General features: G+C 44.7%; 58 protein-coding genes (2 of these 58 only partly in view). 26 read left to right on the forward strand and 32 right to left on the reverse strand.

Features of this window, described 5'->3' with window-relative positions; genetic code table 11:
• Positions 1–431, reverse strand: partial view of a PACE efflux transporter gene (locus OCV50_RS16900; protein WP_261905018.1) — the 5' portion only. Its footprint begins 1 nt before the window's first position; the window shows 431 of its 432 coding nt (coding positions 1–431); it begins with the start codon at positions 429–431; only part of the stop codon is in view: it crosses the left edge, with 2 bases visible at positions 1–2.
• Positions 432–552: 121 nt separating this feature from the next.
• Between OCV50_RS16900 and OCV50_RS16905 the strand changes: the two genes are divergently transcribed.
• Positions 553–1,434, forward strand: coding sequence for a LysR family transcriptional regulator (locus OCV50_RS16905; protein WP_261905019.1), 882 nt, complete (start codon positions 553–555; stop codon positions 1,432–1,434).
• Between the two features lie 103 nt (positions 1,435–1,537).
• Here the strand turns inward: OCV50_RS16905 and arsB are convergent, their stop codons facing one another.
• From arsB to OCV50_RS16920, 3 genes are all read right to left on the reverse strand, one after another.
• Positions 1,538–2,593, reverse strand: coding sequence for an ACR3 family arsenite efflux transporter (arsB, locus tag OCV50_RS16910; protein ID WP_261905020.1), 1,056 nt, complete (start codon positions 2,591–2,593; stop codon positions 1,538–1,540).
• A 129-nt stretch (positions 2,594–2,722) separates the two neighbouring features.
• Positions 2,723–3,061 (reverse strand): ArsR/SmtB family transcription factor, encoded by a 339-nt coding sequence (locus OCV50_RS16915; protein WP_239839527.1) that lies wholly within the window; start codon positions 3,059–3,061, stop codon positions 2,723–2,725.
• Between the two features lie 135 nt (positions 3,062–3,196).
• Entirely contained in the window at positions 3,197–3,721 is a 525-nt protein-coding gene (locus OCV50_RS16920; protein WP_261905021.1) for an HPP family protein, read from the reverse strand.
• A 141-nt stretch (positions 3,722–3,862) separates the two neighbouring features.
• Between OCV50_RS16920 and OCV50_RS16925 the strand changes: the two genes are divergently transcribed.
• Positions 3,863–4,402, forward strand: a complete 540-nt coding sequence (locus OCV50_RS16925; protein WP_261905022.1) for a TetR/AcrR family transcriptional regulator — start codon at positions 3,863–3,865, stop codon at positions 4,400–4,402.
• Between the two features lie 120 nt (positions 4,403–4,522).
• The gene (locus tag OCV50_RS16930; protein WP_261905023.1) at positions 4,523–5,320 is read left to right on the forward strand and encodes a Cof-type HAD-IIB family hydrolase; all 798 of its coding nucleotides are present in this window, start codon (positions 4,523–4,525) and stop codon (positions 5,318–5,320) included.
• 82 nt (positions 5,321–5,402) lie between these two features.
• On the opposite strand, the gene OCV50_RS16935 is transcribed toward OCV50_RS16930, so the two are convergent.
• Positions 5,403–6,605: an MFS transporter gene (locus OCV50_RS16935; RefSeq protein WP_261905024.1), complete on the reverse strand. Its 1,203-nt coding sequence runs from the start codon at positions 6,603–6,605 to the stop codon at positions 5,403–5,405.
• Between the two features lie 84 nt (positions 6,606–6,689).
• On the opposite strand from OCV50_RS16935, the gene soxR reads away from it, so the two are divergent.
• The 3 genes from soxR to OCV50_RS16950 all read left to right on the forward strand — a co-directional run bounded on the left by soxR (position 6,690) and on the right by OCV50_RS16950 (position 9,229).
• On the forward strand, positions 6,690–7,136 hold the full coding sequence (gene soxR, locus OCV50_RS16940) for a redox-sensitive transcriptional activator SoxR (RefSeq protein ID WP_261905025.1): 447 nt from the start codon (positions 6,690–6,692) through the stop codon (positions 7,134–7,136).
• Between the two features lie 134 nt (positions 7,137–7,270).
• Positions 7,271–7,921, forward strand: a complete 651-nt coding sequence (locus OCV50_RS16945; protein WP_261905026.1) for a DsbA family oxidoreductase — start codon at positions 7,271–7,273, stop codon at positions 7,919–7,921.
• 111 nt (positions 7,922–8,032) lie between these two features.
• On the forward strand, positions 8,033–9,229 hold the full coding sequence (locus OCV50_RS16950; RefSeq protein ID WP_261905027.1) for a winged helix-turn-helix domain-containing protein: 1,197 nt from the start codon (positions 8,033–8,035) through the stop codon (positions 9,227–9,229).
• Here OCV50_RS16950 and OCV50_RS16955 read toward each other — a convergent pair.
• Positions 9,218–10,102, reverse strand: a complete 885-nt coding sequence (locus OCV50_RS16955; protein WP_261905028.1) for a LysR substrate-binding domain-containing protein — start codon at positions 10,100–10,102, stop codon at positions 9,218–9,220. The two genes, OCV50_RS16950 and OCV50_RS16955, sit on opposite strands and share 12 nt — an antisense overlap.
• 112 nt (positions 10,103–10,214) lie before the next feature.
• Here OCV50_RS16955 and OCV50_RS16960 point away from each other — a divergent pair, with 112 nt between their 5' ends.
• From OCV50_RS16960 to OCV50_RS16975, 4 genes are all read left to right on the forward strand, one after another.
• Positions 10,215–10,508 carry a putative quinol monooxygenase gene (locus tag OCV50_RS16960; protein ID WP_261905029.1) on the forward strand — a complete coding sequence of 98 codons (294 nt, stop codon included), beginning with the start codon at positions 10,215–10,217 and terminating at the stop codon, positions 10,506–10,508.
• Positions 10,509–10,511: 3 nt separating this feature from the next.
• The gene (locus tag OCV50_RS16965; RefSeq protein ID WP_261905030.1) at positions 10,512–11,489 is read left to right on the forward strand and encodes a Gfo/Idh/MocA family protein; all 978 of its coding nucleotides are present in this window, start codon (positions 10,512–10,514) and stop codon (positions 11,487–11,489) included.
• Positions 11,490–11,701: 212 nt separating this feature from the next.
• Positions 11,702–12,040, forward strand: coding sequence for a Fis family transcriptional regulator (locus OCV50_RS16970; RefSeq protein ID WP_261905031.1), 339 nt, complete (start codon positions 11,702–11,704; stop codon positions 12,038–12,040).
• Between the two features lie 50 nt (positions 12,041–12,090).
• On the forward strand, positions 12,091–12,387 hold the full coding sequence (locus OCV50_RS16975; RefSeq protein ID WP_261905032.1) for a hypothetical protein: 297 nt from the start codon (positions 12,091–12,093) through the stop codon (positions 12,385–12,387).
• A 5-nt stretch (positions 12,388–12,392) separates the two neighbouring features.
• On the opposite strand, the gene OCV50_RS16980 is transcribed toward OCV50_RS16975, so the two are convergent.
• From OCV50_RS16980 to ulaR, 3 genes are all read right to left on the reverse strand, one after another.
• Positions 12,393–12,635: a hypothetical protein gene (locus OCV50_RS16980; protein ID WP_239839543.1), complete on the reverse strand. Its 243-nt coding sequence runs from the start codon at positions 12,633–12,635 to the stop codon at positions 12,393–12,395.
• 68 nt (positions 12,636–12,703) lie between these two features.
• Entirely contained in the window at positions 12,704–13,771 is a 1,068-nt protein-coding gene (gene ulaG, locus OCV50_RS16985; RefSeq protein ID WP_008215922.1) for an L-ascorbate 6-phosphate lactonase, read from the reverse strand.
• 122 nt (positions 13,772–13,893) lie between these two features.
• Positions 13,894–14,649, reverse strand: coding sequence for an HTH-type transcriptional regulator UlaR (ulaR, locus tag OCV50_RS16990; RefSeq protein WP_239839544.1), 756 nt, complete (start codon positions 14,647–14,649; stop codon positions 13,894–13,896).
• 341 nt (positions 14,650–14,990) lie between these two features.
• On the opposite strand from ulaR, the gene OCV50_RS16995 reads away from it, so the two are divergent.
• The 6 genes from OCV50_RS16995 to OCV50_RS17020 all read left to right on the forward strand — a co-directional run bounded on the left by OCV50_RS16995 (position 14,991) and on the right by OCV50_RS17020 (position 20,455).
• Entirely contained in the window at positions 14,991–16,823 is a 1,833-nt protein-coding gene (locus OCV50_RS16995; protein ID WP_239839545.1) for a PTS ascorbate-specific subunit IIBC, read from the forward strand.
• 72 nt (positions 16,824–16,895) lie between these two features.
• Positions 16,896–17,363 carry a PTS sugar transporter subunit IIA gene (locus tag OCV50_RS17000; protein ID WP_008215917.1) on the forward strand — a complete coding sequence of 156 codons (468 nt, stop codon included), beginning with the start codon at positions 16,896–16,898 and terminating at the stop codon, positions 17,361–17,363.
• A gap of 9 nt (positions 17,364–17,372) precedes the next feature.
• Complete coding sequence (locus OCV50_RS17005) at positions 17,373–18,071, forward strand: L-ribulose-5-phosphate 4-epimerase (protein ID WP_152469916.1); 699 nt, start codon at positions 17,373–17,375, stop codon at positions 18,069–18,071.
• A 20-nt stretch (positions 18,072–18,091) separates the two neighbouring features.
• Positions 18,092–18,913: a pyridoxal phosphatase gene (locus OCV50_RS17010; protein WP_261905033.1), complete on the forward strand. Its 822-nt coding sequence runs from the start codon at positions 18,092–18,094 to the stop codon at positions 18,911–18,913.
• 4 nt (positions 18,914–18,917) lie between these two features.
• Positions 18,918–19,565: a 3-keto-L-gulonate-6-phosphate decarboxylase UlaD gene (locus OCV50_RS17015; RefSeq protein WP_008215914.1), complete on the forward strand. Its 648-nt coding sequence runs from the start codon at positions 18,918–18,920 to the stop codon at positions 19,563–19,565.
• A gap of 8 nt (positions 19,566–19,573) precedes the next feature.
• On the forward strand, positions 19,574–20,455 hold the full coding sequence (locus OCV50_RS17020; protein WP_261905034.1) for an L-ribulose-5-phosphate 3-epimerase: 882 nt from the start codon (positions 19,574–19,576) through the stop codon (positions 20,453–20,455).
• 110 nt (positions 20,456–20,565) lie between these two features.
• On the opposite strand, the gene OCV50_RS17025 is transcribed toward OCV50_RS17020, so the two are convergent.
• Complete coding sequence (locus OCV50_RS17025; protein WP_128165148.1) at positions 20,566–20,775, reverse strand: hypothetical protein; 210 nt, start codon at positions 20,773–20,775, stop codon at positions 20,566–20,568.
• Positions 20,776–21,018: 243 nt separating this feature from the next.
• On the opposite strand from OCV50_RS17025, the gene OCV50_RS17030 reads away from it, so the two are divergent.
• The 3 genes from OCV50_RS17030 (at position 21,019) to OCV50_RS17040 (ending at position 22,707) form a co-directional block, all read left to right on the forward strand.
• Entirely contained in the window at positions 21,019–21,624 is a 606-nt protein-coding gene (locus tag OCV50_RS17030; RefSeq protein WP_105058493.1) for a beta-phosphoglucomutase family hydrolase, read from the forward strand.
• Between the two features lie 33 nt (positions 21,625–21,657).
• Complete coding sequence (gene rpe, locus OCV50_RS17035; RefSeq protein WP_261905035.1) at positions 21,658–22,323, forward strand: ribulose-phosphate 3-epimerase; 666 nt, start codon at positions 21,658–21,660, stop codon at positions 22,321–22,323.
• Positions 22,324–22,569: 246 nt separating this feature from the next.
• On the forward strand, positions 22,570–22,707 hold the full coding sequence (locus OCV50_RS17040; RefSeq protein ID WP_162884311.1) for a hypothetical protein: 138 nt from the start codon (positions 22,570–22,572) through the stop codon (positions 22,705–22,707).
• A gap of 158 nt (positions 22,708–22,865) precedes the next feature.
• Here OCV50_RS17040 and OCV50_RS17045 read toward each other — a convergent pair whose 3' ends face one another.
• The 13 genes from OCV50_RS17045 to yiaK all read right to left on the reverse strand — a co-directional run bounded on the left by OCV50_RS17045 (position 22,866) and on the right by yiaK (position 34,213).
• Positions 22,866–24,077, reverse strand: a complete 1,212-nt coding sequence (locus tag OCV50_RS17045; protein WP_261905036.1) for an MFS transporter — start codon at positions 24,075–24,077, stop codon at positions 22,866–22,868.
• A 71-nt stretch (positions 24,078–24,148) separates the two neighbouring features.
• Positions 24,149–24,472, reverse strand: a complete 324-nt coding sequence (locus OCV50_RS17050) for a hypothetical protein (protein WP_239839551.1) — start codon at positions 24,470–24,472, stop codon at positions 24,149–24,151.
• Between the two features lie 9 nt (positions 24,473–24,481).
• The gene (locus OCV50_RS17055) at positions 24,482–25,351 is read right to left on the reverse strand and encodes an L-ribulose-5-phosphate 3-epimerase (RefSeq protein WP_239839552.1); all 870 of its coding nucleotides are present in this window, start codon (positions 25,349–25,351) and stop codon (positions 24,482–24,484) included.
• Between the two features lie 9 nt (positions 25,352–25,360).
• On the reverse strand, positions 25,361–26,119 hold the full coding sequence (locus OCV50_RS17060; protein ID WP_239839553.1) for an IclR family transcriptional regulator: 759 nt from the start codon (positions 26,117–26,119) through the stop codon (positions 25,361–25,363).
• Positions 26,120–26,126: 7 nt separating this feature from the next.
• The gene (locus tag OCV50_RS17065; RefSeq protein WP_239839554.1) at positions 26,127–26,792 is read right to left on the reverse strand and encodes a 3-keto-L-gulonate-6-phosphate decarboxylase UlaD; all 666 of its coding nucleotides are present in this window, start codon (positions 26,790–26,792) and stop codon (positions 26,127–26,129) included.
• The gene (locus OCV50_RS17070; protein WP_261905037.1) at positions 26,785–28,278 is read right to left on the reverse strand and encodes an FGGY-family carbohydrate kinase; all 1,494 of its coding nucleotides are present in this window, start codon (positions 28,276–28,278) and stop codon (positions 26,785–26,787) included. The genes OCV50_RS17065 and OCV50_RS17070 overlap by 8 nt, the downstream gene beginning before the upstream one ends.
• A complete protein-coding gene (locus OCV50_RS17075) occupies positions 28,278–28,766 on the reverse strand; it encodes a YhcH/YjgK/YiaL family protein (RefSeq protein ID WP_261905038.1) in 489 nt (162 codons plus the stop codon). Before OCV50_RS17075 ends, OCV50_RS17070 begins: the two co-directional genes overlap by 1 nt.
• Before the next feature lie 8 nt (positions 28,767–28,774).
• Positions 28,775–29,617 (reverse strand): Cof-type HAD-IIB family hydrolase, encoded by an 843-nt coding sequence (locus tag OCV50_RS17080; RefSeq protein ID WP_261905039.1) that lies wholly within the window; start codon positions 29,615–29,617, stop codon positions 28,775–28,777.
• 10 nt (positions 29,618–29,627) lie between these two features.
• Positions 29,628–30,320 (reverse strand): L-ribulose-5-phosphate 4-epimerase, encoded by a 693-nt coding sequence (locus OCV50_RS17085; RefSeq protein WP_261905040.1) that lies wholly within the window; start codon positions 30,318–30,320, stop codon positions 29,628–29,630.
• Between the two features lie 102 nt (positions 30,321–30,422).
• The gene (locus tag OCV50_RS17090) at positions 30,423–31,397 is read right to left on the reverse strand and encodes a DctP family TRAP transporter solute-binding subunit (RefSeq protein WP_171368936.1); all 975 of its coding nucleotides are present in this window, start codon (positions 31,395–31,397) and stop codon (positions 30,423–30,425) included.
• Positions 31,398–31,418: 21 nt separating this feature from the next.
• Positions 31,419–32,699 (reverse strand): TRAP transporter large permease subunit, encoded by a 1,281-nt coding sequence (locus OCV50_RS17095; protein WP_061032108.1) that lies wholly within the window; start codon positions 32,697–32,699, stop codon positions 31,419–31,421.
• Positions 32,699–33,187 carry a TRAP transporter small permease gene (locus OCV50_RS17100; RefSeq protein ID WP_116871241.1) on the reverse strand — a complete coding sequence of 163 codons (489 nt, stop codon included), beginning with the start codon at positions 33,185–33,187 and terminating at the stop codon, positions 32,699–32,701. The genes OCV50_RS17095 and OCV50_RS17100 overlap by 1 nt, the downstream gene beginning before the upstream one ends.
• A gap of 24 nt (positions 33,188–33,211) precedes the next feature.
• Positions 33,212–34,213 carry a 3-dehydro-L-gulonate 2-dehydrogenase gene (gene yiaK, locus OCV50_RS17105; protein WP_061032110.1) on the reverse strand — a complete coding sequence of 334 codons (1,002 nt, stop codon included), beginning with the start codon at positions 34,211–34,213 and terminating at the stop codon, positions 33,212–33,214.
• 401 nt (positions 34,214–34,614) lie between these two features.
• Here yiaK and OCV50_RS17110 point away from each other — a divergent pair, with 401 nt between their 5' ends.
• Both OCV50_RS17110 and OCV50_RS17115 read left to right on the forward strand, forming a co-directional pair.
• Complete coding sequence (locus OCV50_RS17110; RefSeq protein ID WP_261905041.1) at positions 34,615–35,784, forward strand: glycerate kinase; 1,170 nt, start codon at positions 34,615–34,617, stop codon at positions 35,782–35,784.
• A 168-nt stretch (positions 35,785–35,952) separates the two neighbouring features.
• On the forward strand, positions 35,953–36,825 hold the full coding sequence (locus OCV50_RS17115; protein WP_261905042.1) for a patatin-like phospholipase family protein: 873 nt from the start codon (positions 35,953–35,955) through the stop codon (positions 36,823–36,825).
• Between the two features lie 62 nt (positions 36,826–36,887).
• Here the strand turns inward: OCV50_RS17115 and OCV50_RS17120 are convergent, their stop codons facing one another.
• The 3 genes from OCV50_RS17120 to OCV50_RS17130 all read right to left on the reverse strand — a co-directional run bounded on the left by OCV50_RS17120 (position 36,888) and on the right by OCV50_RS17130 (position 39,371).
• Complete coding sequence (locus OCV50_RS17120; RefSeq protein ID WP_261905043.1) at positions 36,888–37,886, reverse strand: 2-hydroxyacid dehydrogenase; 999 nt, start codon at positions 37,884–37,886, stop codon at positions 36,888–36,890.
• 123 nt (positions 37,887–38,009) lie between these two features.
• A complete protein-coding gene (locus OCV50_RS17125) occupies positions 38,010–38,792 on the reverse strand; it encodes a ferredoxin--NADP reductase (protein WP_261905044.1) in 783 nt (260 codons plus the stop codon).
• A gap of 201 nt (positions 38,793–38,993) precedes the next feature.
• Positions 38,994–39,371, reverse strand: coding sequence for a hypothetical protein (locus OCV50_RS17130; RefSeq protein ID WP_261905045.1), 378 nt, complete (start codon positions 39,369–39,371; stop codon positions 38,994–38,996).
• A gap of 422 nt (positions 39,372–39,793) precedes the next feature.
• Between OCV50_RS17130 and OCV50_RS17135 the strand changes: the two genes are divergently transcribed.
• Together OCV50_RS17135 and OCV50_RS17140 are read left to right on the forward strand one after the other, a co-directional pair.
• Positions 39,794–41,827 carry a TonB-dependent receptor domain-containing protein gene (locus OCV50_RS17135; protein WP_261905046.1) on the forward strand — a complete coding sequence of 678 codons (2,034 nt, stop codon included), beginning with the start codon at positions 39,794–39,796 and terminating at the stop codon, positions 41,825–41,827.
• Between the two features lie 222 nt (positions 41,828–42,049).
• Positions 42,050–42,937 carry an acyltransferase gene (locus tag OCV50_RS17140; protein ID WP_261905047.1) on the forward strand — a complete coding sequence of 296 codons (888 nt, stop codon included), beginning with the start codon at positions 42,050–42,052 and terminating at the stop codon, positions 42,935–42,937.
• A gap of 84 nt (positions 42,938–43,021) precedes the next feature.
• Here OCV50_RS17140 and OCV50_RS17145 read toward each other — a convergent pair whose 3' ends face one another.
• The 3 genes from OCV50_RS17145 to glgX form a co-directional block, all read right to left on the reverse strand.
• Complete coding sequence (locus OCV50_RS17145; protein ID WP_261905221.1) at positions 43,022–43,759, reverse strand: tRNA (adenine(22)-N(1))-methyltransferase; 738 nt, start codon at positions 43,757–43,759, stop codon at positions 43,022–43,024.
• Positions 43,760–43,893: 134 nt separating this feature from the next.
• On the reverse strand, positions 43,894–45,651 hold the full coding sequence (locus tag OCV50_RS17150) for a sensor domain-containing diguanylate cyclase (RefSeq protein ID WP_261905222.1): 1,758 nt from the start codon (positions 45,649–45,651) through the stop codon (positions 43,894–43,896).
• Positions 45,652–45,900: 249 nt separating this feature from the next.
• On the reverse strand, positions 45,901–47,877 hold the full coding sequence (glgX, locus tag OCV50_RS17155; protein WP_261905048.1) for a glycogen debranching protein GlgX: 1,977 nt from the start codon (positions 47,875–47,877) through the stop codon (positions 45,901–45,903).
• 434 nt (positions 47,878–48,311) lie between these two features.
• Here glgX and OCV50_RS17160 point away from each other — a divergent pair, with 434 nt between their 5' ends.
• The 3 genes from OCV50_RS17160 (at position 48,312) to OCV50_RS17170 (ending at position 51,357) form a co-directional block, all read left to right on the forward strand.
• A complete protein-coding gene (locus OCV50_RS17160; RefSeq protein ID WP_261905049.1) occupies positions 48,312–49,652 on the forward strand; it encodes a carbohydrate porin in 1,341 nt (446 codons plus the stop codon).
• An 80-nt stretch (positions 49,653–49,732) separates the two neighbouring features.
• A complete protein-coding gene (locus tag OCV50_RS17165) occupies positions 49,733–50,599 on the forward strand; it encodes a MalM family protein (RefSeq protein WP_261905050.1) in 867 nt (288 codons plus the stop codon).
• A gap of 62 nt (positions 50,600–50,661) precedes the next feature.
• Positions 50,662–51,357, forward strand: coding sequence for an alpha/beta hydrolase (locus tag OCV50_RS17170; protein ID WP_261905051.1), 696 nt, complete (start codon positions 50,662–50,664; stop codon positions 51,355–51,357).
• 201 nt (positions 51,358–51,558) lie between these two features.
• Here the strand turns inward: OCV50_RS17170 and OCV50_RS17175 are convergent, their stop codons facing one another.
• The 3 genes from OCV50_RS17175 to OCV50_RS17185 form a co-directional block, all read right to left on the reverse strand.
• Entirely contained in the window at positions 51,559–54,336 is a 2,778-nt protein-coding gene (locus OCV50_RS17175; protein ID WP_261905052.1) for an amylo-alpha-1,6-glucosidase, read from the reverse strand.
• Positions 54,337–54,414: 78 nt separating this feature from the next.
• Entirely contained in the window at positions 54,415–55,593 is a 1,179-nt protein-coding gene (gene malE / locus OCV50_RS17180; RefSeq protein WP_239839572.1) for a maltose/maltodextrin ABC transporter substrate-binding protein MalE, read from the reverse strand.
• A 367-nt stretch (positions 55,594–55,960) separates the two neighbouring features.
• Positions 55,961–57,127, reverse strand: the 3' portion of a protein-coding gene (locus OCV50_RS17185) for a glycoside hydrolase family 13 protein (protein ID WP_261905053.1). 465 nt of this gene lie beyond the right edge of the window; the window shows 1,167 of its 1,632 coding nt (coding positions 466–1,632); its start codon lies beyond the right edge, outside the window; it ends in the stop codon at positions 55,961–55,963.

The raw sequence follows: 57,127 nt of genomic DNA on the forward strand, positions 1-57,127 counted from the left end.
TATGCCAAGGCTTTTACTTTGCCTTTGCTAACCAGAAGATCACGAGCTGAATCGTAAGCCCAGTTAAAGCCAATCGCATACACCACGAAGAAAATGACTAAGCCAATATCCATGATAAGCACGGTGAGAAAGTCGAGTTTAAGTACCCACATCAACACAGGTAGCGTGACGCTCATTAACCCGAGTTCAAAGCCAAGCCCATGTAATAGGCGCGTTTTTTTGGTGCGCTTGCTGCGATCAGCCCCAAACACTTTGTCGTAGCCGTAGTTGTAAACATAGTTCCAGGCCATCGCGATTAGAGACATAGAGAGCGCGAGTCCTGCCATTTTTCCTGCACCATTACCAGTGATGTAGGTGGCAAGCCCTGCCATCAATACCAAGGCAACTAACTCAAATAGCACCATGTGTAAGATTCGTTCTTTGTGTGACATGTTGTTCTCTCTTTTCTTTTCAGTTGGGCTTTTGTCCCGTTTCAATGCTGACAATAATATCGATTATGTTGATAATAAAAAGATAATAACTATCACTATTGGTGATGATAGGTGAGGTGGCATGTACAACATAGAACAACTCAAAATGTTCGCGTATGCGGTGGAGCTAGGATCATTTTCTGCCAGTGCACGTAGGCTTGGTAAAGTCCAATCAGCGGTGAGTCAAGGCATAGGTAATTTAGAGATCGACTTTGATACCACGCTGTTTGACCGTTCAACGCGAAAGCCGACACTCACTCGTGAAGGTGAGCAGATATACAAGCAAGTGAAAGCGATCATCATGCAGGTCGAAGACTTGAACGTGATGGTTAATGCCATCAATGATCAACAAGAGGGGTTGATTAGAATCGCACTCGATGATTCGCTACTCGTTCCGAACTTGTCGCGAATATTGAAAGCGTTCAGTTCGCACTTTCCCGCCACAGAGGTTGAGCTGATCGCTTGTACCACCACAGAAGTGAACCCGTTTGTACAACAAGAGAAAGCGGATATCGGATTAATGTTCACGGACTTGGCGTTTGATGTAGGCTCCGAGCCCTGTTTTATTGGTCATCTACCGTTTGTGGCGGTCTGCCATCCCAATCATCCCCTTGCGTGTGTTCCAGAAGCGAAGTTGCCTGATCTGCTTCCACATCGTCAGTTGATGTTGCGGGGCGATAAGGGAAAATTGATGGACCAATTTCCTTTAATTGCGGGGAAAGTGTGGTGGTCGAATAGCTTCATTGTGATTAAAGAGGTGTTGTTAGGCAGTGACATCGGTTGGGCATACCTACCAGAGCACTTAGTCAGAGATGAGATAGATAAGAAGCAGCTGGTGGAAATCAACATCGCCTTTGATCATAAGACTTGGTCGCCTCCGGTGGATTTGATTCTATCAAAGACTAAAAACAAAGGACCCGCGCTTAAATGGTTGGAGCATGGTTTGAAGAGTTTGCTCGATTAAATGTCCGTGCAGCTGTTCAATGATGTTCGGAAACTAAAAAGGCTCATACCTTTCGGAATGAGCCTTTGGTTTTCTGTATCAACGGTGATTGGGTGCGCTCATACTAGTTAAGCGTTTTGACTGTTTGACCTGAGTAATACTTGTCTTTCATTTTTAGAGCGACGTTAACTAGGTAAATAAGTACAGGTACTTCGATCAGCGGGCCAATAACGCCTGCGCATGCTTGGTCTGAGTTGATGCCAAATACCGCGATAGAGACGGCAATCGCTAACTCAAAGTTATTACCCGTTGCTGTGAAAGCGATCGATGCGTTCTTATCGTAATCAATGCCCATTTTCTTACCAATGAAGAAGCTGATAAAGAACATCACAGTGAAATAAATCGTCAGTGGGACAGCAATCAGCAACACATCCATTGGCAGCTCAACAATCATCTCGCCTTTCAGGCTAAACATAAGGACAATGGTTGCTAATAGGGCAATCAACGTCATTGGAGAGATACGTGGAATGAAAACGTCTGTGTACCACTGCTCGCCTTTCATCGAAACTAAGATCTTACGACTTAAAAAGCCAGCTAAGAACGGGATTCCCAAGTAGATGAGTACACTATGGGCAATATCAATCATCGATATATCAACCATCATTCCCTCGTAACCAAATACAGGTGGCAATACGCTGATGAATAACCAAGCCATAAAGCTGTAACTCACGACTTGGAAAGCACTGTTGAGGGCAACTAAAGCTGCACCGTACTCTTTGTTACCGCCACCGATGTCGTTCCAAACCAACACCATTGCCACGCAACGTGCAAGGCCGATTAAAATAACGCCGACCATGTATCCTGGGTGATCACCCAAGAAAGTAATGGCTAGAACAAACATCAAGATTGGACCAACGACCCAGTTCATGATGAGTGACAGTTTGATCGCTTGCTTGTCTTTAACCACGGTACCTAACAAGCTGTAATTAACCTTAGCCAGTGGCGGATACATCATCAATATAAGGCCAATAGCCAATGGAATATTGGTGCTGCCAACCGACATCGACTCATTCCATTGCTCTATCTGTGGGAACATAATACCGAGCAGTACACCTAGCCCCATGGCGATGAAGATCCAGAGTGTTAAGTAGCGATCAAGAAAACTCAACTTGGGTTTCATACTATTCTCTCTTTTTATCGTTAATCGTCGAAAAACGATTGGTTAAGGTAAAAAAACACACTAAAGAAAACAGACCTTACTCCGGCCTATCGCTTAGTGTGATGGTTTTGTTCTCGCCAATAATGGCGGTTACTTCAAAATGTTATTAAAGATAGATTCAAAGCGTTCAATATTGTTACGGTCAATGCGATAACACATCTTTGGTGGGATAGATTCCGCTGTAATAAAGCCACTGGCTTTCAGAATTCTCAAGTGCTCAGAAACCGTCGATTGAGCAAGACCTAATTCGCTAACTAAGTCACTATTTAAACAGCCACCTGCCTTCTCTAAAGCAGAGAGAATACTCAAAATACGTACTCTTGCAGGGTGAGCAAGTGCTTTGGCTAGGGTTGCCATCTCTTGTTCTGCTTCACCGTTACCTGGTGGTAGTGTGCCGCAGTTACCCTTCGCTTCGCATTGTGCTGTCATAGTGGTGCTTCGCTTACTACTAATCGTTAAAAGACGATTAATAGTAAGGCGATTTGTTTGGTCGGTCAAATTTATCTTGTTTGGCTGAATACTTAACTATTGGTGACTATATTTTTTTATCAATAAATCAAAACGCTAGAGGTTTTTACCTCCAACCCAATAGAGTGGCCATGATTGAGTTTTACTACTGTTATTTAGCAGCGTGCCAATAAAAACCAGAGCCAAACTACCACTCAATACTGGTGTGATCAGAAACATCCAATCTACATTCGCTGTGCCAGCAAGTGTTATCACAATCGGGTTAGCACCTGCAGGAGGGTGCACTGCTCGGAAATGCTGCATTAGCATGATGGCCGTCCCGACAGCAATCGCCATAACGAGGTAAGAGTCACCAAACATAAACAGCGCTGATAACCCTACAGCGGCTGAAATAAAGTGACCGAGTACAATGTTTCTTGGCTGAGCGAGTGGTGATGTGGGTACTGCAAACAACAGCACACATGTGGCGCCAAATGGTGCCATCAACCAAGGTATCCCTGAATATTCGGCAAGCAGAGACAAAACTAAAATTCCCACTGTTCCACCTATGAAGCCTTTAAATTTCTGCAAAGTGTCAGCTTTTGGGGGCAGCATTCCTCCACCCGACAGTCGATTTCTCATACTTATTTCCTTGATTAAGGTAGTTTGATATTAAAAGTGTACAGATCTGTACTGTTTGATTTGAATGATACAGATCTGTACACTTCTTGCAATGGTATATTTCAAGCAGTGTTTTAAAACACATCTAACGAGTTGAAAGTAATGAGCAAAAAAGATCTTATTCTGGATGTGGCAGAGTCTCTTTTTAATCGACTTGGCTACACCGCGGTAGGCGTTGACATGATTCGTGATGAAGCGGGGGTCTCGAAGACCTCGATGTATCGTCATTTTGGTTCTAAAACCAAGCTCATTGAATCGGTATTAGCAAGACGCCACCAAAGGTTTGAGCAAAGTTTAGAGGAGTATATTTCTCAAGCTCAGGATTTTGAGGGTAAGCTGTCTGCACTTTTGGAATGGCACTTCGACTGGTTCGCGCAAGATGACTTTAAGGGGTGTATGTTCATGCATGCACTTGCTGAGTTTAAGGAGTCAGAAAGTGAGATTACGGCTTTGTCTCAGCAACATAAAATCTGGATTAAAAACCTTGTTCATCGGGTTATCAACTCCTCATCAAGCAGCGACCCTCGATCAGAAATGATGATGGTATTTTTGGAAGGTCTGATTGTAAGAAGTGAATTTGAAAGATTGGAAGCCGACAAGCAGCAGTACCACAAAACTTGGTTGATGTTAGCGGGTTGCTGATTCTTGTATGAAAAGAAAGGCGTGTTTGAGACAAGAAATCGCGCCTCATCTTGAGATATACTCTCGCTCTTGGTTCGCTACTGCGGGCAGAAAACAATTATTTTAAGGTAAGTTTTGAAGATGCCACACCACAACATTAAGTTTATCGCTGCTGATATGGACGGCACTCTACTCAATGAGCACGGTAAGCTCGATCCTGCATTCTTTGATCTTTATGAAAAGCTAGAAGCGCAAGACATTATGTTTGCTGCGGCTTCCGGTCGTCAGTACTACAGCTTAATGGAGACTTTCGCTCCGATTAAAGATCGCATGATGTTCGTTGCTGAAAATGGCACATTAGTGATGCACAAAGGTGAAGAGCTTTACAGCTGTACGATCGACAAAGCGTCAATTCAATCCATCATTAAAGAAGCACGTAAAATTGAAGGTGCTCACTTGGTGCTTTGTGGTAAGAAGTCGGCGTATATTGAAACGCAAGATGAGCAAGCGACCACCGAGTTTGCTAAGTACTACCACCGCTGCGAATACGTAGAAGATTTGCTAACGGTTGACGATGAGTTTATCAAAGTGGCCATTTGTCATTTTGAAGGTTCTCAGGAGTTTGTGAACCCTTCGATTAACGAAAAATTTGGTCAAGATTTTCAAGTCGTAGTCAGTGCTAAAATCTGGCTGGATGTGATGAATGCAGAAGCATCCAAAGGTGCGGCGATCAAACATCTTCAGAATACTTTGGGCTTCACATTCGAGCAGACGATGAGCTTTGGTGATTACCTTAACGATTACGAGATGCTAAAAGAGAGTTATCACTCTTACGCAATGGATAATGCACACCCACAATTGAAAGAGATTGCGCGTTTTAGTGCGCCGAGCAATAAAGAAGCGGGTGTTTTCCTGGTGATTGAAAAGCTTCTTAGCTAATCCGTCCCAACTTCTCTTATTTCATCGCAAACCAGCTCATTCGTATGAGCTGGTTTTTTGTTCGCGCGTTTTTAATTAGCGATTAAACACATTGATTAGAGAGTGTGCATTCTGGGCTAATCTGCTTAACGAGTTGTGTCATCCAAAGTGCTGCGGCTAGTACAATGATGCCAGCAATTACAAACCCGTACACAATCGCGTCGGCTGAGGCTAAGAAAGCAATGAGCACGTAACTCAAGCTTTGCGTCATAGTAGCGAATAAGGTTAGGCAACCATCAACACGTCCTCGATGAGCCATATCCACAGAGTGGTGCATCCAGTTGGTTCGTGCAATTCGATTGAGCGCGTTGAATGCACCAAGAGCTAGGGTTAGTGCGATGATGTAAATAGGATCAATGAGTTGGCCAATAGCCACCAAGGTCATACCAATGACGACCATCGACACTTGCATAATGGTTTGATGAGAAATCATTTTAAGGATTTTAGGTATCAATAAACCAATAATTAAGGCTCCAACTCCTAAAGCTATGTTGTAAAGGGCTAACCAATCACCTGTAATTTCGATTTCAGAGAACCAAATAGGAACTAGACGACTGAGAAAGGTGAGGACTGGATAAGAGAGACACGACGCCATCAAAAAGGCAAAGAAAGAGGGTGATTGAACAATGAGCGTTTTTATCTCTACGAGTTGCTGCTTGAATGGTGTGCGAACGGATGACTTGATACGGCGCTGATAAGGGGTTAGCAGGTAGCTAATAGTTGCCAGTAAAGACGCGACACCTGCAAACAATCCAAACTCTATAATGCTCCATTTCTCCAATAGAATGACACCCAGCGCTCCTGCCCCTAATGTCGTAGATTGCATCACAATTTCTTGGTAGCTCGAGATCTTTGCGTACTCGGTTTGGTCATAGTTTTCTTGCGTAAATGCGTTGTTGGTATGCCAAGCCAAGTTACTTGATACCCAAAAGATCAATTGCGCTGCTCCTAACACCCAAAGGCTGCCCCAACCGACAACGTAGATCAAAGCGACCAAAAATGCCGTCATGAATTGAATCACTTGCATCCACACCAATATGTTTTTACGTGAATGTCTGTCGATCAAAGCTGAGAAATAGGGCGTTGAACAGAAGGTTGTTAAAGTACAAGCCAATGCGGTGAGCGCAACAAACTCACCTTGACCGGGCTGACTGAGCATCAGCCAAGGTAGTGCTAGCATAAAAAGACCTGAGCTGATGCCATCAAAGAATCGTCCTGCAAGATAAGGTGGGGTTTTACTTTTCATACTCTGTCCATGTAATTGTGTTCGTTTTGAGCTACTCTAATTCCTAAAGTTAACTTGAGGTCAAACAGTTTTAGGAGAAAGTTTATGCATATGACAGTCGGACAGGTAGCCAAGCGAGCTGGTGTCAGTGTTCCAACGTTGCATTTCTATGAGCAGAAAGGGCTAATCACTAGTACTCGAGATCAAGGCAATCGCCGCCAGTTTGACCGACAAATCTTGCGTAGAATTGCCGTTATCAAAGCGGCGCAAAATATTGGTTTATCGCTGCAAGAGATCATTGATGCTCTAGCAACCCTGCCCACTCATCGAGCACCTAAGAAAGAAGAGTGGGAACAGCTCGCGTTGGATTGGAACAAACAGTTAGAGGCAAAAATTCAAAGTTTAAAGAAGCTTCAAAATGAATTAAGTGGCTGTATTCATTGTGGATGTTTATCGATGGAGAAGTGCAAGCTATATAACCCAGATGACACGAAAGGGGTGCACGAAGCCGGTGGTAGTTTGATTCAAGGTAGGCCAGAGTCTGGTAATTGATCTTGCTGTCAACCAATATTGTCGGAAGGTCAGATCTATATAAGCTAGAACTAATTTATTATTGAACGACTGTTCATGTTTGGCTATATTAGTTCAACCAGAACAACTGTACGCAGAGTACTAAGTGATAAACGATGAGTAATAAAATCCAGTTAGATGTGGTTTCCGATGTCATGTGCCCTTGGTGCGTGGTTGGATATAAAAATTTGGAAAAAGCGATTCAAGAGCTTGGGCTAGAACAGAATATTGAACTGCAATGGCAGCCTTTTGAGCTAAATCCAGATATGCCGCAAGAGGGTGAAAATCTTCGTGATCATCTGATGCGCAAGTATCAAATCACCGCAGAGCAGAGTCAGCAAAACCGTTTAAATATCGCTGAACGTGGTAAAGAGGTTGGGTTTACGTTCGACTTTTACGACGATATGAGAATGGTGAATTCTCGCCATCTACACGTACTGCTTGAGTATGCTAGTGAGCATGGCAAACAAACTGAGTTGAAACTGCGCTTTTTCACCGCGCATTTTAGCGAACAGAAAGATCTTTCATACCTTAGCGTAGTAAAATCCGAGCTAGAGCAAGTTGGGTTAGACGCTGAAAAAGCCCTAGAGCGTTTGGAGCAGGCATATCATATCGAACAGGTTGAAGCGCAAGAGTTCCAATGGCAAAGGCTGGGTATCTCATCAGTGCCAACCGTAGTGATCAATCGCACCAGTGCCGTAACGGGCGCACAAACGGTTGAAACCTATAAACAGATTCTATTAGAAGAGTTAGAGCAAGCGTCGTAGATATCTCCCTTGCTTCTCCAGTGTGTTTGCTGTTTTGTGACTATGTCGTTTTACAGCAAACATGCGAATCGATAGGCTTCTGTCATTCCTTTCATCAATCACAGGATCTCTATGGAGTCACTGTCGCTTGCTCAAGCCCGAAAGATCATTCTGCACTCTCAGTTATTGCCACCTAAGCAGATTAAACAACCCTCCAAAGCAGTCACTTTGTCGGCAATAGAGCAGCTTGGTTACATTCAAATTGACACTATCTCTGTAATTCAACGTGCTCACCACCACACGTTGTGGAACCGAAATGCTCGTTACCACCCCAAGGATCTTGATGCGCTACTCGATCAGAAACAGGTATTCGAATATTGGTCACATGCCGCTGCCTATCTACCAATGCGTGACTATCGTTACAGTTTGTATCGCAAAAACGCTTTCAAAACTGGACAGTTGAAACACTGGTATAGAAAAGACCAAACACTGATGGATGGCGTGCTTAAGCGAATTGAGCAAGAAGGGCCTTTAATGGCTAAGGACTTTGAAGGCGAACGTGCTAACAAAGGTGGTTGGGGTGGAAAACCCGCCAAGCAAGCATTGGAAACCTTATTCATGCAGGGTGACCTAATGGTGCCTAAGCGGGTCAATTTTCACAAGGTTTACGACTTAGCCGAGCGAGTTATCCCCAGTCATATTGACACCAGTGTTCCGAGTGATTTCGAATATGCTCGGTATCTTATCGTCAAATATTTAGAGGCGAATGGAGTAGGGCTTGTTTCTGAAATAAGCTATCTGCTGAAAAACGTAAAGCCGCTGCTTAATCAAACCCTGCATCAAATGTTGGAAGAGGGGGAAGTAGTAGAAATCGCCATAGGGCAACAGAATTACTACATGCTTCCTCACTCGTTTGAGCTATTAAAGCGTCCGCTAAGTCGCAGCAAACTCAAGATTTTGTCGCCATTTGATAATCTGTTGATTCAAAGAAAGCGAATGACTGCACTGTTTGATTTCGACTACTTGATTGAATGCTACGTGCCAGAGGCGAAGCGTCAGTATGGCTATTTTAGTTTGCCGATACTGTGGCAGGGTGAGCTGGTGGCGCGCATGGATTGTAAGGTAGAAAGGAAAAAAGGCTGCCTTAATATCAATAACTTGGTGTTAGAGGGCAAGCTACAACAACAGGATGCCTTTATAGAGGCACTAACCCAAGAGTTGTCTCACTTTATGGCGTTCAACCAAAGTCATTACTGCGTTGTTCACAAGACTTCACCTTCCACACTTCGTCAACCCTTAGCTGAGCGTTTAAAGCGGCTATTTGATTAGTGCCAGTTCACTTAATATAAAGTCGACAAAGGTACGGTTTTTGAGCGATAGCTGCTTGGTTTTGTATAGTAGGTGTATGGGTTTTGGCTTAGGCGCTTGTCCAACTAAGATCTCTTTTAGTGTGCCTTTCTCTAACTCGTCTTTGACTAAAATTCGTGGCTGCAACAGCACTCCAACGCCTTGCAGTGCGGCATAGCGCAGCACATCCCCATTGTTAGAGGTTAAACGGATATGTTCCGACGTTCCCGACTGAGTGGCCGTTTGTCTGGTTTGACTATCACCACGGCTAGAGTAGCTAAATCCTAGGGAGGGGTGTTTTGTCAGATCGTCCAGTGACGCGATCTTAGGGTGATGTTCTAGATAGCAAGGCGAAACGCAATAAATCATCTCATAATGGCCTAAGTGACGAGCGACCAAACTGGAGTCTGTAAGGTCACCGATACGCACGATCAAATCAATATCAGAAGAGTAGGGATCGACCAGATCATTATTGAGCATGAGCTCGACGTTGATACTTGGGTGTTGGCTCAAGAATTTAGCAATGATGGGAGCCAAAACCTTATTTCCATAGGTAATTGGGCTGTTAATTTTAACGGTGCCCTGTGGCCTATTTTCGAGTGTTTGGATCAGGTTTTCCGCGTTGCTGATATCTTCCAATATCCGTTTACACTCGCGGTAATAGAGTTGCCCTGAGTCAGTCAGCGACTGCTTGCGTGTGGTTCGGTGCAATAGTTGAGTATTAAGACCCGTCTCTAGTGAATGGATATGTTTGCTGATCATAGTAGCGGAAAGTGCAAAGTGATCAGCCGCGCGCCGAAAACTGCCTTGCTCAACGACGTAAGCGAACACCTTCATACTGGTGAGTTTATCCATATTTCGACCTTATTAAACACTCTAGGTTTACAAACAATAAACGAAAGATGAGTTTATCAATTATTAAGGGGTAATTATATTGAGGATGAATTAAAACTGTGGAAAGACAAGAATGACTAATCCAATCTTCGTGACGGCGGAACTAAGAATAAAGCCAAACATTGAGCGTGCTGTTGCCATCGAGGCCATCGAACAATTCTGTGTAGACATGCAGAGTGAAGCGGGTTGCTTGCAGGCTATTGCAACCTATGATGAAAAGCAGAGTGATCGCGTTATATTGCTTGAGCAGTACGTCGATCGTGAAGCTATTAACCAACACTTTGGTATGCCTCATACACAGGCGTTTATCGAGCGTGATATTGCGGAATTAGTGCAAGCATTTGAAACTCAAAAGCAGGAGCAGTAAGCGATGAAATGGGGAATCCTAGGAACTAGCTTTATTTCGGGCGTAATGGCAGATGCAATCAAAGGTGATGTTAAAAGCGAGTTGTATGCAGTTGCTGGGCGTACAGAGAAAACACTGAACGAGTTTGCCGCGCAGTATCAGCCAACTCGAACCTTCAATAGCTATGATGCTCTGATTGACGATGAGTCGGTCGATATTATCTACATCGCTCTACCTAACCACGTTCACCACGAATACGTAATCAAAGCCGCTCAAAAGGGCAAAGCAATTCTGTGTGAAAAATCGTTGTCGGTTGATATGAACAAAACCGAGCAAGCTCTGCAAGCGGTGAAAGAAGCGGGTGTGTTCTTTGCTGAAGGTTTGATGTACCTAAACCATCCACTGATCGCCAAGCTTCACCAAGAGCTGGCAACCGGTGAAATCGGTGACATACGCTCAATTCAAGGTTCATACGTGGCGGCGATTGACCAGTTTGTGAACCCTGAGAGCAAAGGCGCATTGTACAACTTAGGTTGTTACCCTATGTCACTGATTCACTCCGTCGCACAACATCAGTTTGGTGAGTGTGTATTTGATGACGTGCAGATCTCAGCAATCGGCCGACGCGGTCAAGATGGTAACATTTGTGAATCATCAGCCTTGATACGCTTTAGTGACACTTTCACTGCGCAAGTCCACACTGCTGAAGACCACGGCTTAAAGCATGGCTTTACGGTTTTAGGCAGTAAAGGCTGTATCACGCTCGACACCAATCCGTGGCTACCGACTGAAGAAAACACGTTCACGGTTGAGATCTATGAGACGTCGAAACGTGAAGTGAAAGTTGAAGCGCAAGGCGATGGATTCCACTACCAAGTTCGAAACATTCGTCATGCTGTCGAGCTAGGTGAAAAACAACTCACAGCGCCAATGGCGACTCATCAAGATTCTCACGTAATCATGAAATTACTGACTGATTGGGAACAAGCGGCAAGCGCTTAATCTGCATCTAAGTTGTCGACTCATGTTGAATGATCTCGCGGAGATATTATCAATAGAGCATGAGTCGATATTAATTATTCTTCTCTAACGTCCTTTTCTACAATCTCCTATAAACCCTTTGCATTCGAAACAGCCAAAGGGTTCAATACAGCTTAAGAAATTAAAGTTGCAAAAACCTTATATTTTAAGGTGTTAAATAGGGATTCCGCTTCATGCGAAAATCAGATAAGAAGATAGAAAATCAAATCAGAGACGTGCTGACCGATGTTTGTGAAGGCACTTTGAAAGGCTATGATGGTTTTCTTTGGGTGACTCATACGGTCAACTTTTCTTCTTTTCCCCAGAGTCTAAAAATTGTCTGTGTATTCGATACTAATCAAGATAGAACGAACTTTTTAGAAGGTAGTGGTCAACAAAAGGTGGGTGTGGTGGTTCAAAGTGCATTCAACCAGGTTGGGATTAAATTGAAGAATCCTGATAAGCATATCAGTTACGACACTCAAGAAAGTTGCGACCGTGACCATCAAGGTAAGTGGAACTTGCGACTTTAGTTCTGATGGTTCTTCAAATGATCCCGCTGTATTGTGCATAAAGGCCATAAATGGAAAAAAATCAAAGCTTGTTTAATAAGAGCGTATTACTCGGCACGCTCGGAGAACTCTCATGGCTAACGTTATGTCTGCTTGCAGGAGGTGTCGTTTGGTTTGTTTGGATGGTGTGGGGAATCAGTGTTGTTCCCTTTGACGATCCTTACCTTTCCGATGCTGAGTATCAGCACTTAATCGAGCAGGAAACTCAGATGATCAACGCTGGTCTATGGGGAGGTAAGCTCTATATTGCAAGTGTGGTGACGTTTTTCACTGTTCGGATTGTAAAAGTGTTTCGAGCACAAAAGTAAAAAAACTATAAGGAATGGATACGAACATCAGAGCATCGAAACCCAATCGACTGAGCAGCATTCATTAGCGCAGTTTGCGTTTTGAACACTCTGGGTTTAGCGGCTTTTCCAGATTCAAGGAAGCTTTGCACCCCCCATTTATTGCTCTTGACCAAAAGATAATAACCACTCTTCTCTGGTGATACGACACCAACGGCTTCATTTAAGTCGCCTTGCTCAAAGTGGTGCTTAAATTCACGTAACAACATATCAATCTCCCTATCTGATAACTAAAAAAGGGAGCGAATCGCTCCCTCGTCCATATGGTATTTAATGATTACAGGAATGCGCGGTAAGGCAGTTCTGGATCATTCTTGAAGATGTCAGCAAAGCCACGGAAGTGCTGGTAGTGCATGCGACCTTTGTCTGTTGGGTAAGTGTACTTACCACCCACTTGCCAGAAGAAAGGTGCGAAGCCGTATTGAAGACGCTCTTTCTTCATGTTCCATAGCATCTCGATTTCACGAGGATCGTTTTGGAAGTTTGCCCAAATGTCATGGTGGAATGGAACCACCACTTCACAGTTCAGAGATTCAGCAGCACGAAGGATATCTGAAGACGTCATTTTATCAGTCACGCCACGTGGGTTCTCACCGTAAGAAAGCAGTGCTACATCGATTTTGTGGTCGTTACCGTGCTTCGCGTAGTAGTTCGAGTAGTGAGAGTCACCTGAGTGGTAAACAGAGCCGCCAGTTGTTTCTACCAAGTAGTTCACAGCGCGGTCATCCATGCCATCCAGAATGTCTTTATCGATAGAAGACGTACCTTCTGGAAGAGTGACAAGCGCTGTACGGTCGAATGCGTCTAGAACCTTGATGTTTACGTCTTTAATGCGAATCTCGTCACCAACTTTAGCAATAACACAACGATCTTCTGGCACACCCCATTTCATCCATAAATCAACACACGCTTTAGGACCAATGAATTTCACGTGATCACCACAGTTTTGTAGAACTGCCGCTGCAACGTTGATGTCGATGTGGTCACCATGGTCATGTGATGCCATTACCGCATCAATTTCTTTAATCGCAAATGGGTCTAGCGGGAAGATAGCAGTACGTAGGTTTGGTTGAAGCGCTTCAACACCACCCATACGCATCATTTGGTGTTGGTTTTTCATTTTTTGAACCGCTTGTGTCTTCTTACCAGTACCACACCAGAAGTCCATTGATAGGTTTGCGCCTTCTTCAGATTTTAACCAGATACCTGTACAGCCAAGCCACCACATAGAGAACGTGCCTGGTTCAACTACAGTTTGTTCAATCTCTTCATTTAACCATGTGCCCCACTCTGGGAATGTATTTAGGATCCAAGATTCGCGAGTGATTTCGTTTACATTGCTCATGATAATACCTTTTATTTCAATAATTTGATTAATTTTGGATGTAGGGAGCCGAGCGCCTTAATTTGGACTAAGGCACTGAGCTGAAATTTATTATTATTTGAGGGCGGGTTAGCCCATTAGATTTACACTAAGATGACTTGCGTCCCTTGAGCTTCAATCTTTTTAACCACGTCTGGGTTGGCATCTTTACCGGTGATTACGATGTCTATTTGCTTGGCATCGCAAAACAGCATTCCGGTCCTTTGTCCAACTTTAGAGCTGTCTACCACAACGACTAACTTGTCGACTTGTTCTAACATCTGTTGCTCGGCAACGGCGGTTAGCATGTCGGCTTTGTAGAGACCCGCATCAGTTAACCCTTTACCAGACGTAAACATCCAGTTCCCGGCATAGCCACCCAATGAGTTTGGTGCTGGGTTTAAAAAGATGTTCTGTGCCTTGTTGTATTGGCCACCAATGATGATCACGTCGTCATGATCTTCGTTGATCAGGTAGCTAGCGAGTGGGAAATAGTTCGTGACGATCTGAACGTCTTCTCCACACAGCTGCTGACCCAGCAGGAAAGCGGTTGAACCACAGTTGATGACGACGGTGTCACCCGCCTGACAAAGCTCGGCAGCGGCATGCGCTATTTGAGATTTCTCTTCATAAAACTCAGTACTGTTGATATTGAGCGGTGACCACTTTCTTTTTTGGTTTTCTATTCTTTCGGCGCCATTTCGTACCTTTCGAAGTCTGCCTAACTCATCTAATTTTGCGATATCACGTCTAGCTGTTGCCGGTGAAACTCCAAAATTATCAATAATATGAGAGACGTTAATCGTCTGCATGTCTTCTAGTAACGACAAGATGCCGTTGTGTCTTTGCACTTCGTTCATATTTATCACTCTATTTGTCTCTGTGACAACTTTATGATTACTTTTGATTTGTTTTGATTCTAATAATCACATTGTTGATTGTCAAATATCCCAACTTACAAAACAAGACTTTAATCACAATCTATTTTAAGTTGTTGTTTTTAATGGCTTTATTGTTTTTGTGTGTGATCCGGCGCTCAATTAACCACATTGTTGGGGTGGATAATTGACATAAATCAAAGTAATCATAAGTGAGCATTGAATGATTACTTTTGATTGTTAAAGTTTATCTCGTGAGCAAAACAAGACATCACTGAAACCTACAAATCATTAAAAATACAAATTATATCAGGGGTAAAGATATGGAGTTCTTATACGATATCTTCTATATTTTTTACAGTCAGGTTATGACCAAAGCACCTTTGCTGCTTGGTATCGTAACTTGTCTCGGTTACATTCTTCTCAAACGTGACGCAACAACCGTTATCTCCGGTTCAATCAAAACCATAGTTGGTTTTATGATTGTGCAAGTGGGTGCGGGAACACTGGTAGCAGGCTTCAAACCTGTTATTGAAAAGATGAGTGAAATTCATGGATTGACAGGCTCGGTAATCGACCCTTACACCTCCATGATGGCCACCATGGAAACCATGGGTGATAATTACTCTTGGGTTGGGTACGCAGTCCTTATGGCACTGGGCATCAACATTCTTTTGGTTGCCTTCCGCAGAATTACGGGTATCCGCACCATCATGCTTACGGGACATATCATGTTCCAACAAGCTGGCTTGATTGCTGTTTTCTACTTCGTGCTTGGCGCGGGTATGTGGGAAACCATCATCTACTCTGCAATTCTGATGGCTCTATACTGGGGCATCTCTTCCAACATCATGTTCAAGCCTACACAAGAAGTGACAGGCGGCGCAGGCTTCTCGATTGGTCACCAACAGCAGTTTGCATCTTGGGTTGCAACGAAAGTTGCTCCGAAGTTGGGTGACAAGAACGACAGTGTAGACCACATCAACCTACCGAAATGGTTACACATCTTCCACGACAGTATTGCTGCGACTACGTTAGTCATGACGGCATTCTTCGGCATCATTCTTCTCTCTTTCGGTCTTGATAACCTTCAAGAGATGGCAGGTAGCACGCACTGGCTTATCTACATCTTCGAAACGGGTCTGAAATTCGCAGTAGCGATTCAAGTAATCGTAACCGGTGTACGTATGTTCGTTGCCGAGCTTTCTGAAGCGTTCAACGGTATTTCTCAACGTCTCATCCCGAATGCAGTTCTTGCGATTGACTGTGCGGCTATCTACGCATACTCACCAAACGCAATGGTGTTCGGTTTCCTTTGGGGGGCAGTGGGTCAATTCACAGCAGTATTGGCGATGTTGGCTTTCGATGCGCCAATCATGATTATCCCTGGCTTCATTCCAATGTTCTTCTCTAACGCAACGATTGGTGTGTTCGCTAACCACTTCGGCGGCTGGAAAGCGGTGATGAAGATCTGTTTCGTGATGGGCATTATCGAGGTGGTTGGTTCAGCTTGGGCGATTCACATCTTCGCGCAATCAGGTACTGAGTTTAACGGCTGGATGGGTATGGCTGACTGGGCTCTCGTATTCCCACCAATCATGCAAGGTATCTCTAGCTCTAGCATGTTCTTCTTTGTTGTGGTCGCACTAGCGGGTGTTTACATGTACTTCGCATCGAAAGCACTGCGTGCTGAAGAAGACGGCGAAGCGCAACAAGCGCAAACCATGACAGCAGTAACACCAGAAGGCGTAGAAGTTGAGGTTGAAGCGCCTAACTCTCAAACACCTAAGTCAGAAGCGCCAGTAAAATCTCAAGTGGTGGCTGAGGCTCCACAAGCGAGCGGCGCCACGGAACAGAAACCAGTACGAGTTCTCGTGTGCTGTGGCTCTGGCCAAGGTTCTTCAATGATGTGTTCTAAGAAGATTAAAGAGTTCTTAGATAAGAAAGGGGTTCCGGCAACCACATTCAATAGTGCAATCACAGACTACAAATCACACTTAGGCTCATTCGACATTATCGTTACTTCGGTTGCGCTGGCTGAAAAGATTACCAACTTACCGGAAGGTAAACAGCAGCTAGCAGTGAAGAACATGATCATGGTGAAAACCTTTGGTGATGAGCTGATTTCACTTATCGAAAACAACTTCCACAAATAATTGAACTAGCCCAGCGGCAAAGCGGCTGGGCTAATAAAAATACTAATAACAAAATACTAAGTGAGCAAAACAATGAACTTGAAAGAATCTCTGATTACCAACAACTCAATTCAACTTAATGCAAAAGCAACCGACTGGCAGTCGGCTATCAAAATCGGTACTGATGCACTGGTTAAAGCAGGTGTGGCTGAAGAACGCTACTACGATGCGATCATCAAAGCGATTTCCGCTGAAGGCCCATACATCTGTATTCACGATGCATTCGCTCTACCACACTGCCGCCCAGAAGATGGCGTAATCAAAACAGGCTTTGCGTTAACGGTCTTAGAAACCCCAATTCTTTTTGATGATGTAGACGAGCCAGTCGATGTGCTGATCACCTTGGCAGGTAAAGATTCAGAAGAGCACATCGAAGGCACGATGCAGGTCGCGAACCTAATCGAGTTTGATGAAGATTTCTCAAAACTACGTGCATGTAAAACACCGCAAGATGTGGCGAACCTGATTGATATGGCACTTGCACAAGCAGAAGCGGCTTAAGGAGTCGATATGTCCAAATATAGCCAATTGAAACAACGTGTTTTAGAAGCGAACTTGCAGCTTCCTAAGTACGGCTTAGTGACCTTTACCTGGGGCAATGTTTCTGAGTTTGACCGTGAAAATGGCGTGATAGCGATTAAACCTTCAGGTGTTGAATACAGTGACATGACGGCTGACGACATGGTGGTAGTGGATTTAGAGGGCAACATCATTGAAGGCAAGCTGAATCCTTCAAGTGATACAGCTACTCACCTGGAGCTCTACAAAGCGTTCCCAGACATCGGCGGTATTGTTCATACCCACTCTCGCAGTGCAACGATTTGGGCGCAGGCGGGCATAGATATTCCAGCTCTGGGCACGACACATGCTGACTATTTCTATGGTGATATTCCGTGTACTCGCAAGCTCTCGAACAGCGAAATTGCTGACCAGTATGAGAAAAACACTGGCTTGGTGATCATCGAAGAGTTTATTCAGCGTCGTATCGACCCGATGGCAGTACCGAGTGTGATTGTGGCGGGGCATGCGCCTTTCTCTTGGGGCAAAGATGCCAAAGACGCCGTACATAACGCAGTGGTGCTAGAGGAAGTGTCGGCCATGGCATTGGCTACACGCTCGCTGAACAGTGGCATCAAGATTCAGCCGGAGCTATCAGACAAACATTACCTACGTAAGCACGGTGAAAATGCTTACTACGGGCAGCAATAAGTGTGATGTGAGGAGGGGCGATGTATAAAGTATTGGCGTTAGACCTTGATGGAACCGTGTTGACCGATGATCACACCATCCATCCTGAAGTGAAAAAAGCGATCCAAGAGGCCAAGCAACATTGCCATGTGATGATCGTGACTGGTAGGCATCACACCGCAGCAAGGCCTTATTACTATGAGTTAGGGCTAGACACTCCAATTATCTGCTGCAACGGGACTTATGTGTATGACTACCAAACAGAGACCGTTTTAACTCAGAACGCAATTGAGCATGAGCATGCTCTGGCGTTCATCGACCTAGCACAGGAACACAAGCTCAAGATGGTGATGTACATCACCGATGCGATGACGTACTCCAACTACAACCCATTCGCCTACATGTTGGCGTTGGAAGAGTGGGCTGAGCAAGCACCAGAGCATCACAAGCCAAATATCTATCGTGTGGATTCATTCTCAGAAACGGCGAAGAACACCGAGTTTGTGTGGAAGTTTGTGGTGGAAGGTGAACAAGAATCGGTTGACCGCTTGATGCAAACGTCTTGGGTCAAAGACCACTTTAACGGCGAACGTTCGTGGTCGAACCGAATCGACTTTGCAGCCAAGGGCAATAGTAAAGGCCGACGCCTTGCTGAATACGTGAATGAACTGGGGTTTCTGCCCTCCCAAGTGATTGCCGTTGGTGACAATCACAATGACATATCAATGCTTCAATACGCAGGCTTAGGTGTAGCGATGTTTAATGCTGACGACACCGTCAAATCGAACGCTCAAGCTGTATGCAAAACAGACAACAATCAAGATGGCCTTGCCCATCTAATACGTGAACAAATTAAAGGATAAAACCATGACTAAACCAATGATTCAAATCGCCCTAGACCAAACTAACCTGCCTGCTGCTATTGAAGTGGCGAACAACGTAGAGAGCTACGTAGATGTTATTGAAGTGGGGACTATCCTTGCGTTCGCTGAAGGCATGAAGGCGGTTTCGACACTGCGTAAAAACCATCCTGACCATATCTTAGTGTGTGACATGAAAACCACAGATGGTGGCGCAATTCTGGCTCGTATGGCATTTGAAGCCGGTGCTGACTGGATTACGGTTTCAGCAGCAGCGCATATTGCAACCATTGATGCGTGTAAAAAAGTCGCTGATGAATTTAATGGCGAAATTCAAATCGAGATCTACGGTAACTGGACAATGGAAGATGCTCAAGCATGGGTTGATTTAGGTATTACACAAGCGATCTACCACCGTTCTCGTGATGCTGAGTTGGCGGGCGTAGGCTGGACAGAAGCGGACTTAGTGAAGATGCGTGCTCTGTCTGAGCTGGGTATCGAGCTTTCTATCACTGGTGGCATCGTGCCTGAAGATTTGTACCTATTTGAAGGCATTAAAGCGAAAACCTTCATTGCTGGCCGCGCGTTGGCGGGTGAAAAAGGCCAAGAAACCGCTGAAGCACTGAAAGAACAAATAAACCGCTACTGGAACTAGGAGGCGTTATGTACCAAAACTTAACGCGCCATCGTGTTGGGCTTTATGAAAAAGCCCTGCCGAATGACTTAAGTTGGGAAGATAAGCTAAAAACGACGAAAGAGTTAGGCTTTGATTTCCTTGAAATTTCGGTCGATGAATCCGATGAAAGACGCAGCCGTTTAGACTGGTGCGATGAAGAGGTCTATGGCCTACGCCGTTTGTGTGAAGAGCATCAAGTACCGCTACAGTCGATGTGTTTGAGTGCACACCGCAAGTTCCCATTTGGCTCAGCCGATCCGAAAGTGCGAGAGCAAGCCGTCATCCATATGGAGAAGGCCATTACGTTGGCGTACAAGTTGGGTATTCGCACCATTCAGCTTGCAGGCTATGACGTGTATTACGAACCTGCAGACAAAGCGACACACCTACGTTTTATCGAAGGTATGAAGCTCTCAGCACAACTGGCGGAGCGTGCTGGGGTGATGTTAGCGGTTGAGATTATGGATACGGATTACCTTAACTCGCTGAGTAAGTTTGAAGTGTTGAGCCGTGAGATTGATTCGCCTTATTTCACTGCGTATCCAGATGTAGGCAATATCTCAGGTTGGAACTATGACATAGTGACAGAGCTTAAGCTGAGTAAGCCGCGTATTACGCAGATTCACCTTAAAGACACGTATCGCGTCACTCCTGAATATAAAGGGCAGTTCCGTGATTTAGTGATTGGTGAGGGAGAAGTCGATTTCAATGCGATCTTCACAACATTGAAAGAAACGGAGTGCGTAGTACCACTTGTTATCGAGATGTGGGCGCAAGATGAGCACTGGAAAGAGAACATCTTGAAAGCTCAGGTTCGCTTAAACGAAGTTTGTCGTCAAACGGGTGTTATGCCTTTGTTTGGTCATTAACGAAACGTTAGGTTAGAGGTTTAATGCTCTATTCTGATCTAACATGTGCAACATATAACCCCCTATATGTTGCACATTCGGGCAGGCAGAAAGTCGACTTTAAATTGGACTTAAATGGCGACTGTAATGTGGTCGCGTCCTACCTTTGCCATCTCCATAAGCACATCTGTGTGGTACTTCTTCTTCACGGTAACGTGAGTACCAATTTCACTGGCAATCTTTACGATTTCTAGTGCGTCTGTTGGGTGTAGAGAAGAGTCTTTTGCGATTTCGATGTTTACGCCTAGTTTGACTAGTTCAATTGCGTCGGTTGAATGCATGGTCTTTTTCCAAAATTGAATTTTGGTGGACTATATCACTTTCATTTTATTCAACTCTATACGCATTCCTCAAAAACGGATATCGATCCGATCAAAATAGGATTTCAAGAGTAAAAGCACTCATTGTTTACCACTGCAAAAACTATTTACCGTATTGGTGGCGGAGATCATATTCACAACAAGAATTGATAGTTCCGGTGCGCTGTTCTTATTATGATAAGTGGTAAAAGGATTAATAAAGTCATGCCGAATTTAGACAAATATAAAGGAATTATCTTTGACTTAGATGGTACCTTGGTTAATTCCATGGTTGCCCACGCCCATGCTTGGGAATTGACTTGCAGTAAGTTCAACATCCCTTATGACAAAGAGTGGTTGGATCAACTGGGTGGCATGCCTTCACGCAAAGTCACGCTTGAGATCATGAAGCGATATGACTTATCTCTTGACCCACAACTGATCACCAAAGACAAAATTGCAAACTTCGAAGCAATTGAGCACAAAGGCGACGTATTACCTGAAACCTACGCCATATTAGAGCGTTATTATCAGCTCAAGAAAGTGGGTATTGGTACGGGCGCACAAGCTAAGCATGCTAAAGCCATTCTAGATACCACCGACATTCCTTCAATGATCACTGCGCTTGTGACTTCCGATGATGTGGATAATCACAAGCCTCACCCAGATACGTTTTTGAAAGTCGCGCAGCAACTTGATGTATTACCAAGTGACTGTGTTGTGTTTGAAGACACACTCATAGGACAGCAAGCGGCGAGCAGTGCCGGGATGGACTGTTTTATGGTGGAAGAGGGGGTTGTCACCACCTTCATACCTGCCAACAACGAATAACTCAAATATACAATAATGACCTCAAGGAACCCTATGAAAGATTACCTTATCGCGCCTTCCATTCTGTCTGCTGATCTTGCTCGTTTAGGCGAAGATGTTGCAAATGTCATTGCAGCTGGTGCTGATGTGATTCACTTTGACGTAATGGATAACCATTATGTACCTAACTTAACCTTTGGTGCTCCGGTGCTAAAGGCTCTGCGTGATTACGGTATTACTGCTCCCATTGATGTCCATTTAATGGCAAAACCCGTTGATTCAATGATCCCGGATTTTGCAAAAGCAGGGGCGAGTATGATTACTTTCCATGTTGAGGCGTCTGAACACGTTGATCGTACGCTACAGCTGATCAAAGAGTGTGGTTGCCAAGCGGGCGTAGTGCTGAACCCTGCAACACCGTTAAGCCATTTGGATTACATCATGGATAAAGTGGATCTTATCTTAGTGATGTCTGTGAATCCTGGCTTTGGAGGCCAGTCGTTTATTCCTGCGACGCTAGATAAACTGCGTGAAATTAGACAACGTATTAACCAATCGGGGCGCACAATTCGTTTGGAAGTAGACGGTGGAGTGAAAGTAAATAACATAAAAGAGATTGCTGATGCTGGTGCTGACATGTTTGTTGCTGGGTCGGCGATTTTTGATAGTGAAGACTATCAGCAGACGATTAACGCGATGAGAGCGGAATTGGCTAAGTAGCGCCAACAAAGGCTCGACAACTAACAGGCTTGGTTTCTTCTTGGTTCAAAGGGAGCTCCAAGCCTTTTTTGTATCTCTCAATCTAGAGAAAATATTGTCTAGAAGAGCCTTAAGGTGTGGTTAGCTTATCTTTAGCGTGACCAAACTAACGATTTACCATTGTGTAATAAAACTACAGAAATTGTTGACTTCAATCACATTTGGGAGGAAAATTAGCCATAGATCACACAACAACGAGAACGAACAATGAATGCTACAGTAATCACAAACGAAAGCAGCAAAACATTAGTAAAACCTTCTGTAATGAATGAAGTTCTTTTCTTTGCAAAGTCTACGGCAATTATGGGTGCAATCATCCTACTTGTTGCTTCTGCTTGGGTTTAATCTCAACAGATAAACACTAGCTAAGTGTGATCAGGGGTGATGCAATATCACCTACTGATACAACTTAGTTCAAGCTCAATTCAACCTCTCCTTATTTCCCTTATACTTCCTTCAGCAGTCATACTGATCTTTATCTCTTCGTTATATGTAAACGTTATTTAAGCGATTGATTTAGCTTGGTGCTTCACCACTGACCAATACAATACGACCATACCGATATAAGCCAGTGCTGGCGCAACATAGCTCATACTTAGCGTAAATGCGTCAATTAAGCTCGCTTGTACAAAAGGCAATGCAATTCCACCAATAGAACACATGATCAGAATCGCGGCTCCTTGTGAGCTCTGTTTGCCAGCTGCTTGAAGCGCTTGAGCGTAAATGATCGGATAAAGTGTCGAGTTGCAAAGGCCGACGACCAGCAGTAAATAGCCTGTCCAAAGGTGATCAAGCAGCAATGCGGTGATACTGATAACAATAGCAACCAAGCATGAACACAAAAACAGAGTGTGTGAGTTCAGGCGTTGGCCAAACTTGGCAAACAACAAACGGCCAATAAACATAAATACCCAATACGCAGCAATGATCTGGGTGGCTGAGATAAGCCCTAAATCACCATACTTTGCGTCTGCCAAATAGGTAATAGTGAAAGTACCAAAGCTCACTTCAACCCCAATGTAGAACAGAAGAACCAGAGCCAATTTTAGGAAAGAACGATTTTTCAATAACGTAAGTAACCCACGCCAGAAGCCGGTTAGCTGCTTCGGTTTAATGTCAGGGACATCAATGCGCTGAAAGAATACGAGCAAACCAAGGAAAAAGAGCACGATCATTAGAAAGAGAATGGAAACTTGCTCAGCTGTACTGTTAATTTGATAGCTTGTCGCTATCACTACTACCGCACTCAGCACTAAAGGCCCCAGTACTGTTCCTATTGAGTTAGACGCTGTTGCGATGCTTTGTCTAATCACGCTTTTATCGGGTGTTGAAAGTAGAGATACATAAGGTGAACTGACGACTTGAATAGCAGAGAGCCCCGATGCCATTAACAAGATACCAAGCAAGGTAAGCGTTAAATCTTGTGAGCGAACTAAATATGCCATCACCAAGCAGCCCAATACACACCAAAGCAAACAGACTTTTAATGTGCGGCGATAGCCGATTTTTGCCATTACGAATGATGTCGGAAGCGAAACGGTCACTCGAGTGATAAAAAACGCCATCGGAAACAGCATTGCCATTTTATAGTCGAGAGCAAAAGCTTCTTTGTAGTAGGGAATGAGTGAGTTACTTGAAACGGTGATTAGCCCCCAGATAAAAAATATCAGAGACAGTAAAACCAGAGGGGCATCTTTTAACGGGAATACTTTCATAGTGATTCCTTATAAATAGCGACAAAAAAAGCAGAAGATGATCTTCTGCTTTTGATTTAAGTTACTAACAATTAGTCACGCACAAAATTAATGTGGTGCACATGAATATTGTATTTTTCGATGATCACCTTAGTGGCGTGCATGCTTCTAATGCGAGCGTCAGAGTCGAGGGCTTCCGCCATTGCTGACTCACTTTCGTAGCTGTGCTGCATCATAAGTAGCAGGTGTTTATGGCTTTCTGCTTCAATCGCTTCAGGTCTATTAAGCGTTAAACCCTGATTATTCGGAAAAGTACGAATGATCGGTGCGACTTCACTTTCCATGTATTGGTAGAAGTCTTGTTTTTGCTCTTCGGTTAAATCAGCTTCGAAAAATGCGGTGCGAAAAATAGTCATGATCGCTCCTTATAGCTCAAAGCCAGATTGGTTGGCGATCGATTTCAAGGTTGCTTTCGCTTGTTTGATGTCTTCTAACCAGTGGTCATTTTGAGCCCACATTTCGATCACTAATGGTGCGCTGTAGTCAATGTCTGCCAAGGTCTTGAAAATCGCAGGGAAGTCGACTTGGCCTTCACCAATCACAAGGTCTCGGAACTGACCTTTGCAGGTTTCCGAAACGCGCAGTGTATCTTTTAGATGCACTTGCACTAGGTGGTCACGGCTCAGTTTCAGCTCAGTACAAACATCGTAATTCCAACCAGAGATATTGCCGACATCTGGGTAGGCCATGAAGTAAGGAGATGGAATCTCACGTTTTAGGACTTCAAACTTGCTTAGCGAGTTGAGGTAAGGCGTATCCATGATCTCAACGCCCAGCATGATGCCAGCGCGCTCTGCCATTTTCGTTGCTTGCTTCATGCCATCGATAAAGCGTGCATGTGTTTCAGCTGATTGCGGTTCGTAATACACGTCGTAGCCCGCCATTTGAATACAGCGGATGCCTAGTTTGTATGCAAGAGAGATCGCTTTCTCCATGATGATGAAAGACTCTGTGCGAATCGCTTCATCCATAGAACCGAATGGGAATTTACGGTGTGCGCTTAGACACATTGATTGGAAAGGCATTTGATGCTTTTCACATAGGCGGCGAAGCTCGTAAATTTCTTCGTCTGACCAATCGAGACGTGCACGACGCTCGTCGGTCTCATCGACAGAGATTTCGACAAAGTCGAAGCCTGCGTCTTTAGCATAAATAAAACGTTCTTCCCAAGTGAGAGAAGCTGGCATTGCTTTCTCGTAAATACCTAATCTGAATTTGTTTTTAGAATCAAACATTCTTTTTCCTTAAAAGAGTTGTTGTTCTATACGCGCCGTGATGTCTTGGATTTTGTTGGCAATTTCTTCATAGCCTAACGCTTTCATTTTTGGCGTTAGTGAAGAGACACTTACCGCGTATACAGGGGATTTGTTCTTGTCGAAAATAGGAACAGCAACACAAGAAATGCCCGCTTCGTTCTCTTCATCGTCCAGCGCATAACCGCGAGCTTTGATCTTGTCGAGAACATCGAAAAACTGAGATTTATCGAGAATCGTATTCTCAGTTAATGGCTTCATGGTGCTGACATTGCGCTGCCAGTAGGTTTCACGCACAGCGTCAGAGCTGAACGCTAGGTAGCATTTACCAGCGGCAGAGCAGTACATAGGAGAGTGCAAACCGACGTATGTGCGAGTACGAAACGCGGAATTTACCGGTTCAAACTTATCTTTGAAGATGATGTTATCAGCGTCAAAAGAGAGAAAGTTCACCGTCTCATTCACATCGTCGAGCAGTTCAGAGAGGTAAGGCTTAACAGTGCCAGTCACGTCAGAGTTGATGGCGGCATGCCCTAGCTGAACTAACTTCATTGTTAAGCGATACTCTTTACCTGAGCACATTTGAGCAACATAACCAGAGGCTTCAAACGTTGCCAAAATACGGTGGACAGAAGACTTGTTGATGCCTGTCCCTTCAGACACTTTCTGTAGTGAAACGCCATTAGGATAATTCCCAAGGAATTCCAGAACAGTCAGTGCTTTCGACAACGATTTAATTTGCTCACTCATAAATGTGCTACCAGTGTTTACCTATTTCAGTATGGAAATTTTCAGCAATATCACGTCCATTACTTCCGGCTAAAGCGCGGCCAGCAATAAATGATTTTGCAGTCAGATTCTTAAACAAATGCAGATCGTCAGGCACAATACCACCAGTGATGGATAGTTCAATTCCTATATCCGATAATTTTTGCATTTTTATCAAATCTTCTTCTGTCCAGCTCACTCCAGCAAGCTCGGCATCACGAGAACGGTGGTAAATTGCTTGTGTAATACCCATATCGACCCATGCGCGTGCGTCATCCATTGTCCAGTGGCCGTACAGTTCAATTTGTACTTCGCCGTTAAATTCATCGGTGACTTTCTTCGCTGAGCGGATAGTCTCAATGTGAGCGGCTGCGCTAACGGTTACCCAGTTGGCACCGGCTTCCATTGCTAGGCGGGTTAAAATGGCGCTCGCATCAGTGATTTTCATGTCACACACGATAGTGTGGTTTGGGTACTTTTCTCGCAGGATTCTTACGCTGTCTACGCCGTGAGCAAAGGCCAGAATCGTCCCGACTTCAATCACGTCGAGCTTGTCTGCGACATGCTCAATAGACGCGAGTGCGGTATCAATATCCGTCGCATCAAGCGCCATTTGTAATAAAGGCTTAGATGGTTTTAGTAAGGACTTAGTCATCCATTTCTTCCTCAAATTGTTTAAACAACTGAACCAGTCGTTGGTAGTGCTTGTATTTTTTCTGATATTTTTCGTAGTTTGTTGGGTTCGGCTCAACGCGAGAGGCTGAGTGAGTTACGCTTTGCGTGCACTCCGCGAGAGAAGCAAACTCACCAGCGCCAACCATAGCCATCATGGCTGCGCCAAGTGAGCCTGTTTCATCTACGTCGGAGACTTCAACCGTCATTCCTGTAAGGTCTGCCAGCATTTGCATCCAAACCGGGCTAGAGGCAGGACCGCCAGTCACTTTCAACACATCAGCTTTCGGGAAACGCTGGCGCATACGTTCAAGATGAAGGTTATGGCAGAATAGAATGCCTTCCCAAATCGCTTGAACTAGATGGGCTTTGGTGTGGTGAGACTGTAATCCGTAGAAGCCAGATTTAAGCCCTAAGCCTTGGTTTGAACCATAAAGGAATGGCACGAAGTAGACCGAGCTAGATGCCGGGTCTAATGCATCGACTAATGCTTGATTCTGAATGTGGTCGAGCTTGCCATCTTCACCAAGGTAGTCGGCAAACCACTCATAGTTACCTGCTGAGGTTGGGCTTGCCTCATGAATGATGTATTCCCCATCGACCGCATAGTGGCCATAAACAAAGTTGTGCGTCTCTTGAGTGACTTGTTTGGAAATACCCGAGGTGACCGCCCAAGTGCCCATCACATAATTCAAGGTGTCTTCTGATGAATTGATACCAGAGCAGATGGCTGTTGAAACCACATCAAATAGGCCACCAAAGACTGGAGTGCCTAGTGCAAGGCCTGTCTCTTCAGCGATAGCGGCTGTAATTTTGCCCGCTTGCTGCTGAGGTTTTACTACCGGTGGCAGCGCATCCCAGATCTCTTCAATACCGAAGGTTGTCAGCAGTGCTTTGTCGTATTCGCCAGTAATGGAGTTGAAGAAATTGCTTTCTGAGATGTTGGTCAGTTCAGCGGCAACTTCACCTGTTAAGCGATAACGTAGGTAATCGTGCGACATCATTACCGCACCGATTTGATCGTAGCGCTGACGGTCGTTCTCTTTGATCCAACGAATAATCGATACAGGATGACCTGTCCACAGAGTTTGCAATGTGGTTGGGTAGATCTCTTGCGCTTTGCCTTGCTCTAACCACTCTTTAACGATAGGTAGCGAGCGAGAGTCCGACGACATGATGCCGTGGCCCAAGTTTTTGCCCTGTTTGTCCAGCAAGTAGACACCTTTACCTTGCGCTGAAATGCTTAAGCCTTTGATGGCTGTTGGCTCAACCTGCGTGGTTTCAAGTAGCTGTTTAATCACGGCTACAGCGTTGCCCCACAGCGCGTCTAGGTCGCGTTCTACCCAACCTTGCTTTTCGTTAATGACACTCGCTGAGACACGTGACAAACCTTGCTGTTCGCCTTTGGCATTGAAAAGCGCAGCTTTCATAAAGGTACCGCCAGAATCAATTCCGATGTAGTAATTCATTATTTGGCATCCAATAAATCATTGTGAATTTTTACCACCAACTTTCTAACAAGCGAGCTGTCGTCATTTTCAATGTTGGTGATATGAACGGTATCGGGTGTGAAAAGATAGAACTGTTGCGGTTTGGCATGGATAAAGTTCAGTTCAACCCCTTCGTATTCATAAAACTGCAGATCTCTCTGTTCGTTGTAAGGTTCTGCGAGCTTGTGGTCGCCAGTGTCTTTAGACCATGCCATGATTTCGGAACCTTTAAGTACAATTTGTAGATCTGAGTAGTGCTTGTGTACTTCTGGCTTAAAGCATCCGAGAGGCTCTTTTTTATATTCCAGTACAACGAACCAAGCTTGGTCTGCATCAAAACCAGGTAAGGTATGGCGCCCAATCGCTAGAGCATCAGTATCTAGGCTGTTGATATGCTCCAGTACATTTTGAACAGCGACTGGGTAGCTACGGGTAAATTTAGAAAGTTGAGTATTTCCGACTAGCATAAAATTCTCTATTTAAATAAGCGGCTTAAAAGTTCTGCGAGCCCTGTCTTGTCATCGTTATTTTTGTCTGTGACAAGGTCTGCGGTGTTTTTAACGGTGTCGTCGGCATTGTGCATGGCTATACCGAGACCTGCGGCTTGCAGCATTGAGATGTCATTGTGGTTATCACCGACAGCGACACACTCTTCAAGGCGGAAGCCTAGTGGCTTGATGTAACGAGTAAGCGCGTTGCCTTTGCTGTTTCCTTTCGCTGCGAAATCGACGCGATCGATCCAAGAACGCTCGCCATTAAAGTGGTCTTGGACAAATGGAAGTTTGGCGAATTGGTCGACTTCTCCCTCGACGACAAATTTCCAAACGTACTCAGATGCAGCGGCTTCATGATGGAAGTCGTCGACTTTCTGGATGTTCGGACGTTTCGCTGGTGGAAATGTCTCTGACCATTCAAGTAGCGCTTCCATGTATTCGATAGGGCGACTTTTTGAGTAGAGCATGGCGTCACGCACATACATCACCATTTTGAGATCATGTGCTTGAGAAAGCGTGATAAATTCCGCAGCCATCTGTTTGTCGATGGCATTTTCTTCAAGAACGGTATTGGTTTGGTAATCAAAGATATAAGTACCGTTACAGCAAATGATCGGCGTCGATAAACCCAACTGTTCGTAGTAAGGTTTAGCAGCAACATGGTGACGGCCGGTCACTATCACCACATGTGTGTCTTGCGCGATGCTTTTGATTGCGTCGATTAACTCTTGGCTGATGGTGTGTTGAGAGTTGAGCACTGTTCCATCGAGATCGAGAGCTAGAAGCTTATGTTTACAAGGCTTGTGTGGTGATGACTTATCCATGTGCGAGGCCTTACTTCTGTCCGTAGTATGAGTTTTTGCCGTGTTTGCGGTTGTAGTGTTTATCTAGCAGTTCTGGTTGAATCGCGACCTCTGGGCTGATTGAGCGAGTTGCGGTTGCCATAGCTGCGATTTCTTCCATCACCACAGCGTTATGGACAGCATCTGAACCATCTTTACCCCAAGTAAACGGTGCGTGACCGGCAATGATCGCGCCAGGCATTGCTTGCGGATCAATATCGCGTTGGTTGAACTCTTCGATGATCACAAGACCAGTGTTTTTTTCGTAATCAGATTCAATTTCTGCTTTGGTAAGGAGTCGGGTACAAGGTACATCGCCGTAGAAGTAGTCAGCATGTGTGGTACCTAGCGCTGGAATGTCTCGGCCTGCTTGCGCCCAAATCGTCGCGTTGCGAGAGTGCGTATGAACAATGCCGCCAATGGATGGAAACGCTTTGTAGAGTTCAATGTGAGTTGCGGTATCGCTAGATGGGTTCATTGTCCCTTCAACACGATTGCCTTCAAGGTCGACAACCACAATATCGTCTGCCGTCATTACATCGTATTCAACACCAGAAGGTTTAATCGCAATGACACCACGCTCGCGGTCGATTTCAGAGACGTTACCCCAAGTGAAGGTCACAAGGCCATATTTAGGAAGTTGTAAGTTAGCTGCGAGAACGCGTTCTTTTAATTCTTGGTACATAGTGATTTGCCAATGTTCAATAAGTAGAAATCAGAAGGATGGAAATTAAGGCTGCCTCAGTGGGTAGGCTGGACAGCCTTCATCGGTTAATGTGCTTTAGGTTTACTTAGCTGCAACCTTGATCTTGTTGATCATCACATCACCATTTTTCTCAATGTATGCGTTCCATACGGGTTGAATCGCTTCTTGGAAGGCTTTGCCATCAACGTCGCGGTTAACTTGCATACCGTTCGCTTCAAGCTGAGAAATCATTTGCTCCTCTTTCTCTACGCTTAACTTACGTTGCATTGCGACTGCTTCAGCCGATACTTCTTCGATGATTTTTTGTTCTTCAGCACTTAGTTTGTTGAACTTGCGTAGGTTCATTGTCAGAACCAATGGTGAGTAAGCGTGCTGTGTCAGGCTTAGGTACTTTTGTACTTCGTCAAACTTGAACGACAGCGTTACTGGAATTGGGTGGTCCTGTGAATCAACAACGCCCGTTTCAAGTGCTGTGTATAGCTCAGAAACTGGTAGCTGTTGTGGGTTAGCACCTAGCTCGTTGAACATATCGTTCAGTGCTTTAGAGCCGTTTACACGCATTTGCAGACCTTCAACATCAGAAGGAACACGAATAGGTTTTTCGTTGTTGGTCATGTTGCGGTAACCGTTCTCTGGGAAACCAAGACCTTTCAGACCGAATTTCTCGAACTTAGTTAGCACTTCCTTACCCGGTTCACCGTCCAGTACTTTGTATGCCGTTTGGCGGTCTGGAAACATGAACGGCAGAGTGAACGCTGCTGATTCAGGCATCAGGCCGTTGTAGTTGTTCAAACCAACCATCGTTAAATCAACGATGCCAGCACGAGAACCGTCGATCATCTGCTTATCACTGCCTAGCTGACCTTGAGGGTATACGTTGACTTTGATTTCGCCATTAGAACGAGCTTCTACTTCTTTCTTAAAGAAAAGAGATAGGTCTTGTTGCAGGTCAGACTCTGGTGCAGCGTGTGCAAGCTTAAGCGTTGTTGCAGCAAACGTGTTAGCGCTCATCGCGATGGTTGAAGCAAGTAGAGTCATTTTTAGTAGGGTTTTCATTATTATTTTCTCCGTCGAGGATTAACCAATGACATACGACATTGGCACAGTGATAATGCTAGGGAAGATGACAAACAGTGTGAGTAGGGCCATGTATGCAGCAATGAAGGGTAGTACGCCTTTCACAGCCGTCGACATTGGCACTCGAGCTACACCACACACTACGTTCAGTACGGTGCCTACTGGAGGCGTAATCAGACCAATTGAACAGTTGATAACGAACAATAGGCCAAAGTAAGTTGGGTCGATTCCAGCCATTTTGATAACAGGCATCAGTAGCGGAACCAGAATTAGAATGGTCGGGCTTAAATCCATCACCATGCCAACACACAGAACAAGCAGCATGATTACGGCCATTAGTAGTCGAGGACTATCGACCAGTGGACCTAACATTTCAGCAAGCTGTTGTGGTAATTGAGCGACAGTAATTAGCCAAGCTGCCACCATGGCACAGCCAACCAAGAACATAACCATTGCGGTAGAGCGGCCAGCATTAAGTACAATGTGGTAGAAGCTCTTTAGCGTTAGCTCTTTATAAACAAACGTTGAGATGAAGATTGCGTACGCTGCTGCGACAACCGCCGCTTCTGTTGGAGTAAAGATACCGAAGCGGATACCTACAATGATGATGACAGGCAAGAATAGAGCCCAGATACCATCTTTAAGTGCTGCGCGTTTTTCTGCTTTGGTTGCGCGCTCAGAGGTTGCTAAGTTCTCTTTGCGAACCGTCATACGCCACACAAACATCAATGTCATACCCATCAATAGGCCAGGAACAATACCGCCTAGGAAAAGGTTTTTAATTGAAATACCGCCAGCAACACCAACTAAGATAAGTGGAATTGAAGGTGGGATAACTGGTGCGATGATGCCACCTGAAGCTAGCAGACCCATTGATGGTGCTTCTGGGTATTTAGCTGCTTTCATCATTGGGTAAAGGATACTTACCAATGCTGCTGCATCTGCTACTGCTGAGCCGGAAAGGCCGGCAAGTAGAACCGAAGTCATGATGGCTACGTAACCCAAGCCACCTTGGCGGTGACCAACATACGTAGTAGCTAGTCGAACAATACGTTGTGACAAGCCACCCGACGCCATTACTTCACCGGCAATTAGGAAGAATGGGATTGCGAGTAGCGTAAAGCTGTCGACACCATTAATTAAAGACTGCGCAAGAATGTCCGCACTAAAGAAATCCATGTGCAGCATCAGTGCCATTGAAGACAATAGCAGTGCAAACGCAACAGGAAGACCAAGTAAGATTGAGACAATCAATACCGATAAGAAAATGGCTAACGTCATTATTCTTTCTCCTCTTCTAAGCTATCTAGTTGCCAGTCAGGGTTAAAGATTCGAACAAACGCAATCACACCCATTAACACGCCTGACACCACGCCAGCTAAATAAAATAATGCTGAAGGAAGCCCTGTAAGTTGAGAAATATCTGACCAGTTAGACATCATTTGACGGTATGAACCGATGTAAAGCATGCCGACTGAAACCAGTACTACCACCCAACAAATTCGTCTTAGTACGGGCACTGCTTTAGGAAAAAGTCGTTCAGAAAATTCCGCAACAGCGAGGTGCTCACCTCGGCGCAGCACAACGGCTGCACCGAGCATCACAATCCATACAAGACCAAGGCGAGATAGTTCTACAGAGGGACGAAGACCAGAGGAAAAGCCGTAACGCAGCACTACGTTTGTGAAGACCAGTACAATCATACAAGTCAGAATAACGGCCATGATGACGTCGATACTTTTCCAAATACTCTTAAATACACTTTGCATAAAGCTTTCCCCACCTCAGGCGAATTACAGAGACGTAATTTGGTCCCAGATTCCATCGTTGATTTCAATACCGCCAGCCGCTGCGTGCTTGTCGATGAAGTTCTGAATCTCAGAACCTGCAATCATTACTGAACCTGTTTCTGCTGGCTCTGACGCCAGTACGTAGTCACGGATACGCTTCATCTCTTGTGCGTATTGGCCCTCACCCATTGTTTTGCTGAGGTCAATTGCGATAAGGAATTGTGAAACGCCGAATTCGCCGCCCATGTCTTCTGTTAGGGCTGGAACTGAGTTACCACCAGTGATAGCAGTTAGCATCATGTCTAGCACGATTGCCATTGAAGAGCCTTTCCAGAAGCCCATTGGCAGTAGACGTTTATTTTCCCAAAGTACGTGTGGGTCTTTGGTTAGGTTGCCTTCGTTGTCGAAGCCACCCACAACAGGAAGTTCTTTGTCTGCAAGTACGAAGTTTTGTAGTTGGCCGTATGAGAATTGTGTCATTGAGCAGTCAACCACGACTGGTGGATCGCCTGCGATCGCCATGATCAGAGGGTTAGAACCAACGCGGTGATCTTTACCACCCCAAGCTGGCATCACTGCGATAGAGTTTGTTGATGCAATACCTGCAAAGCCTTCACGAGCCATTTTCAGAACGTATGCACCGCCACGCATCCAGTGGTTCGAGTTACGCATACCCACCATGCCGATACCGTAGTCACGAGCCAGTTCCATTGCACGTTCAGCACAGATAAGACCGTTCAGTACGCCAGGGCCAAAATTACAGTCCCATTGCTCAAGTGCGCCCATGCTGTTCACGCATTCTGGCTCTGCGTTAAGCTTGATTTGACCTTTGTCTACTTGATCAATGAACACTGGGAAACGGTTAATACCATGTGAATAAGTACCTTCATTAGCCATTTCAACAAAACCCGCGGCAAGCTTGGTCGCCATCTCTGGTTTCATGTCTCGAGCTAGTAGGATTCGTTCATATTCTTGTTGTAGTTTTTCAGTGGATACTAAAGGCATCTCTGTTCTCCGATAAAGTAAATTCCATAATGCGGAATGAATTATTGTTGAGATTCCAAATTAATACTGTGAGCAAAGTGGCGCTTTATTTTCTTATTAAGTTTTTCTCTAATAACTGTTAACGAGTTAAAAAATGAAACAAAAAGATTGTTCAATTCCACAATGCGGAACAAAAAGCGTGTTCTCTATCAGGTTTTGATGAATAATTTGGTTGAATTGGGCGTCTTAATGGCGGCAAAAGTGCCAAATAGTGAGTTGACAGCAAACGGTAATTTTACTGAAGAGGTGAATTGGTGGCTGATTTTCGAGATCCCTGACCGGTTTGCTATGCTCGGAGAGCTTAATGTTTCCTCTTCTATATAGTAACGTTGTTGAGTATCGACTTATTAGAGTGCCTCCCAATGAAAATAGTTATTGCACCAGACTCATTCAAAGAGTCCTTAGACGCTGCTTCTGTGGCGACATGTATTGAAAATGGGTTTCGGGAAGTCTTTCCTGACGCGGAATATGTCGCGCTGCCATTAGCGGATGGTGGAGAAGGTACGGTGGATGTCCTTCTGCAGGGATTGTCGGGCGAAAAGTACACCACCGAAGTGATGGGTCCGCTTGGTAATACAGTCAATGCGCAATGGGCAATGTTAGAGCCTTCACACAGTAACCCAAAGCGCACTGCTTTAATTGAGATTGCTGCGGCATCTGGTTTGGACTTGGTAACGCCAGAGCAGCGTAACCCAATGCTCGCGACGTCGTTTGGTACCGGGCAGTTGATGCTTGAGGCGATTGAACAAGGTGCGGAGTCGATCATTCTTGGCTTGGGCGGCAGTGCGACCAATGATGGCGGCGCAGGAATTGTTCAGGCACTAGGAGGCAAGCTGCTGGATGACCAAGGTAAAGAAATCGCGTTAGGTGGATTTGCTTTGTCTCAGCTAACGACGATCGACCTTTCAGGGTTAGATGATCGCATACGAAACATTGATCTGACAGTCGCTTGTGATGTGGCAAACCCACTGTGTGGTGAAAATGGAGCGAGTCATATTTTTGGTCCACAGAAAGGGGCGTCACCTGAACAAGTAACAATGCTAGATTCCACACTTCATCATTTCGCGACCGTCGCGATGCAACAACATCCCACTATTGCAAAAAGCGACACCTTAGAAACGTCTGGTTATGGTGCAGCGGGTGGCACGCCAATGGGGCTGAGCCTGCTGTTTGCAATGCAATTAAAGCCGGGTATTGAGATGGTGTTAGACACACTTAACGCCGATGAAGTGTTAAAAGGTGCTTCTCTGGTTATTACCGGCGAGGGGCAGATGGATAACCAAACCCTACAAGGGAAAACGCCTTATGGTATTGCCCTTCGCGCTCAAAAACAGGGCATACCTACGATAGGTATCGCAGGGTCGTTAGGCAGCGAAGTTGATGAGCTTTATTCGGCCATGACGTCTCTTTTTGGAACGGTGCGGTCACCGCAACCTCTTAGCCAAGTTCTCGAAGAGGCAGAAGCTAACCTTACCCGCACGGCTAGGAATATTGCTGCGACATTAAAATTAGGTCACTCCATCCTAAGCTAATATCTTTAATCAATTAGCTAAACTTGATATTACCGCTGGTGGTTATTCCGGCGGTATCTTCAATGATAGATTTCACCTATCGAATCTATAAATTTATCCCATTATCATTTGTAGCCAGTGAGTCTTACTATTTCTGCATCAGTTTTAAAGTAGTAATAGAGTAGATAGATGAGTAAGAAAGCACTGATTGTAGAAGGCGGCGCAATGCGCGGTATTTTCGCGGCGGGTGTATTAGATGCATTCATGGCGGAAGAGTTTAAACCGTACGATTTTGCAATCGGTGTGTCAGCCGGCGTCTCTAACCTGATCGGTTACTTGTCGCATGCCCCTCGTCGCAGCCTTGATGTCATCACTACCATGGCGACAGACAAAGCATTCTTTAATCCAGCTCGCTTTGCCAAAGGCGGCAACTTGGTGGATGTGAAATGGTTGTGGGAAGAGTCGAATTTACGTTATCCATTGGATTACAACCGACTGTTTGGTGGCATTCCGTTTTACGCTGCGGTAACGAACGTAGAGACAGGTAATGCTAACTACTACCAAATCCAACCAGAAAATCTATCCAATGTCGTAGAGGCGACCACAGCTTTGCCGATCGCTTATCGCGAAACACCGTGTTTTTCAGGAGGCTGTTATACCGATGGCGGCGTAGCGGATTCTATTCCAGTCAGAGAAGCCTATCGTCGCGGTGCGCGTGATATTACTGTGATTTTGTCGCACCCATTGAGTTATCAAATGAAGCCGCAAAAGTATCAGTGGGTGATCAAAAAACTGCTTTCCAAATACCCAAACATTGCAGAATCGATGGCAGTGCGAGCGGAAAACTACAACCAATCTCTCGAGTTTATTCGTAACCCACCAAAGGATGCCAAAATCAAAGTGATCGCTCCACCAGAGAATTTCGGAGTAAAAAGGTTGACCATGGAGCAGTCAATATTGAGCGACGGGTACCAAATGGGTATCGATGCAGGTAATGAACATTTAGCGATTCGAAATGGAATCCATGGTTTGGATACCGAGAACTGCCACTTCTGTATTTAGTCGTCGATTTCTAACCACGAGCCTGTGTATTAGGCTCGTGGTGATGAGTAGACGCTGATTACTTATGATTCAATAAGTTCGTTGCCACTTTTCTCATTGCCAAAGTAAGCGGCAATGCTACCGAGAGTAGTGTTGGCAATGTTTGCTAAGGCATCTTTTGTCAGAAACGCTTGATGGCCTGTAAATAGCACGTTGTGACAAGCGGATAAACGGCGGAACACGTCGTCGACAATCACATCGTTAGATTTGTCTTGGAAGAACAGCTCTTTCTCATTGTCATATACATCAAGGCCTAATGCGCCAATCTTACTCTGTTTTAGCGCCTCAATAGCAGCCGTTGAATCAAGTAACTCACCACGGCTAGTGTTTACGATCATCACCCCATCTTTCATTTTGCTAAACGCTTGGGCGTCAAGTAGGTGGTAGTTCTCTTTACTCATCGGGCAGTGCAGAGAAATCACATCTGCGTTTTGGTAAAGCTCATCCAGCTCAACGTATTTTGCACCTAACTCTTCAGCAAGTGGGTTAGGGTATGGGTCGTAACATAGGATGTTCATTCCCAAACCTTTGAGGATGCGCATTGTCGCTAGGCCAATTTTACCGGAACCGATTACGCCAACGGTTTTTCCGTAGAAGTTGAAACCAACCAGACCTTCAAGTGAGAAGTTTGCATCACGGGTGCGTTGATACGCTTTGTGTAGCTTGCGGTTCAGACACATCATCATCCCGACTGTGTGCTCAGCCACTGACTCTGGTGAGTAAGCAGGAACGCGAACGACCTGAAGGCCAAGCTCTTTTGCTGCCTCTAGGTCTACTTTGTCAAAACCAGCACAACGCATTGCAATTAGCTTGGTACCACCTTGAGCCAATACTTCGAGCACGTCACGAGACAAGTCATCGTTTACAAAAGCACAAACCGCTTCGCAGTCGTGAGCCATTTTTGCGGTAGTGGTTGTTAAACGAAAATCGTGGAAATGAAACTCGGCTTGGAGTTCTCCTTTCGCCAATGTAAATGACTTTTCGTCGTATGATTTTGAGCTAAAAAAAGCAATGTTGAGCATGGCTTCCTCTCTTACCTTAAACATCAATAATAAGTATCAAAATGAGCAATTTACGCAGTGTGCGCCACTTTAGATGTGTTGTCTATCATGATTAGTCATTGTTTTTATTATGGTTATTTCAACCTACCAGTAGTTTTCGCTGCTGAACTGTCCGGGCTTACGACGTAGGTGTTTTTCTAATCCAAGTTGATTTAAGGCTGCACTGGTGTCACGAACCATTTCTGGATTGCCGCAAAGATAGAAGAAACTACGCTCTTTATTGACAGTGACAGACGTGGCTTGCTCAAGGTCGCCTCCAAGTAACAAACTTGGGATTCGTCCGCGCAAAGCTCCGGTAACGGATTCTCTTGAAATAATTGGCACATAATGGAGTGCTCCTTGAAAGTGTTGGATGAATGTTTGGATGCGCTCTTGATAAGTCAGATCAGCCTGAGTTCTCACCGCGTGCACTAGGACAAGGTGTTCAAATGGCAGAGCGGACTTCTGTAATTGCAGTTGTTGTAGAAGTGAGAGAAAGGGACCGATTGCTGTGCCTGTCGAAAGCATCCATAGGTCTTTGGCAGTCGCTGGAATCTCTTCGAGTGTCATAAACCCACTTGGATCTCGTCCAACATATACTTCATCGCCTTGCTGCAGTTGGTGGAGCTTGGGTGAAAGCTGACCATCTGAGTCTTTAACGATTAAAAACTCCAAATGTTGGTAGCCATTTTGGTGTGACGGAGCGTTTACCATCGAGTAAGCACGTCGAACCAACTCCTCTTGTTCAGTCACAAGCCCCAACTTGGTAAATTGCCCTGCGATGTAATGTGAAACGGGTGCTTTTACTTCAAGTGAGAAAAGTTGGTGGTTCCAATCTGTTCTCGCGATAACGGTTCCTGAAACTAAGCCATGCGGAAGTTCTGTCATAGTCTTGTTCTCCTATTGAGTGCCTCTATACCAAGGCTCTAATAAGCATAATCAAAGAGTCTGACTTAATATTAGCAGGTTACATGCCAATAATGAGAATTGTTATCATATGGGATTGGGGAGATAAGTTGGTTGGAAAAATGAGTATATATGACTCATTCATGATTGAGTCTTTACGGGTCGCTTGTGTCTATATGACTCTTAGGTTTTTGAATCTCTGATCGCTTTAGCTAACTTCTTCGAACCTTGAGTGCAAATTAGGTCATCAAGGCGGATCGTTTTGTTTGGCGTTTTAGAATTGAAGGGTTTGGTTTTGGTTGCGATTTTACAGCTGGGGCAAGCAGGGTTAGTGAGTATCGATCTAGGTTGCTTAAAGACAATGTGATTGCAGCTAGGGCAAAGCAATGAAATCTTAGTGGTTTGATTTTGGTAGTGGTAGCTGTCGGTAAATTGATAGCCAAACTCTATAGCCACTTGTTCGATTTCACGCTGAGATTTGGCGCTTCTTCTAATAACGGGTTTGATCGAAAGTAAGTATTGTTCAAAGTCAGAATCAGAGAGCTGGTATAGAGTTTTCATGAGCGTGTTTCGATAGCGGTAACGGTGTTTGAATTAGGACGTTGAGTATCATAACAAGAGGGTTTGTTGTCTGGCGTAATGGCGTGTAAGCGAGGTAAGGGAAGTTAAGCCATAGAGTTTTGGCAAAATAATTCACATAGAAAAGGCATGACTGATTTGAATGAGATAATGGTTCTGTATTCACTTAGTTTTCAGTATCTATGCAAAAAGCCACCAGTTTTATGCTGGTGGCTACCTATTTCTAGGGTTTTTCGAAATATTCAGTTCAATAAACAAGAGTTCAGTGAACTTTGATGAATACTATATTCCACACTCATAAAAATAAAGAATAGAAAAGTAAAGAATGTAAATGAGATGAATTATCATTCGCATCGTGTATTATGCACCGCTCTTGTTGTTGTTTATAAAATATAAGTACCATTATGAAACTGAAGTCACTTTCTGCAGCGGTTATTGTTGCACTCGCCTCTTTTTCTGCCCAATCAGCAGATGAAACCATTGTTGTTGTCGGTTCAGCCCTAGATCAACACGTTCAGACTGAGATCAACTCAGAGACTCTAGAACAGAAACAAGCGTCAGATATCAAAGATGTTCTAAATACCATGCCGAGCGTAACGGCTGATGGCAACGCGCGTTACTCTCGTAAAGTCTTCATCCGTGGTATGGAAGATAAATTCTCGGTCGTAACCATTGATGGTGCACGTCAAGAAGGTCAGCTTTTCCACCACTCGGGCGATCAAACCTTTGACCCTGCAATGCTAAAATCAGCGGAAATTACTCTAGGCGGCAACTCTGTACTTTCTGGTGCTGGTGCGATTAACGGCTCATTCAGCTACGAAACAAAAGATCCGAGTGATTTACTACGTGGTGACGAAACGATTGGCGCACGCGTTAAGACGGGCTATCAAACGGCTTACGAGCGTTTCACAACTAACGTGGCGGTTTACGCGAAACTGAACGACAAGCTTCAGTTCATGGGTATCGCTAACTACTCTGAAGACGGTGACTTACATATCCCAGGTGAGGACGATGTTACATCTAAGCAAGGTGAACTAAAGTCTGGTTTGGCGAAAGTGGTATTTATTCCAAATGACGCGAACGAATTTAAGCTGACGTTCAATAAATACGAAGATGGTGGTAAGCGTCAGTTATCAGGCGAAAAAGCAGGCGCGCTATATGCAGATAATGAGCACAACTATCATGCAATCAGCCGTGACACAGTGACATTGAACCACCACTATGACAACGGCAGTGATCTTATAAACCTTAAGACAGACCTATACTACAATCGCCAGTACATGGACCGTGACGCTCTAACTGAAGATTATGGTAATTGGGACAATTCATCAGGCAGTTGGGTGTTTACTAAAGACGGCGAACTGTCCATTCCAGATCGTGAATACAATGTGACGACCATTGGTGGTGATATCCGCAACATCTCATGGGTAGGTGAGCACGAGCTGACTTATGGTGTTGAAGGCTATAAAGCGAAACAGTGGATTGATTCTGGTCTCGGTACTTACACATCTGGCTCAAAAGCGGGTGAAACTAAAAACTACGACATGGATGGTGGCACAGTTACCGCTTATGGTATCTATGCTCAAGACGCTTTTGAAATCAGTGACTTCCGCTTTGTTACCGGTCTTCGCTATGACATTCATAAGCTAGGTGGTGTGTTCTCTGGTAAGTATGATCAGCTATCACCTAAGTTCCAAGGTGAGCATCAAACAACAGATAACCTAAGACTGCGTGTGGGTTACGGCCGTCTATTCAAAGGTGCCGCTCTTCCTGAAACGCTAACCATGAAAGCTGCGAGTGATGTAAAGCAAGCCGATACCAAAGCAATGACAGGTAACAACTACGAAGCGGGCTTCGACTACGACCTGTCTGATTTGTTGGCAGCGGATCATGCAATTCTAGGTTTCACAGCGTACCAGTACGATCTTGATAACCAGATGCACCCAACCAAAAACAACACAACGTTGATAAACCAGTACGATGTTGAGGTATGGGGTGTCGAAACCGTGTTTACGTACAGCATCGATGACTTCGCTCTGTATGCGAACCACTCATTCTCTGACGGTGACCAAACCAGCTTGAAAGATGGCACTACAAGCCACATGAACAAAACCGGCATCCACAACATTAAAACGGGCTTTAATTACAGCCTGTCTAATGAGCTAGTGTTTGGTTGGGATGCGCGTTTCGTGCCGGGTAATGAATATACGGACGCAAAAGGTGTGAAGATTGAGCGTGCTGGCTTCGGTACTCACAATATTTGGGCGGCTTACGTGCCAGATTTTGCGAAAGATCTATCGGTTAACCTTGCTGTCGATAACCTATTCGATAAGAAGTACGCAGAACACACAGGCTTTGGTATCTCTTGGGGTTCTGAGAAGTACACCAGCTACGAAGCCGGTCGTAACTTCAAAGCGTCTGTTGCTTACAGCTTCTAAAAAAACAGAAACTGCCTAGAACAAACCTCGCATTACGCGGGGTTTGTTTTTTTGAGTTCATTATTTTGCCGACGGTGCGGTCAAATCATTTAAACTTAACTCCTATGACCACCTGTTCAAATGTGTCATAAATATTTCAATCGGTAGATAGAGGTGCAATGAAAAAGGTATAATATCCGCTCCTGTTTTATACCGAATCTTGTTAAGTTACTGTTTATCAATATGTTAGATATCTTCCGTTTAGTCATCAGTGTTACCTTGGTGACTATCAACACTGCCGTCATAACGGTGCTGATCTCATTGTTCGCCCTGATCAAACTGCCCATTCCAGTACCCCAAGTGACCACGTTTTCAAACCGCTGTTCTGATGCAGTATTTTGGCTATGGGCTACGGTGAATCTCGGCATCCTGTCTTCAATGAATCGTATAGACTGGCAAATTGAGGGAGGTGAGGAACTGTCAAAAGAGCAGTGGTATTTGATGATGTCGAATCATCGCAGTTGGGCAGACATCGTGGTTTTGGCCTCTGTTATGAAAGACAGAATGCCAATGCCGAAGTTCTTTCTAAAGCATGATCTTCTCTACGTCCCCTTTGTTGGTTTGGCGTGTTGGGGGTTAGATATGCCATTTATGAGAAGACACTCGCGCGAGTTTTTGCTGAAACATCCAGAGCGTCGTAATGACGACTTCAATGCGATTCAGAAGTCTTGTCAGAAGTTTCAAAATAACCCGACGACGGTGGTGAACTTCGTAGAAGGCACGCGAGTAAATGCGGGCAAATTGGCGACAGTGAAAACACCTTACCAACATCTACTGAAGCCCAAAACGGGTGGCGTGGCATTTGCTCTTTCTAATATGGGCCACATGCTCAATGGGGTCGTTGATGTAACACTGGCTTATCCAGAGAATCAAGAATCACCATTTGAAGATATGCTTAAAGGCAAGATGACTAAGATTGTTGTGCGAATCAAAGTGCACCCGATGGATGAAAACCTAGATGGTAACTACTTCGAAGATAAAGCCTTCAAGCGCCGTTTCCACGGTTGGCTCAATGGTACCTGGGAAGAGAAAGACCAGTACCTTGATGGCGTGTATACCAGTAAGCAATAGCCATTATCATTGATAACCAGATACGAGAAAGCCGATTGATTCCAATCGGCTTTTTCTTTGTTTTTGGTATCTGGCTCTAGCGACTTAAACGGCTTGGTAGTGCTCTATGATATGGGCGACGGAGTTAGGTTTACCTTGTTTCTCTAACCCATAAGAAATGCGTTGATAGTGTGCCAGCGTACGTTGTTTATATTGTTCGATAACACGCTTATCTTGTTCGCTGTTCGCTAGCCAAATCTTGTTGCCGACTGCTGATACCTTATCGGTTGGCGAGTAAGTATGTGCTAACTCACTACAATCTGGTTGATAAGAAACATGCAATATTTCGTAAAAGCGTCGGTTCTCTTCTACGAGCTTTTCATCGATCATCGCGAAATCACCTTTCCCGAGATATTCACGCAACTCAAACAGTTGATGTACCGGACACAACAGAAAATCAAAGGACATATTCGGGTTATTTGAAATGACCGCCTCGATTAACGTTTGGGTTAGTTCTCCCCCAACACCTGCAATCACAACCAAGTGGCGATCGCTGTACTGATTAAGCGGCAACTGACCGACATCCATGCAGTGCACATGCCAGTGCTGTGAGATGTGATTATCTCGGTTTGCCAACTGATCAGGAGAAAAATGTTGAGTAAGGGTTGCTTCGAGCTCCGCCATTAGATCAGGAACAATATCGACAAAATGGATGTGTTCCGCTTTTTGCGCCATCAACAGGTGTATACCGAGATGACCGTGGTCGCAGCAGCAATCCCATATGTGGTCATAGGGTTTGGTGATTAGATCACTGATGGATTGAAGTCGATGACTAAGCTTTATCATGAATGGTATCTGTTTATTGAGCGAACTGTTTTCTTAGAAGTGAAAGAACTAACTGGAAGGGCATTGTAGTCGGTTTTAGAAAAAACAAAAGCACCGAACGAGGTGCTTTTGTGTTTGCTTGTTTTACCAATCTATGCGGCGGCAATAGAGACAGGATCAGCGACCGATTGAGTTTTGAAATAGCCCTCAACGCGGTTTCTACCGAGTTGTTGAGCAATCACTTTGGCTTGTTCGGCGAGCGCTAATGCAGATTCCGATTCCCCCTCTAGTGAAGAAAATCCAATACTGACACTGGTTGAAAGATCAATATCTGGTGTTCTTAGGGGATCCGAAGCAATGCTTGCCCTACACTGGTCTAGTTGGAGCTTTGCGTCGTTTTCATCGTTGGCCTTAAACAGAATCGCAAACTCCTTTCCACCGATACGCGCTAAGCTCAAACTCTTGGGTTTTGGAAAATGGGAGCGAATCGCTTCTGCCGTGTGTTTGATTAAACGATCCCCAACAGCGTCGCCATACGCGTTGTTAAGATGCTCGAAATGATCAATGTCCAAAAGAGCAACAAACGTATCCGGCTCATTGAGATGAGACGACAAGGCGGTATTGAAGTTGTTCTTGTTGTCGAGTTGGGTCATGAGGTCTTTGCAACTGAGTTGATGATGCAGCAACAGGTTCGCTAAAGAGGTTTCGGCTGCTCGTCTAATCATTCGCAGAATAGAACGATTAATTGGTAGCGCACTATTAATGTAGAGTACGGCTAACAGCTGATTGCGTGAATGCAGTGGGATACAGTAGTGGCGCTGAGTGATTTTAAGGCTACGAGCGAGTGAGTCAGCATATTGGCCATTTCGATAGATCAAACTGCTAGGTTGAAAGTTCTGTGCCAGTGTTTGGTTGGTGTGAACTACGCTCTTGTTTCCATGGTAATCAAGTGTGCTAAAGGTATGGTTGTTGGAGTCGTAAAGACAAAACTGAATGCCGCTGTTGTAGCTGAAACTGCCAATGACAGATTTGAGTTGGCGTTTGAAACTGGCAATATCGTCCACCTGATTAAGCAATGAAAGTGCGTGGTTAAGTCGATGAATCAGATAGTTAGCGACGACCCAAAGCAGTAGCAACGACCCAAGAATGATCGCGGTTAAGGTAAACTGATGGGAGTTTGTGAGTATATCTTGACGATCGGTACCAGCAATAAACACCCAGTTGAAGCTGTTGTTCGCGTCATAAACTGAGACTTTAAAGTGGTCTTGATAGTAGTACTCATGTTGACCAGATGTCTCGCCTTGCGAGAGCTGATGACTGATCCCTGCATGGTAACTGACGGATTTAGTCCCAATGCGCGTTGGATCAGGGTGGAATATCAGCCTTTCCGTTGCACGGTCGATGACAAACAGATACCCATTGCTCAATGTTTTTAAGTCACGTAAGCCTTGAGTGGTGTGTAATAGGTCGAATTCAATCCATATCTCTTGGGGACGATCTGAAATGGTGTGTTTGACAGCAAATACCCAGCGACCATCGGTTTTCTGGTATACCGACGAGATATAAAAATCGTCCGTTATGCTATCAATCTTACTCCATTTGAGTTGATTGAGTGTAGATGAAGGCAGCGATAAACCACGACTCGAAAAGTACTGATGCGTGTCTAAATGGTATAAAACGATATCGGAGAAGTTCGGGGTGCGTTTGAGGATGTTCTCGCTCAAATTGATGAAAGCGCTCTTTGAGGCGGCGTGTCCCTGTTTTAAGCTGGTTTCGAGAAGGTAAAGTTTGCCAAAAGTCGCTTCGATATTGGAACGGATGATAGAGTTACCAATCCGGATATTCGATGCGGATTGCTCTCTTGCAGACTCCTCCATCCGCTCGAGTTGTGCAGCCGCTAAATAGATCATTCCCCCTGTTAGTATGATGATATAAGGTTTGAAAAGACGAATTAGTGTTTTAGGTAAAGCCATGATATCCAAAGACGTTATAGATTCATTTTTATAGTGGCAGCATACTAAACAGTTTTCTTAATCACATCAATGCAAATGATTCCATATAAATAAAACGAATTTGTGATATTCACCGAATAAAAAAACCAGCTATAAACATAGCTGGTTTTTATATAAACCGGTCTTATATTGAGCGAAAGACTAGGGTTAATCGCAATTCTCTTTGTCAGGCGCAGTAAAATGCAAAATAGCCATTGAAGTGGGTGAGAGCAGCATTTCACCTTCAGCAGAGCCCGGTTTCACATTGTGAGAGTTGGTATCACAAATCGTTACCCAGTTCTGTTCTCTGTCGGATGGCAATTTGAAGCGGGCTGGGGCATTGGTTTGGTTGATCAGGTAGATCATCTCATCACCTTCGTCACCGATACCCAGGTGGAGAGCCACCGAACTCAAGCGGTTCCAGTCATCATGTTCCATTAGCGTGCCATCAACACGACTCCAAAAGATTCGGTTAGAGTTGCGCTGTTCTCCGCTAAAAGCTTTTATGAACGGCACCATATACTCTTGGCGAGCTGCGACCATATCAGACAGCCACTGCTTGAAGTCGGATTTTCGCTCACTAGGCTCCCAGTTTAACCAGCTTGTCTCACTGTCTTGGCAATATGCGTTGTTGTTGCCCTTTTGGGTATGAGAGAGCACATCGGCCGTTAATACATGCGGAATACCAAACGCGAACAGCAAGCTCGACATGAAGTTGCGTTTCTGCTTTTCACGAGTATCGATGACCAAAGGGTTTTCAGTCTCACCTTCAACACCGTAGTTTTCAGAACGGTTGTCACCGTGGCCATCACGGTTGTTTTCTCCATTCTCTTCATTGTGCTTATGCTTGTATGAAACAAGATCTTGCATGGTGAAGCCATCATGATAAGTGATGTAATTCACTGTGAGCTTGTATGGCCAATGAGCAGCACTGTAGATGTCACGAGACCCCATAAGGCGCGTTGCAAACTCTTTTAAGTAGCCTTGATCACCGCGCCAGAAGCTGCGAGTGATATCGCGTAGTTTGTCGTTACATTCATTCCAACCAAGTGGGAAATTACCAACTTGATAACCGTTCGGCCCAATGTCCCATGGTTCAGCAATCAGTTTGGTTTCTTTTAATACTGGGTCTTGAGCTACGGCTTTGAAGAAGGCGGCATCAGGGCTGTATTGATCGCCTTGGCGGCCTAAGGTTGCGGCTAGGTCAAAGCGGAAACCATCCACCTTAAATTCCGTTACCCAGTAGCGTAGCGTATCCATCACTAAGTTGAGTGATGCTTGATAAGTCAGGTCAACGGTATTACCACAGCCAGTAAAGTTTGCGTAGTGACAGCCGTGCTTGATGTAATGACGGTGATCGAGCGCTTTTAGGTTAAAGGTGCAGCTACCTTCACCTCCCTCCGCTGTGTGGTTGTAGACCACATCAAGGATCACTTCAATCCCGTTACGATGAAGTTCACGGATAGCGGTTTTAAGCTCTGTCACGGCGTCTTTTTCTGCGTAACGAGGGTCTGGTGCCATAAACAGGTATGGGTTGTAACCCCAGTAGTTCACTTTACCCATATCTAGAAGATGCGGTTCGTGCATGCAGGCAGCTATCGGTAAAAGTTGCAGAGAGTTGATGTTCTGTTCTTTATAAAAGGCGAGCATCTCTGGGCTAACCAGGCCCATGTAGCGGCCTTTATCGCTGCTTTCTACTTCTGGATGAAGGTTGGTGAGGCCTTTTACGTGAGTTTCGAATAAGACGGTCTCTTCGCGGCAAATCTTAGGGCCTTCGATACCTTGCCAATCAAATTTGTCGTCTGTCACGACACACTTTGCCATACCGAAACTCTTTTCCGGCGTATAAGGTGTTTGATAGTGCAATGGTTCACTTAATGCCTTGCCATAAGGGTCAGAGAGAAGCAGAGAGCCCTCTTCTGTTTCAGCAATGAAGCCATACTTTTGACCTGCAGACACACCTTCAATAAACGTGTACTTAATACCGGCGTATTCGCTTTCTAATTTATAAGTGACAAATTCATCGTTCTCATCAAAGAGCGCGAGAGAGAGATTTGGACAGTCAGGGGAATAAATAGAGAAGTTACAGCCAGTGTCATCTAGGGTTGCACCGAGTGGATATGGGCGTCCGAGCGTTCTAGTCATTGCTTTATTTCTTATTCGTTAAACAGCTTTGGTGAACTATTAGTAAAAAGCTTTGTCTCTGTAAGGTCAAGCAACTTCAAGAAGAATTTATTGTTAAAAAAATAATTTACCGATTAAGTTCAAACAATATATTTGAGCTGGATCTCATTTGATATGAATAATTAGATCTGTGTGCTGTCTACTCCTCCTATATTAAGTGATCTAACTCTTCTAAACACCATTCTGTATAATTTCTACTCCCTTCTCATCCCCCTTAATTTAGTTAGGGGTGGAGGAAGTCAAACTAGTGCGCCCCCCTTAATATTGACCCCGTTGAAACGAATCAGGGGAAACCCTAAACCTCTCTATCTTACGTCCGCCATTACTGCCTTTGGCTGTCGCAAGAGAGCAAAAATATAAAACCTAAAAATAAATCGTCCTTAATGGAGTTAAGAATGAAAAAAGTAAGTTTGATTGCTGCTGCAGTGACTACAGCACTAATGGCTGGCGCGGCATACGCTGAGAGTGAAGTTGCACTTGATGTAACAAGTGGTGACTCGGCAATGGAAGTAGAGGTAAAAAACCCTACTGAAGTTTTAGCTGATGGTTGGGAAGTTCATGGTTATATGTCTTCAAACTACCGCTTGATTGATGGAAATACAGATGCAACGACCTTTAATAAAGGTGATTACCATGTAGCTGGTTCTTCTGCGACTAGTGAGAGCACAAACCAAGTTGAGTTTGTTATCAAAAAGCATACTGAATACGGTAATGGTGTATGGTCTAACTATAATGTAAGAGCTGAATATGGTAACGGTAACTCTTACGCTTACTCTTCTTCAGGTAACCAAAAGAATAACACAGACTCTCAATTTGAGATCAAAGAGGCGTTTGTTGAGATTGGTGCGCTGCCTTACTTAGGTTCTGACTCTGTTGTTTGGGCTGGTCAACGATTCCTAAACCGTTCTGCGGGTATTCTATCTGGTGAATTCTGGAAGCAATCTTCGGGTGTTGGTGCTGGTTTCGAAACTAAATTAGCGGGTCATAAGTTTGGTGTTGCTGCAGTATCTGCCGATCCAAAAGCAACAGTTAACGACACTACCAAAGATCGTCAAACACGTACTTCACTTGACTTGTACTACTATGGTGTAGATGCAGGTATTGGTAGCTTAGATTTTGATGCGAAATTTATGAAGCAAGACCGAGTGACAGGTAGTGCTGCAGATGAAGCTGAATCGGGTGTAGGTGTTTCTGTAACTCTTAACTCAAGCTACTACGGTTTAGATGGTTGGGCTCAGACAGGTATCGCATACGGTACTGGTATGGCAACAAACCGCGGTGTTAACTTCGGTGAGTGGAATGAGAATTTCAAAGAAGATGATAAGTCTCTATTCATCACATCTTATGGTGTATTGAATATTTCTGATAATCTACAACTAGGTACTGAATTTACTCATTGGGAAATGATGGAAATCGGCGCATGGGGTCTAGATGACGGCGGTTCTCGTACTATGTTTGCTGCTCGCCCTTCATACAAAATCAATGATAACTTCCGTTTCGAAGTTACAGCATCTTACTCAATCGAGAAAGCTGAGCAATGGCACGCAGAAGATGGTTCTTGGGTTTTCGTAGAAGCTGCGCCTATCTTTACAGTTAACGCTGATTACTTCGGTCGTCCGCAAATCAAACCTTATGTAGCATACATGACGGCTCTAGAAGACGGTGTAGGCAACAAAGGTATCGATGGTTCGAAAGATGAAACTGTCGTGGGTGTTCACGCAGAAATCTGGTTCTAAACCATTTATAGTAAAGGGCAGCCGGTTGGCTGCCTTTTTCCGTTTCCCCCTACTAACAACCAATAGTGAGAGAGATTACAATGACAAATAAAAGCTCCATGTTAGCCGTTTTACTAGGTGCCTTGCTAAGCGGTTGTGCTTCAGATGCTCAAGTACAAACACAATTAACGCCCCCAACTAATGCAGAAGTATGCTGCAGCGATTTTTCGCAATTTCCATACGCCCAACTTAATGATAATGAAGATTTAAAATTTGATATCGACTTAGGCTCGCCGGTCGGTACCTTTACAACAGGCAACAGCCATTTTGCTGCGTTTCGATTCAGCGATCGTTCTGCAGAGATGCTAGTGACACTGTCTAGCCTGATGATTGATGACTCGGTATTTGCACCTGAAGCGATACTACTGGATGAAAATTTCCAACCAGTGAAAACAGTGAAGTTTGAAGACTTTAAAGTTCGTGCATCAGATGCCTTTACACGTACAAGCTATATTGAGCGCCTGCATATTGATGCAAGCAAAACACCGTTTTTGGTTATCTACACCCCAGCTGATGAACTCGGAAAGCAGATAAAAGTTGACCATCCTGCCAAGGTACGTGCTAAAGAGTTTGGTGAAGTGATGCCGATGGTGACCGATCTGGTTTATACTAATCAACTTGGTGGTCGCCTAGAGCTAGAAGTAGAGACGCTTAAGCTTCGCCCTTACCGCGCTCAACCTGTTGTAGCGCCGGCTGCAGTAGCTGCCGCGCCAGTCGTTGCTGAAACGAAAAAGCCGACAACGCAAATCCGAGTTCAGCAAGAAACTCAAGACTTCTACATCTCTGCAATTCAAAATGCAGTGAAATCGGGCGATGTGCCGAAAGCGCTAAGCTTGCTAGATGAGGCAAAAGCACTGAATGTCGAAGGGGCACAAGAAGCCTTTGTACGAGCAGTCAACGCCAAATAATTAAATACAGATAGCGCCTAATACTGGCGCTATTTTTTTGTCTAGAGTTAACGGTTTTTGGTATGACACAAATAGAACAAGACGACCTACTATTAATAGAGGCGTTCCCCATGCCTCAGTTGAAGCGCACGCGCACCTTACGAATTCATCTCCCTTACGATTACAAAACATCCGATAAACGTTATCCAGTGCTCTATATGCACGACGGTCAAAATGTGTTTGATGAGATCACGGCGACTTACGGCATGTGTTGGCAGGCGAAAACGACACTGGATGAAATGCAACAGCAAGGTGAAACGGATGGCATCATTTTAGTGGCCATCGACAGTAGTGACGAGCTCGATAAAATGGGGCGTTACAATGAGTATTCCCCTTGGAAAGCCACGAGACAGATCAGTGAGTTTGGTATTCCAGATGAATTCTGCGAGTTTGGTGGTGAAGGGGATGACTACGTCGACTTTATTGTTGATACATTAAAGCCATACATTGATCTCAATTACCGAACGCAACCGCAACGTAGCACGACGTATTTGGCTGGGAGCTCAATGGGAGGGCTGATCAGTTTATATGGTGGCGGAAAACACCAACATGCTTTTGGCGCGCTTGGCGTGTTCTCCCCTGCGTTTTGGTTTAACCACGGCGAATATTTTAATTATACCTCTGGCTTGGAGTTTGAACTTCCCGTTAAGATTTATATGGATATGGGGCAAATGAAAAGCGAGACGATACGAATGTCGACTTTGCTAAAGTGTATTTAGATGGCTCTCGTTCTATAAATGATCTTTTATTAAATAAAGACAATGTTTCTCTTATTTATATGGAAGCAGAGGGGCATGAACATAATGAAATCGCTTGGGCGAAACGCTTTCCCGATTTTATTCGATTTATTGTGAACCAATAAGAAAATGCCTGAACAATATAGTTTTATGAAACACTTGTTCAGGCTTTTTTATTACTTATTAATCTTTAGCTACTGCTAACTCCTGATTTTCCCTTTTACTGCGCAAATAATCTTGATTCAGAATACTATTATGGGCAATGGAAAACTCTGGCATCGCAAATTCAAGCCCTTCTAATAATTCATAATTTGGTTGATTATGAATAGTGATCACCGCCTTAGCGTTGTTTGCTGTGACTTCGCCACTCTCTTGGTTGATCGTGATCTCTAGATCGATCGCAAGTGGAGACCGAATTTCTGCGTATTGTCCATTATTGATATCTAAGGTTAAAACCAGTTCGATATCAGACATCGCTTCAGACTCTTCACTCGATGTGAGAATGTAACGTGCGACCTCATCGTTTAATGAATAACTCAGGACAACTTGTTTACTTTTCCCGTAAGGTAGCGATGCATCAAATTGCGTCCACTGCTGAGGCAGTTTAGGTGCAATATTGATGCGGTTATCTAGCAGTTGAGGGCGGTAGCCTAGGTAATCTTGCTGAGCGTTTCTCGCGTACTCTGATACCGACCAAGCCTGTGCAAAGGTGCCAGATTCAACCAACTTGTTATTGTCATGTTGGTAAGCATCTAAGTTTTCACTCATAGTGCCACGGCAGCCTTGATTCAGGATCTGCTTGGCAAGGTTCTTAGACAGTTGGTAGCTAAAGTCTTGTTGCTTGTATCGAGTTAACGCCGTAACGGTAAAGCCGGCATTCCAGCCCCAGATCGTTCCATTGTGATAGGCCGCATCTTTATGATATTGGCTTTGGTTATCATGATAGGGGTGGAAGTCTACATGTTGTTGCTGCAGAGAACAGATACCCCAAGGGAACAGCAACTTATCGACTGCATTTTTTACGATCTGTTGCTCAATGTCAGGCGTAGTCAGAGATTCTTGCTGCGGAATTGATATGGTCATGAGCTGGTTTGGCCTAGCGCTATAGTCAGGCTTATCGCCATCGGTTAGGTGATCCGCTAAACAACGTTGCTCTGAGTTCCAAAATTGATTGATGAAGCTCTGTTTGACTTGGGCTGCTCGCGCTTGCCAGTGCTGTTTGCTCTCATCATCACCAACCAGTTCCGCTAAGGCCATCGCACAATGCAGGCTCTCAAACCAAAGTGCTTGAATATCATTGGCTTTTGGCCCTCTTGGTGACCATGGGATCGCACCGTCGATTTTAGCATCCATCCAGGTATCAGGGTGGCGGTGGCTCATCAGTCCATCTTGCGCAAGGTAGTGTTTTTCAACCCCGGAGATAAAACGCTTTAAAGCTGGATAGATGGCTTTAGCAAAAGCTTCATCGCCGGAATAGTTAATGTACTCCAGTGCCTCGCGAATCATCCACGGCGTGCCATCTGTGGTGTTATAGATGATATTGGTTTTACTGGTGACTCGGTTTGGAATTCGGCCAAAGTTAACCGAAGACTCGTCGGTCATCTGCATTGCGGCAAAGTTCTCAATAATGGCTTTCGCTTCTTCGAATAAACCGTTAACCAGACTGGTACCAGATAGCGCGATAAAAGTATCTCGCCCCCAACAATCTTTAAACCAAGGTAAACCAGCCCAAATACCCGTACCAAATTCGTGACTGACAAAAGTGCGACTGGCTAAACGCGCCCACATCACCGCTTTGTTGTATTCAACATCATTGGTCCACAAGTAGTTGTTACATAAGAAGTGATAGTTCGATTGTTGATGACTGACGAGTGCACTTTTTTCCGCTGCGTTCTTAGCCATGTTTTGAGCGTCGGAAAGTTGATGAGCAAAACTCAAATACACCACTAACTCTGTTTGTTCTTCCTGGGTTGAGAACAGCAGGTTAAGGTTATTTGAAGAGAGATGCATCGGCTCTGCAATGGTACGGGCATGCTGTGCTGAAAGTTCCTGAACGTGTACTGGGCGATTGGCAATCAGCGAGACAAACTTAGGGCACCCTTCAGGACAAATTTGGTCATCCAACTCTAGGATAATGTGATCGGCGGATTGATGAACCTGAACATAGTGACTTGGGATATTGAGCTCAGGTAGCAGACTCAATGTCTGTTGCGTATCGCTTTTTACGGAAAGGGCGATCTGTCTTTTCTGTTGCATCAAGCTTAAGCAATCTTGGCTCGATGAGTAGTGATGTTCCAGCCCGTAAGGCATCAAAGACGCTTGTTTAGCTTGAGTTTTGTCATTGATAACCTGATTGATGAAGCTAGCAAAACCTCCAAACAGCCAGCCTTGATGATGGCGATATTTGCCGCTGTTTACAAAAGTGTGGGTGGTGCCGTGATAGTAGCCATCAACGTTGTCGCCAAACACGAAAGTAAACGGGGTTGCCTCGGTAATTGCGAGTTGTGCAAATAGTTCATCGGCTTCTAACGCGAAGCTAGGCTTTTTCCACTCTTGTTGCTGAGCTTCGGCCGCCTTCAATGCAATATCAATAGTAGGTCTTTGTATCTCTGCTTCTGACTTCTGCTCACCTTGTTCTATGGTCATGGCAGGAGTGCTGGATGTGAAATCAATGGTCACTGTATAGTGGCCTGCGGCTTGTGGCGTGAATAGAAGGTCGTTCCCAATGCCTTGAGTGTTAACCAGTGATAACGCTTCTTCTAGGGCACATTCTGTGGCTTTGGTTGAGTGGCCTGATAGTGTCCATTGCTTGGTGCCATCGAGGTCTGAGATTTTGAAGCGGTATTGATCTGTCGAGAGGCATAACGTGGCTTGAAGCGTATGATCGTCGATTACTGAAAGTGGGGTGTCGAGTCCCCAGCCATTAAATGTACCTTTTAGGTAGAGTGTTGGGATTTGCATAGAATGAAGGTTCCAAAACAAAAAAAGGCACAGCAAACTGCTGTGCCAAAGGACATAGGATATTAATTATGGAATGGTTTACTTAGTAATTTGTTTTGCTGCTGTGTCTAGGGCTTCGCGCACGGTTTGTTTGCCTTGCATAGCGTTATCAATCGCCGCGCCCTCAGCGAACCAGTAAGCGGTCATTTGTGGGATGTTTGGCATGATTTCGCCGTTTTCTGCGTTAGTCATTGTCGACTTGATACGCTCATCACTCTCAAGAATTTTTTGGAATGACTTCAGTGTTACCGCACCAAGAGGCTTGTCATCGTTCATGATTTTTAGCGCTTCGTCTTGGAATAGGTAGTTTTCTAAGAACTCAACCGCTAGGTCTGTGTTCGGGCTCGAAGCGTTGATACCTGCACTTAGGATACCTACGAATGGGTTACCTTTACCGCCGTTCAGTGTTGGCAGTTCAGCAACGCCGTAGTTTACGCCTAGTTTGTCTAGGTTACCCCAAGACCAAGGGCCATTGATGGTCATCGCGACTTCACCTTTAGTGAACTCAGCTTCTGACACAGAGTAATCCATGTTTGGATCAACAACGCCTTGGTTAACCATGTCCACTAGGAATTGTAGGCCGCGGACACCTGCAGCGTTGTTCACGCCTGTGCTTTTCGCATCGTAGCCAGTTGCTGTTTTCTCAAATGCAAATGCACCACCTGCTGAGATCATTGGCCATGTGAAGTAGGCGTTTTTCACGTCCCACATGATGGCTTTTTTGTTCTGCTTCGCCATCTCTTTTTGAATGCTAGCAAGCTCTTCCCAAGTTTTTGGCGGCGTTGGTAGTAGGTCTTTGTTGTAAATAAGAGAAGGTGCTTCGATAGCTAATGGGTACCCCACCACTTTACCGTTTACTGTTACGGCATCCCAGCTGAAGTCTACAAGCTTATCTTTAAACTCTTTGCTTGGGTTTAGCTCGTGAAGTAGGCCCGCTTCCGCGTAGCCACCAAAACGGTCGTGTGCCCAGAAAATGATGTCTGGACCGCCACCTGTTGCAGCGTGTTGCTGGAATTTCGCTTCTAGAGAATCAGGGTATTGAACTTTAATCGCAACACCTGTGTCTTCTTCAAATTGTTTACCGATTTCAGCAAGGCCAGCGTAGCTCTTGTCGCCGTTGATCCAGATTGTGATTTCGCCTTCTTCCATTGCAATAGCAGGTGCATTACATAGAGCAGCAAGAGTACAGATTGAAAGTGTTTTTAATAGAGGTTTCATAGTCTTGTTCCATATTAAGAAGGTTATCCGTAACGGGAAACGCTTCTACCAGTTCTTATTATCTGCTGAAAATAATATCGACTAATTTAGCCTTTGAGAAATAGGTAAATGCACGCTTGATATAGTAAAAAACTATAGCAAAACTGATATGGCGCTGTTTTACAGGGAACAGCCATGGTTTTGTGAAGTGGTGCGTATAGAGAAATGTGAAGGCGGGCTCAAACTATTTTGGCCTGATGAGGCCCCTAAAAAGCTAAGCGTTAGGTTGCTTAGGTTGAGATGGGGAAAGTTGCGTAGGATAGATGAATTAGGGCAATAAAAAAGGCAAGGAGAACCTTGCCTTTGGTGTGATGAGGTCAACGCATGGTTACAGTTTCACAGCGAATGATTCATACGGTGCCAGTTCAAGTTTAGCTGACAACTCAGTGACCGATTGATAGTTATTGATTAGACAATCAAGTGTCTGAGTTTGGTATTGCTCAGGCATATCCAGTGTTAGGTTGTCGTTTGAGAAGTTACAAACCACAAACAGCTTTTCGCCATCCAGTTCTCTGACGTAAGCAAAGACTTGGTCATGCTCTTCAAATACCGGTGTGAATGAACCATAAACGATAGCAGGGTGTGCTTTGCGTAGCTTAATCAGTTTTTGGTAATGGAAGAAGATTGAGTTTGGATCGCTTAGTGCACTCTCTACGTTAATTTCTGGGAAATTCGGGTTAAGTTCGATCCAAGGCGTCCCTTCGGTAAATCCACCATTAGGTTTGCTGTCCCAGTGCATCGGCGTTCTGGCGTTGTCACGGCTGTTTTCGTGAATCGCGCCCATCATGTGTTCGTGAGTTACACCCGCTTCTGTTTTTACTTTGTAGAAGTTGTGAGTCTCGATGTCTTTGTACTGCTCTAGCGTATCAAAGGCGACGTTGGTCATGCCGATCTCTTCACCTTGGTAGATGTAAGGTGTTCCCTTAAGGAAATGCAGGCATGTAGCGAGCATTTTCGCTGACTCAACGCGATATTGCTTGTCGTCGCCATACTTTGAAACTAAGCGTGGCAAGTCGTGGTTGTTCCAAAATAGCGAGTTCCAGCCGTCATCAGCCAGTTCAACCTGCCATTTGGTCAATACATTCTTGAATTCACGCAGGTCGAGCGGGATTGGGTTCCACTTGTCACCGTTTTCCCATGTAAGAGTGATGTGCTCGAACTGGAACACCATTGAAAGCTCGTCGCGATCTTGTGCGCTGTATAGCTTAGCGATTTCAGGTGTTGCTCCCCAAGTTTCACCAACGGTAAGTAGGTCTTTATTACCAAAAGTCGCTTGGTTCATCTGCTTCAATAGCGAATGAAGACGCGGACCGTTGCCAGTAATGCCTTTATCAATCTCCTTACCGATCAGATCAATAACATCAAGACGGAAGCCCCCAATACCTAGGTCAATCCACCAGTTCATCATCTGGTGGACTTCTTCTTGTACTTTAGGGTTCTCCCAGTTTAGGTCAGGCTGACGCTTTGAGAATAGATGGAAGTAGTACTGCTGCGT

The organism is Vibrio fortis (genome assembly GCF_024347475.1).
GTDB classification, from domain to species: Bacteria; Pseudomonadota; Gammaproteobacteria; order Enterobacterales; family Vibrionaceae; genus Vibrio; species Vibrio fortis.

Bases quoted from the DNA above. Each gene is read 5' to 3' on its own strand.
- OCV50_RS16905 (WP_261905019.1), top strand. From the start codon at position 553: ATGTACAACATAGAACAACTCAAAATGTTCGCGTATGCGGTGGAGCTA.
- arsB (WP_261905020.1), bottom strand. From the start codon at position 2,593: ATGAAACCCAAGTTGAGTTTTCTTGATCGCTACTTAACACTCTGGATC.
- OCV50_RS16915 (WP_239839527.1), bottom strand. From the start codon at position 3,061: ATGACAGCACAATGCGAAGCGAAGGGTAACTGCGGCACACTACCACCA.
- OCV50_RS16920 (WP_261905021.1), bottom strand. From the start codon at position 3,721: ATGAGAAATCGACTGTCGGGTGGAGGAATGCTGCCCCCAAAAGCTGAC.
- OCV50_RS16925 (WP_261905022.1), top strand. From the start codon at position 3,863: ATGAGCAAAAAAGATCTTATTCTGGATGTGGCAGAGTCTCTTTTTAAT.
- OCV50_RS16930 (WP_261905023.1), top strand. From the start codon at position 4,523: ATGCCACACCACAACATTAAGTTTATCGCTGCTGATATGGACGGCACT.
- OCV50_RS16935 (WP_261905024.1), bottom strand. From the start codon at position 6,605: ATGAAAAGTAAAACCCCACCTTATCTTGCAGGACGATTCTTTGATGGC.
- soxR (WP_261905025.1), top strand. From the start codon at position 6,690: ATGCATATGACAGTCGGACAGGTAGCCAAGCGAGCTGGTGTCAGTGTT.
- OCV50_RS16945 (WP_261905026.1), top strand. From the start codon at position 7,271: ATGAGTAATAAAATCCAGTTAGATGTGGTTTCCGATGTCATGTGCCCT.
- OCV50_RS16950 (WP_261905027.1), top strand. From the start codon at position 8,033: ATGGAGTCACTGTCGCTTGCTCAAGCCCGAAAGATCATTCTGCACTCT.
- OCV50_RS16955 (WP_261905028.1), bottom strand. From the start codon at position 10,102: ATGGATAAACTCACCAGTATGAAGGTGTTCGCTTACGTCGTTGAGCAA.
- OCV50_RS16960 (WP_261905029.1), top strand. From the start codon at position 10,215: ATGACTAATCCAATCTTCGTGACGGCGGAACTAAGAATAAAGCCAAAC.
- OCV50_RS16965 (WP_261905030.1), top strand. From the start codon at position 10,512: ATGAAATGGGGAATCCTAGGAACTAGCTTTATTTCGGGCGTAATGGCA.
- OCV50_RS16970 (WP_261905031.1), top strand. From the start codon at position 11,702: ATGCGAAAATCAGATAAGAAGATAGAAAATCAAATCAGAGACGTGCTG.
- OCV50_RS16975 (WP_261905032.1), top strand. From the start codon at position 12,091: ATGGAAAAAAATCAAAGCTTGTTTAATAAGAGCGTATTACTCGGCACG.
- OCV50_RS16980 (WP_239839543.1), bottom strand. From the start codon at position 12,635: ATGTTGTTACGTGAATTTAAGCACCACTTTGAGCAAGGCGACTTAAAT.
- ulaG (WP_008215922.1), bottom strand. From the start codon at position 13,771: ATGAGCAATGTAAACGAAATCACTCGCGAATCTTGGATCCTAAATACA.
- ulaR (WP_239839544.1), bottom strand. From the start codon at position 14,649: ATGAACGAAGTGCAAAGACACAACGGCATCTTGTCGTTACTAGAAGAC.
- OCV50_RS16995 (WP_239839545.1), top strand. From the start codon at position 14,991: ATGGAGTTCTTATACGATATCTTCTATATTTTTTACAGTCAGGTTATG.
- OCV50_RS17000 (WP_008215917.1), top strand. From the start codon at position 16,896: ATGAACTTGAAAGAATCTCTGATTACCAACAACTCAATTCAACTTAAT.
- OCV50_RS17005 (WP_152469916.1), top strand. From the start codon at position 17,373: ATGTCCAAATATAGCCAATTGAAACAACGTGTTTTAGAAGCGAACTTG.
- OCV50_RS17010 (WP_261905033.1), top strand. From the start codon at position 18,092: ATGTATAAAGTATTGGCGTTAGACCTTGATGGAACCGTGTTGACCGAT.
- OCV50_RS17015 (WP_008215914.1), top strand. From the start codon at position 18,918: ATGACTAAACCAATGATTCAAATCGCCCTAGACCAAACTAACCTGCCT.
- OCV50_RS17020 (WP_261905034.1), top strand. From the start codon at position 19,574: ATGTACCAAAACTTAACGCGCCATCGTGTTGGGCTTTATGAAAAAGCC.
- OCV50_RS17025 (WP_128165148.1), bottom strand. From the start codon at position 20,775: ATGCATTCAACCGACGCAATTGAACTAGTCAAACTAGGCGTAAACATC.
- OCV50_RS17030 (WP_105058493.1), top strand. From the start codon at position 21,019: ATGCCGAATTTAGACAAATATAAAGGAATTATCTTTGACTTAGATGGT.
- rpe (WP_261905035.1), top strand. From the start codon at position 21,658: ATGAAAGATTACCTTATCGCGCCTTCCATTCTGTCTGCTGATCTTGCT.
- OCV50_RS17040 (WP_162884311.1), top strand. From the start codon at position 22,570: ATGAATGCTACAGTAATCACAAACGAAAGCAGCAAAACATTAGTAAAA.
- OCV50_RS17045 (WP_261905036.1), bottom strand. From the start codon at position 24,077: ATGAAAGTATTCCCGTTAAAAGATGCCCCTCTGGTTTTACTGTCTCTG.
- OCV50_RS17050 (WP_239839551.1), bottom strand. From the start codon at position 24,472: ATGACTATTTTTCGCACCGCATTTTTCGAAGCTGATTTAACCGAAGAG.
- OCV50_RS17055 (WP_239839552.1), bottom strand. From the start codon at position 25,351: ATGTTTGATTCTAAAAACAAATTCAGATTAGGTATTTACGAGAAAGCA.
- OCV50_RS17060 (WP_239839553.1), bottom strand. From the start codon at position 26,119: ATGAGTGAGCAAATTAAATCGTTGTCGAAAGCACTGACTGTTCTGGAA.
- OCV50_RS17065 (WP_239839554.1), bottom strand. From the start codon at position 26,792: ATGACTAAGTCCTTACTAAAACCATCTAAGCCTTTATTACAAATGGCG.
- OCV50_RS17070 (WP_261905037.1), bottom strand. From the start codon at position 28,278: ATGAATTACTACATCGGAATTGATTCTGGCGGTACCTTTATGAAAGCT.
- OCV50_RS17075 (WP_261905038.1), bottom strand. From the start codon at position 28,766: ATGCTAGTCGGAAATACTCAACTTTCTAAATTTACCCGTAGCTACCCA.
- OCV50_RS17080 (WP_261905039.1), bottom strand. From the start codon at position 29,617: ATGGATAAGTCATCACCACACAAGCCTTGTAAACATAAGCTTCTAGCT.
- OCV50_RS17085 (WP_261905040.1), bottom strand. From the start codon at position 30,320: ATGTACCAAGAATTAAAAGAACGCGTTCTCGCAGCTAACTTACAACTT.
- OCV50_RS17090 (WP_171368936.1), bottom strand. From the start codon at position 31,397: ATGAAAACCCTACTAAAAATGACTCTACTTGCTTCAACCATCGCGATG.
- OCV50_RS17095 (WP_061032108.1), bottom strand. From the start codon at position 32,699: ATGACGTTAGCCATTTTCTTATCGGTATTGATTGTCTCAATCTTACTT.
- OCV50_RS17100 (WP_116871241.1), bottom strand. From the start codon at position 33,187: ATGCAAAGTGTATTTAAGAGTATTTGGAAAAGTATCGACGTCATCATG.
- yiaK (WP_061032110.1), bottom strand. From the start codon at position 34,213: ATGCCTTTAGTATCCACTGAAAAACTACAACAAGAATATGAACGAATC.
- OCV50_RS17110 (WP_261905041.1), top strand. From the start codon at position 34,615: ATGAAAATAGTTATTGCACCAGACTCATTCAAAGAGTCCTTAGACGCT.
- OCV50_RS17115 (WP_261905042.1), top strand. From the start codon at position 35,953: ATGAGTAAGAAAGCACTGATTGTAGAAGGCGGCGCAATGCGCGGTATT.
- OCV50_RS17120 (WP_261905043.1), bottom strand. From the start codon at position 37,886: ATGCTCAACATTGCTTTTTTTAGCTCAAAATCATACGACGAAAAGTCA.
- OCV50_RS17125 (WP_261905044.1), bottom strand. From the start codon at position 38,792: ATGACAGAACTTCCGCATGGCTTAGTTTCAGGAACCGTTATCGCGAGA.
- OCV50_RS17130 (WP_261905045.1), bottom strand. From the start codon at position 39,371: ATGAAAACTCTATACCAGCTCTCTGATTCTGACTTTGAACAATACTTA.
- OCV50_RS17135 (WP_261905046.1), top strand. From the start codon at position 39,794: ATGAAACTGAAGTCACTTTCTGCAGCGGTTATTGTTGCACTCGCCTCT.
- OCV50_RS17140 (WP_261905047.1), top strand. From the start codon at position 42,050: ATGTTAGATATCTTCCGTTTAGTCATCAGTGTTACCTTGGTGACTATC.
- OCV50_RS17150 (WP_261905222.1), bottom strand. From the start codon at position 45,651: ATGATCTATTTAGCGGCTGCACAACTCGAGCGGATGGAGGAGTCTGCA.
- glgX (WP_261905048.1), bottom strand. From the start codon at position 47,877: ATGACTAGAACGCTCGGACGCCCATATCCACTCGGTGCAACCCTAGAT.
- OCV50_RS17160 (WP_261905049.1), top strand. From the start codon at position 48,312: ATGAAAAAAGTAAGTTTGATTGCTGCTGCAGTGACTACAGCACTAATG.
- OCV50_RS17165 (WP_261905050.1), top strand. From the start codon at position 49,733: ATGACAAATAAAAGCTCCATGTTAGCCGTTTTACTAGGTGCCTTGCTA.
- OCV50_RS17170 (WP_261905051.1), top strand. From the start codon at position 50,662: ATGACACAAATAGAACAAGACGACCTACTATTAATAGAGGCGTTCCCC.
- OCV50_RS17175 (WP_261905052.1), bottom strand. From the start codon at position 54,336: ATGCAAATCCCAACACTCTACCTAAAAGGTACATTTAATGGCTGGGGA.
- malE (WP_239839572.1), bottom strand. From the start codon at position 55,593: ATGAAACCTCTATTAAAAACACTTTCAATCTGTACTCTTGCTGCTCTA.